Annotated in this window: 53 protein-coding genes and 2 pseudogenes (1 of these 55 only partly in view); 27 read left to right on the top strand and 28 right to left on the bottom strand. The window is 73.4% G+C overall.

Annotated elements, in window-relative coordinates:
- The 4 genes in view from ACFPCY_RS41460 to ACFPCY_RS41445 are tightly spaced (each overlapping or abutting the next) and all read right to left on the bottom strand, a layout consistent with a single transcriptional unit that may run on beyond the window.
- Positions 1 to 1,168, bottom strand: partial view of a beta-ketoacyl synthase N-terminal-like domain-containing protein gene (locus ACFPCY_RS41460; protein WP_378265096.1) — the 5' portion only. The gene continues 1,271 nt to the left of window position 1, outside the view; the window shows 1,168 of its 2,439 coding nt (coding positions 1-1,168); its start codon is at positions 1,166 to 1,168; its stop codon lies off the left edge, out of view.
- A complete protein-coding gene (locus ACFPCY_RS41455; protein ID WP_378265094.1) occupies positions 1,165 to 1,416 on the bottom strand; it encodes an acyl carrier protein in 252 nt (83 codons plus the stop codon). Before ACFPCY_RS41455 ends, ACFPCY_RS41460 begins: the two co-directional genes overlap by 4 nt.
- Positions 1,413 to 2,435: an ACP S-malonyltransferase gene (locus tag ACFPCY_RS41450; RefSeq protein ID WP_378265092.1), complete on the bottom strand. Its 1,023-nt coding sequence runs from the start codon at positions 2,433 to 2,435 to the stop codon at positions 1,413 to 1,415. The genes ACFPCY_RS41455 and ACFPCY_RS41450 overlap by 4 nt, the downstream gene beginning before the upstream one ends.
- Positions 2,436 to 3,542 (bottom strand): NAD(P)-dependent alcohol dehydrogenase, encoded by a 1,107-nt coding sequence (locus tag ACFPCY_RS41445; protein ID WP_378265090.1) that lies wholly within the window; start codon positions 3,540 to 3,542, stop codon positions 2,436 to 2,438.
- 579 nt (positions 3,543 to 4,121) lie between these two features.
- Here ACFPCY_RS41445 and ACFPCY_RS41440 point away from each other — a divergent pair.
- Positions 4,122 to 4,523 carry a DUF4352 domain-containing protein gene (locus ACFPCY_RS41440; RefSeq protein WP_378265088.1) on the top strand — a complete coding sequence of 134 codons (402 nt, stop codon included), beginning with the start codon at positions 4,122 to 4,124 and terminating at the stop codon, positions 4,521 to 4,523.
- Between the two features lie 195 nt (positions 4,524 to 4,718).
- Here ACFPCY_RS41440 and ACFPCY_RS41435 read toward each other — a convergent pair whose 3' ends face one another.
- Together ACFPCY_RS41435 and ACFPCY_RS41430 are read right to left on the bottom strand one after the other, a co-directional pair.
- Positions 4,719 to 5,471, bottom strand: coding sequence for a response regulator transcription factor (locus ACFPCY_RS41435; RefSeq protein WP_378265086.1), 753 nt, complete (start codon positions 5,469 to 5,471; stop codon positions 4,719 to 4,721).
- Positions 5,472 to 5,727: 256 nt separating this feature from the next.
- A complete protein-coding gene (locus ACFPCY_RS41430; protein WP_378265084.1) occupies positions 5,728 to 6,276 on the bottom strand; it encodes an SRPBCC family protein in 549 nt (182 codons plus the stop codon).
- A gap of 234 nt (positions 6,277 to 6,510) precedes the next feature.
- Between ACFPCY_RS41430 and ACFPCY_RS41425 the strand changes: the two genes are divergently transcribed.
- Entirely contained in the window at positions 6,511 to 8,025 is a 1,515-nt protein-coding gene (locus ACFPCY_RS41425; RefSeq protein WP_378265082.1) for a class I adenylate-forming enzyme family protein, read from the top strand.
- Complete coding sequence (locus tag ACFPCY_RS41420; RefSeq protein ID WP_378265080.1) at positions 8,022 to 8,957, top strand: TAXI family TRAP transporter solute-binding subunit; 936 nt, start codon at positions 8,022 to 8,024, stop codon at positions 8,955 to 8,957. Before ACFPCY_RS41425 ends, ACFPCY_RS41420 begins: the two co-directional genes overlap by 4 nt.
- Before the next feature lie 46 nt (positions 8,958 to 9,003).
- Here ACFPCY_RS41420 and ACFPCY_RS41415 read toward each other — a convergent pair whose 3' ends face one another.
- From ACFPCY_RS41415 to ACFPCY_RS41395, 5 genes are all read right to left on the bottom strand, one after another.
- Positions 9,004 to 10,371: a sensor histidine kinase gene (locus tag ACFPCY_RS41415; protein WP_378265078.1), complete on the bottom strand. Its 1,368-nt coding sequence runs from the start codon at positions 10,369 to 10,371 to the stop codon at positions 9,004 to 9,006.
- The gene (locus tag ACFPCY_RS41410; RefSeq protein WP_378265076.1) at positions 10,368 to 11,024 is read right to left on the bottom strand and encodes a response regulator transcription factor; all 657 of its coding nucleotides are present in this window, start codon (positions 11,022 to 11,024) and stop codon (positions 10,368 to 10,370) included. Before ACFPCY_RS41410 ends, ACFPCY_RS41415 begins: the two co-directional genes overlap by 4 nt.
- Positions 11,025 to 11,497: 473 nt before the next feature.
- A complete protein-coding gene (locus ACFPCY_RS41405) occupies positions 11,498 to 12,940 on the bottom strand; it encodes an MFS transporter (RefSeq protein ID WP_378265074.1) in 1,443 nt (480 codons plus the stop codon).
- A gap of 130 nt (positions 12,941 to 13,070) precedes the next feature.
- Positions 13,071 to 14,252, bottom strand: coding sequence for an acyl-CoA dehydrogenase family protein (locus tag ACFPCY_RS41400; protein ID WP_378265072.1), 1,182 nt, complete (start codon positions 14,250 to 14,252; stop codon positions 13,071 to 13,073).
- A 98-nt stretch (positions 14,253 to 14,350) separates the two neighbouring features.
- Positions 14,351 to 14,926 carry a TetR/AcrR family transcriptional regulator gene (locus ACFPCY_RS41395; RefSeq protein ID WP_378265070.1) on the bottom strand — a complete coding sequence of 192 codons (576 nt, stop codon included), beginning with the start codon at positions 14,924 to 14,926 and terminating at the stop codon, positions 14,351 to 14,353.
- 97 nt (positions 14,927 to 15,023) lie between these two features.
- On the opposite strand from ACFPCY_RS41395, the gene ACFPCY_RS41390 reads away from it, so the two are divergent.
- Positions 15,024 to 16,430 (top strand): MFS transporter, encoded by a 1,407-nt coding sequence (locus ACFPCY_RS41390; RefSeq protein ID WP_378265068.1) that lies wholly within the window; start codon positions 15,024 to 15,026, stop codon positions 16,428 to 16,430.
- Here ACFPCY_RS41390 and ACFPCY_RS41385 read toward each other — a convergent pair whose 3' ends face one another.
- Both ACFPCY_RS41385 and ACFPCY_RS41380 read right to left on the bottom strand, forming a co-directional pair.
- Positions 16,431 to 17,666 (bottom strand): cytochrome P450 family protein, encoded by a 1,236-nt coding sequence (locus ACFPCY_RS41385; RefSeq protein WP_378265066.1) that lies wholly within the window; start codon positions 17,664 to 17,666, stop codon positions 16,431 to 16,433.
- Between the two features lie 187 nt (positions 17,667 to 17,853).
- Entirely contained in the window at positions 17,854 to 18,699 is an 846-nt protein-coding gene (locus ACFPCY_RS41380; protein ID WP_378265064.1) for an NAD(P)H-binding protein, read from the bottom strand.
- Between the two features lie 103 nt (positions 18,700 to 18,802).
- On the opposite strand from ACFPCY_RS41380, the gene ACFPCY_RS41375 reads away from it, so the two are divergent.
- Both ACFPCY_RS41375 and ACFPCY_RS41370 read left to right on the top strand, forming a co-directional pair.
- Positions 18,803 to 19,810, top strand: a complete 1,008-nt coding sequence (locus ACFPCY_RS41375; protein ID WP_378265062.1) for a helix-turn-helix transcriptional regulator — start codon at positions 18,803 to 18,805, stop codon at positions 19,808 to 19,810.
- 136 nt (positions 19,811 to 19,946) lie between these two features.
- Positions 19,947 to 20,420 carry a PaaI family thioesterase gene (locus ACFPCY_RS41370; protein ID WP_378265060.1) on the top strand — a complete coding sequence of 158 codons (474 nt, stop codon included), beginning with the start codon at positions 19,947 to 19,949 and terminating at the stop codon, positions 20,418 to 20,420.
- A gap of 217 nt (positions 20,421 to 20,637) precedes the next feature.
- Here the strand turns inward: ACFPCY_RS41370 and sigJ are convergent, their stop codons facing one another.
- Positions 20,638 to 21,588 (bottom strand): RNA polymerase sigma factor SigJ, encoded by a 951-nt coding sequence (gene sigJ, locus ACFPCY_RS41365; protein WP_378265058.1) that lies wholly within the window; start codon positions 21,586 to 21,588, stop codon positions 20,638 to 20,640.
- A gap of 59 nt (positions 21,589 to 21,647) precedes the next feature.
- Entirely contained in the window at positions 21,648 to 22,241 is a 594-nt protein-coding gene (locus ACFPCY_RS41360; protein ID WP_378265056.1) for a TetR/AcrR family transcriptional regulator, read from the bottom strand.
- A gap of 69 nt (positions 22,242 to 22,310) precedes the next feature.
- On the opposite strand from ACFPCY_RS41360, the gene ACFPCY_RS41355 reads away from it, so the two are divergent.
- Positions 22,311 to 23,291 (top strand): alpha/beta hydrolase, encoded by a 981-nt coding sequence (locus ACFPCY_RS41355; RefSeq protein WP_378265054.1) that lies wholly within the window; start codon positions 22,311 to 22,313, stop codon positions 23,289 to 23,291.
- Positions 23,292 to 23,376: 85 nt separating this feature from the next.
- Here ACFPCY_RS41355 and ACFPCY_RS41350 read toward each other — a convergent pair whose 3' ends face one another.
- Both ACFPCY_RS41350 and ACFPCY_RS41345 read right to left on the bottom strand, forming a co-directional pair.
- On the bottom strand, positions 23,377 to 24,030 hold the full coding sequence (locus ACFPCY_RS41350) for a Bax inhibitor-1/YccA family protein (protein ID WP_378265052.1): 654 nt from the start codon (positions 24,028 to 24,030) through the stop codon (positions 23,377 to 23,379).
- 150 nt (positions 24,031 to 24,180) lie between these two features.
- Positions 24,181 to 24,831: a hypothetical protein gene (locus tag ACFPCY_RS41345; RefSeq protein WP_378265050.1), complete on the bottom strand. Its 651-nt coding sequence runs from the start codon at positions 24,829 to 24,831 to the stop codon at positions 24,181 to 24,183.
- 79 nt (positions 24,832 to 24,910) lie between these two features.
- Between ACFPCY_RS41345 and ACFPCY_RS41340 the strand changes: the two genes are divergently transcribed.
- Positions 24,911 to 25,549, top strand: coding sequence for a TetR/AcrR family transcriptional regulator (locus ACFPCY_RS41340; RefSeq protein WP_378265048.1), 639 nt, complete (start codon positions 24,911 to 24,913; stop codon positions 25,547 to 25,549).
- Here ACFPCY_RS41340 and ACFPCY_RS41335 read toward each other — a convergent pair.
- Positions 25,536 to 26,441: a hypothetical protein gene (locus ACFPCY_RS41335; RefSeq protein ID WP_378265046.1), complete on the bottom strand. Its 906-nt coding sequence runs from the start codon at positions 26,439 to 26,441 to the stop codon at positions 25,536 to 25,538. The genes ACFPCY_RS41340 and ACFPCY_RS41335 overlap by 14 nt on opposite strands.
- Positions 26,442 to 26,642: 201 nt before the next feature.
- Here ACFPCY_RS41335 and ACFPCY_RS41330 point away from each other — a divergent pair, with 201 nt between their 5' ends.
- Complete coding sequence (locus tag ACFPCY_RS41330) at positions 26,643 to 27,386, top strand: hypothetical protein (protein WP_378265044.1); 744 nt, start codon at positions 26,643 to 26,645, stop codon at positions 27,384 to 27,386.
- Positions 27,387 to 27,446: 60 nt separating this feature from the next.
- On the opposite strand, the gene ACFPCY_RS41325 is transcribed toward ACFPCY_RS41330, so the two are convergent.
- On the bottom strand, positions 27,447 to 28,856 hold the full coding sequence (locus ACFPCY_RS41325; RefSeq protein ID WP_378265042.1) for an MFS transporter: 1,410 nt from the start codon (positions 28,854 to 28,856) through the stop codon (positions 27,447 to 27,449).
- A gap of 122 nt (positions 28,857 to 28,978) precedes the next feature.
- Between ACFPCY_RS41325 and ACFPCY_RS41320 the strand changes: the two genes are divergently transcribed.
- On the top strand, positions 28,979 to 29,929 hold the full coding sequence (locus tag ACFPCY_RS41320; protein ID WP_378265040.1) for an Lrp/AsnC family transcriptional regulator: 951 nt from the start codon (positions 28,979 to 28,981) through the stop codon (positions 29,927 to 29,929).
- Between the two features lie 42 nt (positions 29,930 to 29,971).
- On the opposite strand, the gene ACFPCY_RS41315 is transcribed toward ACFPCY_RS41320, so the two are convergent.
- A complete protein-coding gene (locus ACFPCY_RS41315) occupies positions 29,972 to 31,144 on the bottom strand; it encodes a serine hydrolase domain-containing protein (RefSeq protein WP_378265038.1) in 1,173 nt (390 codons plus the stop codon).
- A gap of 95 nt (positions 31,145 to 31,239) precedes the next feature.
- On the opposite strand from ACFPCY_RS41315, the gene ACFPCY_RS41310 reads away from it, so the two are divergent.
- The 3 genes from ACFPCY_RS41310 (at position 31,240) to menC (ending at position 34,066) form a co-directional block, all read left to right on the top strand.
- Entirely contained in the window at positions 31,240 to 31,989 is a 750-nt protein-coding gene (locus ACFPCY_RS41310; protein WP_378265036.1) for a TetR/AcrR family transcriptional regulator, read from the top strand.
- Positions 31,990 to 32,093: 104 nt separating this feature from the next.
- On the top strand, positions 32,094 to 32,966 hold the full coding sequence (locus tag ACFPCY_RS41305; RefSeq protein WP_378265215.1) for a GNAT family N-acetyltransferase: 873 nt from the start codon (positions 32,094 to 32,096) through the stop codon (positions 32,964 to 32,966).
- Positions 32,963 to 34,066 carry an o-succinylbenzoate synthase gene (gene menC, locus ACFPCY_RS41300; RefSeq protein ID WP_378265034.1) on the top strand — a complete coding sequence of 368 codons (1,104 nt, stop codon included), beginning with the start codon at positions 32,963 to 32,965 and terminating at the stop codon, positions 34,064 to 34,066. Before ACFPCY_RS41305 ends, menC begins: the two co-directional genes overlap by 4 nt.
- A 300-nt stretch (positions 34,067 to 34,366) precedes the next feature.
- Here menC and ACFPCY_RS41295 read toward each other — a convergent pair whose 3' ends face one another.
- Positions 34,367 to 35,410, bottom strand: a complete 1,044-nt coding sequence (locus tag ACFPCY_RS41295; RefSeq protein ID WP_378265032.1) for a cobalamin-independent methionine synthase II family protein — start codon at positions 35,408 to 35,410, stop codon at positions 34,367 to 34,369.
- 245 nt (positions 35,411 to 35,655) lie between these two features.
- Here ACFPCY_RS41295 and ACFPCY_RS41290 point away from each other — a divergent pair, with 245 nt between their 5' ends.
- Positions 35,656 to 36,522, top strand: a complete 867-nt coding sequence (locus ACFPCY_RS41290; RefSeq protein ID WP_378265030.1) for a lysozyme — start codon at positions 35,656 to 35,658, stop codon at positions 36,520 to 36,522.
- A 96-nt stretch (positions 36,523 to 36,618) separates the two neighbouring features.
- On the opposite strand, the gene ACFPCY_RS41285 is transcribed toward ACFPCY_RS41290, so the two are convergent.
- Both ACFPCY_RS41285 and ACFPCY_RS41280 read right to left on the bottom strand, forming a co-directional pair.
- Entirely contained in the window at positions 36,619 to 37,014 is a 396-nt protein-coding gene (locus ACFPCY_RS41285; RefSeq protein WP_378265028.1) for a YchJ family protein, read from the bottom strand.
- Between the two features lie 30 nt (positions 37,015 to 37,044).
- Complete coding sequence (locus ACFPCY_RS41280) at positions 37,045 to 38,025, bottom strand: helix-turn-helix domain-containing protein (protein WP_378265026.1); 981 nt, start codon at positions 38,023 to 38,025, stop codon at positions 37,045 to 37,047.
- A 71-nt stretch (positions 38,026 to 38,096) separates the two neighbouring features.
- On the opposite strand from ACFPCY_RS41280, the gene ACFPCY_RS41275 reads away from it, so the two are divergent.
- Together ACFPCY_RS41275 and ACFPCY_RS41270 are read left to right on the top strand one after the other, a co-directional pair.
- On the top strand, positions 38,097 to 39,188 hold the full coding sequence (locus ACFPCY_RS41275) for a saccharopine dehydrogenase family protein (protein WP_378265024.1): 1,092 nt from the start codon (positions 38,097 to 38,099) through the stop codon (positions 39,186 to 39,188).
- A gap of 1 nt (position 39,189) precedes the next feature.
- Positions 39,190 to 40,110, top strand: a complete 921-nt coding sequence (locus tag ACFPCY_RS41270; RefSeq protein WP_378265022.1) for an NADP-dependent oxidoreductase — start codon at positions 39,190 to 39,192, stop codon at positions 40,108 to 40,110.
- Between the two features lie 116 nt (positions 40,111 to 40,226).
- Here the strand turns inward: ACFPCY_RS41270 and ACFPCY_RS41265 are convergent, their stop codons facing one another.
- Both ACFPCY_RS41265 and ACFPCY_RS41260 read right to left on the bottom strand, forming a co-directional pair.
- On the bottom strand, positions 40,227 to 41,543 hold the full coding sequence (locus ACFPCY_RS41265; protein WP_378265020.1) for a cytochrome P450: 1,317 nt from the start codon (positions 41,541 to 41,543) through the stop codon (positions 40,227 to 40,229).
- Positions 41,544 to 41,635: 92 nt separating this feature from the next.
- Entirely contained in the window at positions 41,636 to 42,760 is a 1,125-nt protein-coding gene (locus tag ACFPCY_RS41260; RefSeq protein WP_378265018.1) for a cytochrome P450, read from the bottom strand.
- Between the two features lie 268 nt (positions 42,761 to 43,028).
- On the opposite strand from ACFPCY_RS41260, the gene ACFPCY_RS41255 reads away from it, so the two are divergent.
- Together ACFPCY_RS41255 and ACFPCY_RS41250 are read left to right on the top strand one after the other, a co-directional pair.
- A complete protein-coding gene (locus ACFPCY_RS41255) occupies positions 43,029 to 43,610 on the top strand; it encodes a hypothetical protein (protein WP_378265016.1) in 582 nt (193 codons plus the stop codon).
- Between the two features lie 28 nt (positions 43,611 to 43,638).
- Positions 43,639 to 44,148, top strand: a complete 510-nt coding sequence (locus tag ACFPCY_RS41250) for a DinB family protein (RefSeq protein ID WP_378265014.1) — start codon at positions 43,639 to 43,641, stop codon at positions 44,146 to 44,148.
- 102 nt (positions 44,149 to 44,250) lie between these two features.
- On the opposite strand, the gene ACFPCY_RS41245 is transcribed toward ACFPCY_RS41250, so the two are convergent.
- Positions 44,251 to 45,024, bottom strand: coding sequence for a TetR family transcriptional regulator (locus ACFPCY_RS41245; protein WP_378265012.1), 774 nt, complete (start codon positions 45,022 to 45,024; stop codon positions 44,251 to 44,253).
- 100 nt (positions 45,025 to 45,124) lie between these two features.
- Between ACFPCY_RS41245 and ACFPCY_RS41240 the strand changes: the two genes are divergently transcribed.
- Together ACFPCY_RS41240 and ACFPCY_RS41235 are read left to right on the top strand one after the other, a co-directional pair.
- Positions 45,125 to 46,255 carry an FAD-dependent oxidoreductase gene (locus ACFPCY_RS41240; protein WP_378265010.1) on the top strand — a complete coding sequence of 377 codons (1,131 nt, stop codon included), beginning with the start codon at positions 45,125 to 45,127 and terminating at the stop codon, positions 46,253 to 46,255.
- Between the two features lie 367 nt (positions 46,256 to 46,622).
- Positions 46,623 to 47,264 (top strand): serine hydrolase domain-containing protein, encoded by a 642-nt coding sequence (locus ACFPCY_RS41235; RefSeq protein ID WP_378265008.1) that lies wholly within the window; start codon positions 46,623 to 46,625, stop codon positions 47,262 to 47,264.
- Here ACFPCY_RS41235 and ACFPCY_RS41230 read toward each other — a convergent pair.
- Positions 47,243 to 47,614, bottom strand: coding sequence for a hypothetical protein (locus ACFPCY_RS41230; protein ID WP_378265006.1), 372 nt, complete (start codon positions 47,612 to 47,614; stop codon positions 47,243 to 47,245). The two genes, ACFPCY_RS41235 and ACFPCY_RS41230, sit on opposite strands and share 22 nt — an antisense overlap.
- Before the next feature lie 589 nt (positions 47,615 to 48,203).
- Between ACFPCY_RS41230 and ACFPCY_RS41225 the strand changes: the two genes are divergently transcribed.
- From ACFPCY_RS41225 to ACFPCY_RS41200, 6 genes and pseudogenes are all read left to right on the top strand, one after another.
- Positions 48,204 to 48,437 (top strand): hypothetical protein, encoded by a 234-nt coding sequence (locus tag ACFPCY_RS41225; RefSeq protein WP_378265004.1) that lies wholly within the window; start codon positions 48,204 to 48,206, stop codon positions 48,435 to 48,437.
- 97 nt (positions 48,438 to 48,534) lie between these two features.
- Positions 48,535 to 48,855: a hypothetical protein gene (locus tag ACFPCY_RS41220; RefSeq protein WP_378265002.1), complete on the top strand. Its 321-nt coding sequence runs from the start codon at positions 48,535 to 48,537 to the stop codon at positions 48,853 to 48,855.
- A gap of 670 nt (positions 48,856 to 49,525) precedes the next feature.
- Positions 49,526 to 50,173 carry a DUF6245 family protein gene (locus ACFPCY_RS41215; protein WP_378265000.1) on the top strand — a complete coding sequence of 216 codons (648 nt, stop codon included), beginning with the start codon at positions 49,526 to 49,528 and terminating at the stop codon, positions 50,171 to 50,173.
- Between the two features lie 21 nt (positions 50,174 to 50,194).
- On the top strand, positions 50,195 to 50,482 hold the full coding sequence (locus ACFPCY_RS41210; RefSeq protein ID WP_378264998.1) for a hypothetical protein: 288 nt from the start codon (positions 50,195 to 50,197) through the stop codon (positions 50,480 to 50,482).
- A gap of 687 nt (positions 50,483 to 51,169) precedes the next feature.
- Positions 51,170 to 51,994, top strand: a complete 825-nt coding sequence (locus ACFPCY_RS41205) for a hypothetical protein (protein ID WP_378264996.1) — start codon at positions 51,170 to 51,172, stop codon at positions 51,992 to 51,994.
- Positions 51,995 to 52,355: 361 nt separating this feature from the next.
- A pseudogene (locus tag ACFPCY_RS41200) lies at positions 52,356 to 52,504 on the top strand (IS5/IS1182 family transposase); the annotation flags it as partial.
- Positions 52,505 to 52,779: 275 nt separating this feature from the next.
- Here ACFPCY_RS41200 and dmpI read toward each other — a convergent pair.
- Complete coding sequence (dmpI, locus tag ACFPCY_RS41195; protein WP_378264994.1) at positions 52,780 to 52,962, bottom strand: 4-oxalocrotonate tautomerase DmpI; 183 nt, start codon at positions 52,960 to 52,962, stop codon at positions 52,780 to 52,782.
- Between the two features lie 204 nt (positions 52,963 to 53,166).
- Between dmpI and ACFPCY_RS41190 the strand changes: the two are divergent.
- Positions 53,167 to 54,726, top strand: a pseudogene (locus ACFPCY_RS41190) (ISL3 family transposase); the annotation flags it as partial.
- Positions 54,727 to 55,134: the final 408 nt, after the last annotated feature.

The following is a 55,134-nucleotide window of genomic DNA, read 5'->3' as shown; positions in this document are numbered from 1 at the left end:
CGATCCCGCACGCCATGCCGGTGTGCCCGGCGATGGTCTTGTTCGAGGTCGCCCAGGTCGGTTTTTCGGCGTAGGCGGTCGCGATGGAGCACAGCTCCACGTGGTCGCCGGTGACGGTGGCCGTACCGTGCGCCACCACCCACGCCACCTCGGAAGCGGGGACGGCGTTGACCTCGTGCGCGCGGCGCATCGCCCGGACCTGCCCGGTCGGATTCGGGGCGAAGATCGCCTTGCCGCCGCCGTCGCTGGCGCCGCCGAAGCCCACCAGCACGCCGAGCACGGCGTCGCCGTCGCGGTGCGCGTCGTCCAGGCGCTTGAGCGCCACCGCCGCCGCGCCGTCGGAGAACATGGTCCCGTCGGCGGCGGCGTCGAAGGCCCGCACGTCGCCCGAGCGCGACAGCGCCCCCATCTTGGCGAAGTACACCTGCCGCAGCGGGCCGTGGGCGCTCATGCCGCCGCAGAAGGCGATGTCGACCTCTCCGTCGATCAGGCGGGTGACCCCGAGATCGACGGCGTACAGGCCCGCGGGGCAGATGTTGTCCACCACCAGCGTCCGGGTGTCGTCCGGAAGGACGCCGCAGGCGGCCCGCCGGACCTGTTCGTGCGGCAGGAACCGGCAGTGGTGCCGGTCGGCGCAGCGCTCCGTCTCGGCGATCGCGGCGCGGATCCGAGCGCGGACGTCCTCGACCTCGTCACGAACACCGGCACCGTGATGCCCCTCGGGGCCGGCCGCCGAGTGCACTGCCATGCCCGCGGCGGCCAGGTCGGCGGCGAGGGCGGCGTCCAGCTCGTGGCTGGCCTCGCTGCTGGCGGCCACGTACAAGCCGCAGCGCCCGTCCGGCGGTAGCGCGGCAGTGTCCAGGGCTTGGAGCAGGCTGTGCCGCAGCCAGCCGACCTGGAGGTCGGCGGAGTCCGCCGTCCATTCGGGTTCCAGCCGGCGGTGCGGGACGAACCCGGTGATCTCGCCGAAGGTCCGCCCGTAGGTGCGGTCCGCGGCATCGGGATCGGCGGAGTGGAAGGCGTGCGGGTCGTAGCGGCGGACGGGTTCACCGAACACCGGACGGTCGGTCCTGAGCAGTTCCCAGAAGTCCTCGGGACCGCTGGCGCCGGGCGTGACCAGTCCCATGCCCACGACCGCCACCAGCGCGCGGGAGGTGTGCGCGCTCATGACGAGCGCAGGATCCTGTCGGCGACCGCCTCGACCGTCAGGGGTGTCGGAGGCTCCTGGGCGCCGAGCGAGGACGGAAGCCGCCACCGGTCGGTGGCCAGCGCCAGCACCATCGTGTTCTGCAACGAGTCCAGCCCCAGCTCCGCCTCCAGGTCCACGTCGGCGGTCACGACCTCGACCGGGAACTCGAGCGCCTGGGCGTACATGGTCCTGAGCTGTGCGATCAGTTCGTCACGTGCGGGGATCACGGGTCCTCCTGAAGGGCGGGTCGCAAGGCGTCCAGAGCGTTGCGCAGGTCGTGGGGGGTGGTGCGCATTCGGAACGGGGCCGCCGCCCGCGCGTCCGGGGCCGCCACCGAGAGCAGGTTGGTCAGGGCGCACCGCAGCCCGCATTCGATGAAGTCCTCGATCCCGTCGCCGCGGAGCTCCGTCACGGCGCCCAGGAAGTCCACGGGCAGGATCATCTGCAGGGCGAGCGCCTGGCGCAGGTCGTCGCAGGCCCGATAGCGGCGCCTGAGCAGCGGCGAATGGACGGCGCGCCGCAGCGGTTCTTGCGCGACGCTTTGGACGCGCCAGGTGTAGTCCAGATAGGCCTTGGTCAGCAGGGGGTGATGGTGGGGGAGCCGACCGGTGCGCAGCAGCGTCGCGGCGTGGCCCTCGCTGGTGAGCCGGGCCTGGAGAGCCAGGATCTCGTCCTCGCGTCCGGACAGGACGACCTGCTCGGGCCCGTTCACTGCGGCCACCACGACGTCCTCGGCCTGCCGCGCCCACCGTTCGGCGTAGCGTCGGCTCACCGACACCGCCAGCATCGCCCCGGGAGGGATCCGGCACCGGCGCAGCGAGGCGCTGCGCTCGCACAGCAGGCGTGCCCCATCGGCGACCGAGAACGCGCCGGCCGCCACCAGCGCCGCGTATTCGCCGAGGCTGTGCCCGATCAGGACGTCACCGGCGATGCGCCCTTCCTCGCGAAGGACGCGGTAACAGGTGATCTCGGCGGCGTAGACCGCCAGGACCATGGTGTCGGCGATCCCCGTGTCGGTGGTCTCCGCATCGGTGCTCTCCGTGTCGGCGACCGGGGAACCGGGGGCGGTGTCGAGGGGTTCGCCGTCCAGAAGCGACGGGCCGACCGGTGCGAGGCCGTACTCGCATACGACCGGATCGATCTGCGCAGCGGTCTCGACGGCGATCCGCCGGGCCGTGGAATGGTAGCGGAAAGCAGCCGGAAAAAAGGCTCCCAGTCCTGGGAACATCAGGGCCGTGCGCACCATTCAGAACCCTTTGAAGTGGAGGACCGGCTTCAGGCATCCGCCTCGCTGGGAATCGCGGGCCGCCTGGTTGATCTCGGCGAACGGATAGAGGCTCACCATCCGGTCGAACGGCAGCCGCCCTCGAACGTGCAGATCGGCCAGGACCGGGAGGAAGAGTTGCGGAATGCTGTCGCCCTCGACGATGCCGCGCACCTGCCGGCCGAACATCAGCCCCGACATCTCCAGCGCCACCTCGGTGCCCGGTGCCGCACCGCCGACCACGCCGCAGACGCCGGAGGAGTGCAGCGCGTCCACCGCCATCCGCAGGATCTCCGGCACGCCGGTGGCCTCGAGCGTGTAGTCGATCCCCCTGCCGCCGGTCAGTTCCCGCACTCGCCCGACGGGTTCGGCGCGGCCGAGCTCGACGGTGTGGGTGGCGCCGAGTTCCTCGGCCAGCCGCAGCCGGGCGCGGTTGCGGCCGATCGCCACGATGGGGTCGCATCCGGCGATCACGGCGGCCATCACCGCGCTGCACCCGACCGACCCCGCGCCGAAGACCGCGATGCCGCTGCCCGGCTCGCAGGCCAGGGAGTTCAGCACGCTCCCCGCTCCGGTCTGCACCCCGCAGCCCAGCGGTCCCAGCAGCTCCAGGGGCAGGTCACGGGGCATCGGGGTGACACTTCGGACGGGCGCCAGCGCATGGGTGGCGAACGAGGACTGGCCGAAGAAGAAGCCGTGGACGGCAGCGGAGCCGCTCCGCATCGGCGTCGACCCGTCACCGCGGACACCGCTGAAGTTGCGGGCGACGAAGTCGGCGCAGTAGGCCGGAGCGCCCCGGCGGCAACGGGCGCAGGCGCCGCACGAGTCGAAGCTGAGCACCACGTGGTCGCCGACCCGGACCTCGGCCGAGTCGCCGCCGACCTCCTCCACGACACCCGCGCCCTCGTGCCCCAGCACGATGGGCAGGGGAACGGGGAACCAACGGTCGCGGACGATGAGATCGCTGTGGCAGATGCCGGCGCTGACCAGCCGCACCAGCACCTCGCCCGGACGGGGCGCGTCCAGCTCGACCTCCCGCAGCACGAACGGCGCGCCCGCCGCCTCGGTCAGCGCCGCGGTGATCAGCACGGGACCGGCGCTCTCTGCGGTCGGGCGCCCGTCGTCGCCGCGGCGACGAAGTCGTTTCCGATGGCCCGGCAGAACGGCAGAACAATCAAATCCTCATCTACTTTCGCTCGGCCGGGCGCGGTCGAGGCAGGGAAAACAATGCTCGCGCCCGGTGTTCAATTGACGTGCATGGCGAAAGTTCTCCTCCGACAAACAGAGTACAAACTGGTCGGACACGGATGTCAATCAAGAGATGCCTGAAGTCGGAGACAGTTACAACTGACCTTTAGGTCAATTCGCCCCGCCACAGCGTCAACACCCGCCACACGTGGGCGTGCAATTCGCTTCGATGAAAATTTCACCCCGCCTCCGCGGGAATCATCGGTGCACGAGAGCGAGAACGTTGCGAACGGTGGCTCGGGGACATGGGATGCTGCGCTGGTGATAAGAATCCTGGGCCTCACCGTCGTGCTCCTCGCGGCCGGGTGTTCGTCGAATTCCCGGGCGGCCGCTCCGGAGGCGGTCCCATCGAGCTGGCCGAGCTCTTCGGAGACGGCCAGCCCGGCTCCTCGGTCCGGGGCGTCGCGGACGGCGGTGCCGGTGGCTCCGTCACCGGGGCTGGTCGTGCACAACGGGACGCTGGAGTCCCCGCTCAGCGACTTCGAGGCCGCTGTTTCGGGCACCTCGTGGGCCGCGTCGTTGAGTGATCCGTTGCATGGCACGACGCGGCCCGACGGCCGCTTCCTGCTGGTGCGGGTTTCGATGCGCAACATCACCGATCACCCCGTCTACCCGCCCGCGCACCTCTCGCTGTACGCGGCGGACGGTTCGGAGTTCGCGCCCGAGTGGGACCAGACGTTCGGGCAGACCGTCCTGGTCGGACACGGCAAGGTCAACGACCTCCGACCGGGCGCGAGGACGACCGTGGTGCTGGTCTACGACCTTCCCGAGGGCGTCAGGCCGAAGGCGGTCGCTCAGCTCAAGCTGGGCGCCGGCGTCTAGCGGGTGACGAGGCGGTCACGGGATCAGGCCGAGGCGGCGGGGCGGTCACGGGGTCAGGCCGAGGTGGCGAGGCGGTCACGGGGTCAGGCCGAGGTGGCGAGGCGGTCGCGGGATCGGGCCGAGGGCGCGGGGTGGTCGCGGGATCGGGCCGAGGGCGCGGGGTGGTCGCGGGGTCAGGGCGAGGGGGCGGGGTGGTCAGGGGATCAGGCCGAGGCGGCGGGCTTCGGTGACCGCTTGCAGGCGGTCGCGGAAGCCGAGTTTGTCGTAGATGTGCTCGAGGTGCTTGCCGACCGTCCGGACGCTGATCCGGCGCAGGGTCGCGATCTGGCGGGCGGTCAGGCCGTCCGCCAGCAGGGCCAGGACGTCCAGTTCTCGTGCGGTGAGCCCTGCCCGCCGACGCGCCTCGTCGCGGGCTTGCGCGCCGGACGGGACCGCGCCGCCGGAAGGGAACGCGAGGTCGAGGACGGTCAGGACGGGCCGTAGCGAGCGGACGAGGTCCAGGGCCGAGTCGGGGAAGTCGGACCCGGACCGGAGGAGGTACCAGCCCGCGCCGCGCAGCGGCGTGCGCGGGCCGATCGACAGCGCCATGTGGTGCAGGAGGCCCATCGGGCGGTAGAAGCCCAGGTAGGCGGGGTGGTTGCGCCATTCGCGGGCGGCGACCAGGTCGCTGATCCGCAGCGGTTCGCGGGTGCGGGGGCTGCGCCGGTAGTGGCGGACGGTCGGGATGTCGGCCAGCACGGAGACGAGCCGCCGCTCGTCCGCGGGGGCGGCGGCCGGGTCGCTGCGGATCTCCGCCGTGCAGGCCGCGAGGTCGACGGCCGCCCAGCCGACGACGTCCGCGCCGATGGCCTCGCTCAGGCAGGCGGCCACGGCGGCGAGACGGGCGGCCCGGTCGGGGAGCCCGTCGCACTGGTAGCTCAGCTCGCGTGGGTCCATCGGTGGCGTCATCCGGCGCTCCGGAGGGCGGTCAATACGTATTGTTCCCCATGCCGCCGGACGCGGCGCGTGACTAACGTCGGACAAGCGGGGGCGAAGCGAGGCCGGAAGCCTGGTGCCGGGGGGCACGGGGCTGTCGGCGCGAGGCTCCGGCCTCGGTTCCACCGCAGGACGCCGCACAGCGCAGCGACGCTGCCAGAGCGGCTCTTCAGCAGTGATGCCGCGAGGACGCGCGCCGGCGAGGCGACGCGGGCAACGGAACGGTGCTTCAGGAGAAGCGTGTGGCCAGCGCGGCCAGGCCGGTGGCGTAGATGCCGATGGTGAGGGTCTTGGCCATGGCCTCTTCGTCGTCGGCGTTCGCGGAGAATTCGGCCGACCATTCCACGAACGCCTCTCCGGTGACGGTCACCGGGACGACCCGGAGCGTCGCGCGGCAGCGGCGGACGGGCAGTGGACATTCGAGCACTTCGTACCGGTAAGTGCGGGTCTCGTCGTCCAGGGAGATCAGGCGCTCGCGGAACACGGTGTCGCCCGGGCCGATGATGCGGCGGACGCAGCCGACGCGGTCCGACGGGCCGCCGTCCTCGATGACGCCGGTGTCCACGCCGGGCATCCACTCGGCGAGGTTGCCGAAGTCGCGCAGGTACGCCCAGACGCGGTCGGCGGACGCGGGCAGGACGGCGCTGGCGTACGCGGGCGCCTGGACGGGCGGCAGCAGCGACGGTCCGGCGGTCGGCCGGTCGGGCGGGGTGCCGGGAGTTCGCGGCGAGGGGGTGGCGGGGGTTCGCGGGGAGGGAGCGGTGGGGGTCTCGGGCATGGCGGGCTCCTCGGGGCACGGACGGTCCGTGCCGCGCGGATCGACCGGGAGACCGCGCGGCGCGGGACCTGCGGGGCGGTTCAAGGGGTGGGGCAGGGGGTGGGGCACGGGGTGGTTCGGGCGGTGCGGATCATCACGTCCCATGCTCCACCGGGGGTGTGATCCAGGCAACGTTCGCGGCATCATCGGACGCGTCGCCGGATCCGTTCCGGCGCCGACGACCGGGAGGACGCCGTGCTGCTCGCCGATCTGGCCCACCGGGGCGCGACGCTGTGGCCGGAACGCACCGCCGTCGCCTGGGACGGCCGCCGGCGCACCTACCGGGAGCTGGGCGAGCGCGCCGAGGCCTGGCGGCGGGCGCTGGCCGCCGGGGGAGTGCGCGCGGGCGATCGGATCGCTCTGCTGAGCGTGAACGTCCCGGACGTGCTGGAGGCGGCGTTCGGGGCGTCCCTTGTCGGTGCGGCGGTCGTCCCGCTGAACGTCCGGCTGAGCGCCGAGGAGATCCGGTTCCAGGTGGAGGACGCGCGCGCCCGGCACGCGATCGTCCACCCGGCGCTGGAGCCGCTCGCCCGCGCGGGCGGCCTGCTCGGCCTCACCTGCTGGACGCTCGGCCCGGACACCGAGAACGCGCTCATCGGCGCACCCGAAACGGATCTGCCGCGCCCGGACGCCGAAGCGCCCGTCATGCAGCTCTACACGTCCGGGACGACCGGACGTCCGAAAGGGTGCCTGCTGTCGAACCGGGCGTGGGTCGTGGCGTCCGCCAACGTGGTGCAGGCGCTCGGCCTCACCGGCGACGACCGGATGCTCGGCGCGCTGCCGCTGTTCCACGTCGCCGGGTACGGGGTCGCGCTCGCGCAGCTCGCGGTCGGCGGGACGCTCGTGCTGCCGCCCGGTCCCGCGCCCGAGCAGCTGTGGCCGGTCATCGCGGAGCACGGCGTCACCGTCGCGATCTTCCCCACCGGCACCGGACGCGCCCTCCGCCACGAGGCGGCGGCGCCCGAATCGCTGCGGCTGCTGTTCGGCATCGCCGCCACCGAACGCGCCCGCACCCTGACCGTCCTGCGCGACCTCGGCATCGACTACCGGGGCATCTACGGGTCGACCGAGGCGGGGAACTTCGTGTCGGTGTCCACGCTCGCCGACGAGCTCGAACGTCCCGGCACGGTCGGACGTCCGCTCCCGCCCTTCGACGTCGCGGTGGACGCGCCGCCGGGCGAGGCGGGCGAGCTGCTCGTGCGCGGCGCGACGCTGATGAGCGGATACGCCGGCCTTCCCGAGGCGACCGCCGAGGCGCTGCGCGGCGGCTGGCTCCGCACCGGCGACCTGCTGCGCCTGGACGCCGACGGCTACCTGTACTTCGTGGACCGCGCCAAGGACATGGTCAAGTCCGGCGGCGAGAACGTCTACTGCGCCGAGGTCGAGCGAGTCCTGGCCGACCATCCCGCCGTGCTGGACGTCGCGGTCGTCGGCGTCCCGGACCGGCGCTGGGGCGAGGCGGTGAAGGCCCTGGTCGTCACGCGCGGCGACGTGGCGCCCGCCGACCTCGACGCCCACTGCCGGGGCCGCCTCGGCGGGTTCAAGCGTCCCCGCTGGTACGAGCTGGTCGAGGCGATCCCGCGCAACCACTCCGGGAAGATCCTCAAGCGCGAGCTGCGCGCCGCGCACGACCCCGCCAAGGCCGTCCGCCTCCCCGAAACGGACACGCCACCGGACGACCCGCCGAACCGGGGTACCGTGCGGCCATGAACCGCCGTCGCTTCCTGGTCGCGTCCGCCGCCGCCGTGGCGGGCGGCGCGGACGTGCTGGCGGCGGGATGCGGCGGTTCGGGCGAGCGGACCGTCCTGCGGCTGGTCACGGGGGAGAAGGGCGGCCCGTACCAGGCGCTGGGGGACAGGTTCGCGGCCGAGCTGCGGCGCGGCGGGTTCACGGTGAGCGTCGTGCCGACCAACGCCAGCGTCCAGAACCTGGCCATGCTGGCGGACGGGCGCGCCGACCTCGGGTTCGCGCTCGCCGACAGCGCCGACCGGGCCGTCCGGGTGGAGCACCGGCGGGTCGACGCGCTCGCCCGCATGTACATGAACCACGTCCACCTCGTGGTGCGCGCCGATTCGCCGGTCGCCAGGGTCTCCGACCTCGCCGGGCGGCCGGTCTCCCTCGGCGCGGACGGCTCGGGCACCGCCGTCACCGCCGAACGCGTCCTGGCCGTCGCGCGGCTCGCCCGGCCGGCCCGCGTCGTCCGGTACGGCCTGGACCGGTCGATCCAGGCGCTGGTGAAGGGCGAGATCGCGGCCGCGTTCTGGTCGGGCGGCGTGCCGACGCCCGCGCTCACCGCGCTGTCCCGGCGGGTCCGCATCCGGCTCGTCCCCCTGGACGAGCGGCTGGTGGGCGAGCTGCGCAGGGCCTACGGGCCGGTCTACGACCCGGCGGCCATCCCGGCGCGGGCGTACGGCGAGGACGAACCGGTCGAGACGGTCAGCACGGCGAGCTACCTGATGTGCCGGGTGAACCTGCCGCGCGACGTCGCCTACCGGGTGACCGAGCGCCTGTTCACCAGCCGTGACCGCCTGGAGGCTCCCGAGGCGCCCGGCGGACGGCTCGACCGCCGCTTCGCGATCGGCACGGGCGCGGTACCGCTGCATCCCGGCGCCGCCCGCTACTACCGCTCCGTCTACGGCTGAACACGTGCGCCCTTGAGCGCGGTCGTGTTCGGACGTGTTCGGTCGCTCAGGATTGTGCGTTTGATCGGTCGTTCTGGAAGTGGAGTTCGACGGAGAGGCCGTGGGGGTGGTTGGCGGCCAGGGTGAGGCGTCCGCCGCAGGATTCGGCGAGCGCGGCGGCGATCGGGAGGCCGAGGCCGCTGCCGGGCAGGTCGGCGTGGGCCGGGGCGCGCCAGTGCCGTTCCACGGCGTGGGCGCGTTCCTCTTCGGTCAGTCCCGGGCCGTCGTCGGCGATGCGCAGGACCAGGGCGTCCGCGTCCAGCGTGACCGCGACCGTTCCTCCGGACGGGACGAACTTGTGCGCGTTGTCCAAGGCGATGTCGGCGATGCGCGCCACCGCGTCCGGGACGGCCCGGACCGGCAGGCGCGGCGGCAGCCGCACCGTGAACGCGATCTCCAGCGCGTCGAACACCTCCCGCCAGGACTCCAGCTTCGGCGCCAGCTCGGCGACCACGTCGAGCTCGCGGGCGATCGGCGCGCCCGCCTCGCTCTGCGCGAGGTCCAGCAGGTCCGTGACGGTCTTGGCCAGCCGGTTCAGCTCGTCGGAGGTCTCCCGGAACTCCGGCTCGCCGGCCGGATCCAGGAACGGGCGCAGGTTCTCCAGCCGGAACATCAGCGCGGCGAGCGGGTTGCGCAGCTCGTGCGAGGCGTTCGAGGCGAACTCGCGCTGCCGCTTCATCGCGGCGCCGACCGCCTCGACCATGTCGTTGAACCGCTGCTCCAGCCGCCGCAGCTCCGGCGGCCCGACGTCCGCGGCGGTGCGCGCGCCCATCTCGCCCTCGGCGATGCGCCGGGTCGCCTCGTCCAGCTCGGTGACCGGGCGCAGGATCCAGCGGGCCAGGCCCCGCGCGACCAGCACCGCGAACGCCAGCACGGCGAGCCCGGCCAGCAGCAGCGCGCCCCACACGCGCGCGATGTCGGCGCGGGCGTCGGCGGTCGGCGCGAGCAGCAGCACCGCGCCGGAGATCTGCGCGTCCCGGCCGGACGGCTCGGCGATCAGCACGTGCCGCGGCCCGAACGGCGTCAGCGACGGCAGCGCGTCGGTGGTCCGTCCGGACAGCGCCAGCTCCGTCGCCCGGTGGTCCGGGACGAGCGCGCCGCCCGCCCGCGCGACCGGGACCCCGTCGCGGTCCCCGATCCACACCGACGCGCCGTACAGCTCGGCGTACCGGGCGATCTCGGGTTGCAGCGAGGCGCGGTCGCCGGTGCGCGCCGCCAGGTCGGCGAGCTCGGCGAAGCGCGTCGCGTCGGCGCGGCGGTCCAGCAGGAGGCGACCCGTCCGGTGCGAGGCGTACGCGCCGCCGAGCGGCACCGCCAGGCCCGCGATGACCAGCACGACCAGGGTGGTCAGGACGGCGACGAGCCTGGTCCTCACGCCGGGCCGTCCCCGAGCCGGTAGCCGGTGCCCACCAGCGTCACGATCAGCCAGGCCCGCCCGGTCTTGCCGCGGATGTTGCGCACGTGCACGTTCAGCGCCCGCGACGCCGACAGGGACGTGTCGCCCCACAGCGCCAGCAGGATCTCCTCCCGCGCGCACACCTCGCCCGGACGGCTCGCCAGCAGGGCCAGCACGTCGAACTCGCGGCGGGTCAGCGCCACGTCCCGGCCCTCGACCGTCACGCGCCGGGCGGGGACGTCCACGACGACGTCCCCGACGGTCAGCCGCTGGACGCGGGAGGGCCGCGCGGTGCGGCGCACCACCGCCTGCATCCGGGCCAGCAGCTCGTCCGGGCGGACGGGCTTCACCAGGTAGTCGTCCGCGCCCCGGTGCAGGCCCTTCAGCACGTCCCCGGCGCGCGCGGTCACCACGATGAGCGGCACGTCCGAGCCGCGCCGCAGCCGCTCCAGCGCCTTCAGGCCGTCGCAGTCGGGCAGGCCGAGATCGAGCAGCACGAAGTCGGCGTCGGCCGCCATCCGGACGCCGTCGGCGGCCGTCCGGGTGTGCCTGACCTCGTACCCGGCACGCCGCAGGTGGGTGCCGAGGGCGGCGGCGAGGCGCAGGTCGTCCTCGACCAGCAGAACGCGCATGGCCGCCAGGCTAGAGGTCCGGCGCCGCGGCCGCAGCGTCCGGTCCGTCCGGCCCTCACGCGCGGTCCGACGCACTGCCGTCCGTCCCGCCGTGACTGGGGCCGCCTCGGTCGTTGCGGTTACCGGCGCCGCTCCGGCCCGCTTCGGCTCGGCCCGCTTCGGCTCGGCCCGGTGCGGCTCCGTCCGGGGTGGTTCGGCCGGAAACGCCGGGGTGTTCGGAGTGCCGGACGATCCACACTTCGGCGCGGCTGGTCGGGTTCTCCCGGCTGAGGTCGGTGAGTGGTGGCGGCAGCGGGTGCGTGCGCGGGGGAGGAGGGAGCGGAGGAAGCTCGTCGTCGGGCTCCGGCATGCGATCACCTCGGTCGGCGGGTCCCGCCCGTCCGGGCGGGGAGGGCTGCGGGGGCGCGCGGACGCGGCGTCCGCGCGCCCCTGGCTGCTACACGCGCGCGGAGGCGGTGTCCGCGCGCTCCTGGCTACACGCGCGCGGGAGTGGCCTCGGCGGCACGCTCCCGGCGGGACATCGCGGTGTCCCGCGTCTCGCGCATGCGGACGTACACGATCAGCGACACCGCCGCGCACGCGGCGACGTACCAGAAGAAGCCGGACTCGGCACCGGCCTTCTTGAACCAGAGCGCGACGTACTCGGCGGTGCCGCCGAACAGCGCGTTCGAGATCGCGTAGGGCAGCGCGACGCCGAGCGCCCGCACGTGCGTGGGGAACAGCTCGGCCTTCACGACCGCGTTGATGGACGTGTACCCGGTGACGACGACCAGCCCCGCGAGCATCAGCGCGAACGCGCTCCAGAAGCCGGACGCGTGGCCGAGCGCGGTCATCAGCGGCACCGTCCCGATCGTCCCGCCGACGCCGAACGCCATGAGCAGCGGGCGCCGTCCGATGCGGTCCGACAGCGCCCCGGCGAGCGGCTGGAGCAGCGCGAACACCAGCAGCGCCCAGAAGCTCACCAGGGACGCGGTGCTCTTGGGCAGGCCCGCCGTGTTGGACAGGTACTTGGTCAGGTACGTCGTGTAGGTGTAGTACGCCAGCGTCCCGCCCATGGTCAGCGCGATCACCAGGGCCGCCTCGCGGCGGTGCCGCAGCAGCTCGCGGACGGTCCCGCGCTCGCGCACCGGAGCGCCGGCGCCGCCATCGGTGCCGGCGGGCGCGCCCTCGCGGCCGGTCTCCTCGGTGAACGCCTCGGTCTCCAGCAGGCGCCGCCGCAGGTAGAAGATGACGGCCGCGGCGAGCGCTCCGACCACGAACGGGATGCGCCAGCCGTAGGACTTCAGCGCGTCCTCGCTCATCGTCCGCTGCAGGACGATCTGCAGCCCGAGCCCGATCAGCTGGCCGGCCGTCATCGACACGTACTGGAAGCTGGAGGCGAGCCCGCGCCGGCCGGGCGGGGTGGCCTCGGTGAGGTAGGTCGAGCTGGCCGCGTACTCGCCGCCGACCGACAGGCCCTGCATGAGCCGCGCGACCAGCAGCACCACCGCGCCGAAGTACCCCACCGACCCGTAGGTCGGGGCGACCGCGATGAGCAGCGCGCTGCCGGACATCAGCGTGACCGTGAGCGTGAGCGCGGCCTTGCGGCCCCGCCGGTCGGCGAACCGGCCGAGCAGCCAGCCTCCGACCGGACGCATGAAGAACCCGACGGCGAAGATGCCCGCCGTGTTCAGCAGCTGCGCCGTGGCGTTCCCCTTGGGGAAGAACGCCGAGGCGAAGTAGGTGGCGAAGCTGGCGTAGACGAACCAGTCGTACCACTCGACGAGGTTGCCGACCGAGCCGCCGAACACCGCCCGCCACGGAACGCGCGCCGGGCCGTTCCGTGCGGCGCCGTTCCGTGCGGCGCCGTTCGGCGGGGCGTCGTTCTGCGCGGCGGGATCGTTCGGGCCGGGACTCCTCAGTCCGGGACGGGACACGCTTGACCTCCTGCGATTCACGGCGCCGGGGGAACGCCGGTGCAGGGAGCCTCTCCGCGCCCGGCCGTCCGGTCCAGATCTGGACGGCCAGACCTAATCCGCCGTTAACACGCCGGAAAGATTCGGACGGTCAGTACGAGCGGGGGAGGCCGAGTTCGTGCTGCGCGATGTGCGCCAGGACGAGTTCCTCGGCGACCGGGATGTTCTTGGCGATGCGCGCGTCGCGGAACATCCGGGCGATCGGGTACTCCAGGGAGTACGCCATGCCGCCGTACGTCTGGAACGCGCGGTCGGCGGCCTGCCACGCGGCGTCCGCCGCGGTCAGCTTGGCGATGTTGGCCTCCGAGCCGCACGGGCGGCCCGCGTCCCAGAGCCAGGCCGCCTTGTGGGTCATGAGCCGCGCCAGTTCGAGCTGCGCCTTGATCCGCGCGAGCGGGAACGCGACCGCCTGGTTCGTCCCGATCGGACGGCCGAACGGCGCGCGGTCGCGCGCGTAGTCGCAGGCGTGGCGCAGCACCAATTCGCCGAACCCGACGCCGCTCGCCGCCGCGAGGATCCGCTCCGGGTTCAGGATGTCCCACAGGACGGCGAAACCCTCGTCGGGCGCGCCGAGCACCCGCTCCGCCGGGACGCGCACCTCGTCCAGGAACACCATGCTGGACGCGACGGTGTTCGTGCCGAGCTTCGGGATCGGACGGTAGCTGAGCGTGCCGTCCGCGACGGCCTCCTTCACGTCCACCAGCAGGACGGTGAAGCCGTTCGTGCGCGGCTTCGCCTCGGCGGCGGGGATCGTCCGGGCGACCAGCACCAGGAAGTCGGCGCGTTCCACCCCGGAGATCCAGATCTTCTGGCCGGACACGACGTAGTGGTCGCCGTCGAGCCGCGCCCGCGTCGCGATCTCGATCGCGTTGCTGCCGGCGTCCGGCTCGGTGATCGCGAAGCAGGTCTCGAGCTCGCCCGAGGCGATGCGGGGCAGGAACTCGCGGCGCTGCGCGCCGGTGCCGTGCCGCGCGATCGTCAGGCCGCCGAACGCCGGGGTGAGCAGGTACATGAAGGACGCCGCGCCGCCCGCGCCGCCCTCGGCCAGGCTCTCCAGCGCCACGGCGAGCTCCAGCAGGCCCTGGCCCGCGCCGCCGTACTCCTCGGGGATCGCCAGGCTGTGCCAGCCGCCCGCGACCAGGTCCCGCCAGACCTCCTCGGGCCACCGCTTCTCCGCGTCGCACCGGTCCCAGTACGCCTGGTCGTACTCGCGGGCGATCGCCTGGACGCCCTCCCGCACGGCCGCCGCGCTCTCGGGCAGGTCGAAGTCCACTCGCGCCTCCTACCGACGTCGTCTGCGCCGCCACGGTAGCCCATGCCGTAAGTGCTCACTGACATCGGGGCGGGACGCATAGAGCCGCCCGGTCCGGCTCAGCCGGTCAGCACTGACTGGATCGACTTCGTCACCAGCTCCGCCGCGTCCTGCTCGGTCAAGTGGCCCTGGCGGAGCCGGCCGGACGCGCCGTGCAGGATGTAGTGCACGACCTCGACCAGCCAGTCGGCGGGCATGTCGGTGCGGAACGCGCCCTGCTCCTGGCCGCGCCGGATGAGGTCGGCCATCCGCGCCGCGGGCGCGTCGTGCACGTCCCGGATCCGCTCGGGCGGCAGGACGTCCTCGGCCGCGCTCAGCAGGGCCGACGATTCGGCCACGAGCCCCCAGCTCGACGCGAGGAGGCGGGCCATCGCCTCGCGGGCGTCCCCCGTGAGGTCGATCGCCGACAGGGTCCTCTCGCCCGCCTCCAGCGCGTCGGTCAGCGCGGCCTCGACCAGTTCGGGACGGGTGCGGAAGTGCCCGTACAGCGTCATGCGTCCCACGCCGGCCGCCTTGGCGATGTCCTCGACCTTGGCGTTCGGGTCCGAGCTGAGCCGGGCGCGCGCGGCGGACACGATCCGGGCGATGTTGCGCTCGGCGTCGGCGCGGCGCCTGCCACCGGTGGAAGCGGCCATGGCGGTCATCCTAGCTCGTATGTCCGTGGACGGGTTATAGTCCACAGCACGAAGTCGTACTTAGACGTACGAGTTATGGTCGGGCAAGGAGGATCCGATGAGTCGAGAGTCCGTGGAACAGGCCGATCCGGCGGTGGGCGCGCCCGCCGCGGAACCGCATCCGGCGCGCTGGCGCATCCTGGGGTTCCTCGGCGTGGCGCAGTTGATGCTGATCCTGGACGTCACCGTCGTCGCGATCGCGCTGCCGCACATCGAGACGGGCCTAGGGCTCGGTCGCGAGGCCGTGACCTGGACGGTCAGCGCCTACACGCTCACCTTCGGCGGCCTGATGCTGCTCGGCGGCCGTGTCACGGACCTGCTCGGCGCGCGGCGCGTCGTGCTCGCCGGGCTCGCGCTGTTCACCGCCGCGTCGCTGGTCACCGGGCTGGCCGGGTCGGCGGGACTGCTGATCGGCGGACGCGTCGCCCAGGGCCTCGGCGCGGCGCTGCTGTCGCCGTCGGCGCTGTCGCTGGTCGTGGGGCTGTTCGAGGGTGAGGAGCGCAACCGGGCGCTCGGCGTGTGGTCGGCGCTCGGCGGGGGAGGGGCGGCGCTCGGCGTCCTGCTCGGCGGGCTGCTGACCGCCGGTCCGGGATGGCCGTGGGTGTTCTTCGTCAACGTGCCCATCGGGCTCGCGATCGTCGTCGCGCTGGCCGTGCTGCTGCCGCGGCGGCCCGTCCCGGCGGCGGCGCGGCCCGGCCTGGACCTGCCGGGCGCGGCGCTGGTCACGGCGTCCACGGCGGTGCTGATCTACGCCCTCATCGCGGCCGGTGAGCACGGCTGGACGTCGGTGTCCACCGCCGGCCTCGTCCTGGCGGCCCTCGCCGGCTACGCGCTGTTCGCGCTGTGGCAGCGGCGCGCGTCCGCGCCGCTGATGGACGTCCGGCTGCTGGTGCGGCGCCCGGTCGCCACCGGGGTCTTCCTGATCTGGATGGCGACCGCGCTGATGATCGCGGTGTTCTTCCTCGGCACGTTCTACTTCCAGCACGCGCGCGGGTACGGCGCGCTGCGGACGGGCCTGCTCTTCCTGCCGGTGGCGCTGGCCACGATGGCCGGGGCGAACCTGACCGGACGCCTGATCGGACGCTGGGGAGCGCGCGTCCCGGCCGTCGCGGGACTGCTGCTCGCGGCGGCGGGCATGGCCGTCCCGGCGCTGTCGGCGCGTCCGGTGAGCGTGGTCGCCGGCGTGGCCGTCGCCGCCGCGGGCACGGGTGCGCTGTTCGTCGTCGCGTCCGCGACGGCGCTCGGCCGGGTCGCGCCGCACGAGGCCGGGATCGCGTCCGGCATCGTCAGCACGTTCCACGAGTTCGGCGCGTCCTTCGGCGCGGCCGTCGTCTCCAGCGTCGCCGCCGCCAGCCTGGCCGGGACGACGCTGGACGGCTTCACCCGGGGGTTCGCCGTCGCCGCGGCAGCCTCGGCGGTGGGCGCCCTCGCCGCCGCGCTGCTCGCCCCGCGCCGCGACGGCTGATCACGGACGGAGGCGGACGGGCAGGGCGGCGTGCCCGTGGGAGATGAAGGAGGCCAGCGGTCGCAGCTCTTCCGCCGGGACGGCCAGGGCCAGGTCCGGGAAGCGGCCGAACAGCGCCGGAAGGGCGATCGCGGCCTCCAGCCGGGCCAGCGGCGCGCCGAGGCAGTAGTGGACGCCGTACCCGAACGCCATGTGCTCCTTGCCGGCGCGCGTGACGTCGAAGGCGTCGGCGTCGTCGCCGTGCAGGCCGGGGTCGCGTCCGGCGGCGGCGTAGCAGGCGAGGATCGCGTCGCCCTTGCGGAACGCGACGCCGCCGTCCAGCTCGATGTCCTCGACCGCGAAGCGGAGCGGGAGGTTGGCGATCGGCGGCTCGGCGCGCAGCGTCTCCTCGATCACGTCGTTCCAGGTGGCGCGGCCCGTCCGGACGAGGGCGAGCTGGTCCGGACGGGTGAGCATCGCGTGGATCGCGTTGTCGAGCAGGTTCACCGTCGTCTCGTGCCCGGCGCTGACGAACAGCACGAGCGTGTCGACGAGCTCCTGCTCCGACAGCGTCGAGCCGCCGTCGCGCGCGGCGATGAGGTCGCTGGACATGTCGTCCGCCGGGCGCGCCCGCTTCTCCTCGATCAGCGCGCGCAGCACCGCCTGGAGGCGCGGGTAGGCGGCGGCCACCTCCTCGGGCGTGGCCGTGGTGCGGAAGAACGTGTCGACGCACGCGCGGATCTCCTCGCGCGCGGCCTCGTCGGTGATCCCGAACAGCTCGCAGATCACCTGGATCGGCAGCGGGTAGGCGAAGCGTTCGCGCAGGTCGACCGGCTCGCCGGGCGGGACGGCCGCGAGCTCGTCGAGCAGTTCGGCCACGATCGCCTCGACGCGGGGACGCAGTGCGGCCGTGCGGCGGACGGTGAACGCGCTGGAGATCAGCCGCCGCAGCCGGTGGTGGTCGTCGCCGTAGGCGGTGAGCATGTTCCGCACGGCGATCCACACGAACAGCTGCCACTCCGGGCCGACCTCGCCGTTGATCAGCGGCGGCCAGTGCAGGTAGCCGTCCTTGGAGACGCGGTCGTCGGTGAGCAGCCGCCGCAGGAGCGCGGGATCGCCGACCGCCCACGCCGGGACGCCGCCCGGCAGCAGGACGCGCGCCGCCGGGCCGCGCGCGCGGATCCGCGCCGCGTCGCCCTGCACGTCGGCTCCGGTCGGGTCGATGACGAACGGGCCGTCGGCTGCGGAAGTGCTCATCGGACGCTCCAGAGGTCGGCCTACGGGCGGCGGGCCACCGCCTCGCGGGCGGCGCGGCCCGTCCTCACGATCCGTCCGGCGACGGCCCCGCGCAAGCGCCCCTCGCGTCTCCTCCGTGTGCCCTCCAAGGACGGCCGGCCCGGCGCGTGGTGTCGCCCGTCAGCAGCGACGCGTCCGCCCGGTCCCGTCAGGCGGCCTCGAAGTCGGCTCGATGGTCGGCGGCCCACTCGGCGAGGGTCCGGCCGGGCCGTCCGGTCACCGCGGTGACGGGCCGGGGCACGTCGGGGACGGTCAGGGTGTCGTGCCAGTAGTCCAGCAGCATCTTCAGCACGGGCTCGGGGATGAACCGCGCGGTCTCGGCGCGGAACTCCTCGGGCGTGATCTCCACCAGCGGGATCTCCCGTCCCAGCGTCCTGCCGATGACCGCGACCTGCTCGGAGCGGGTCAGGGCCTCCGGTCCCGTGAGCGGGATCGCGGCGCCGAGACGGTCGTCGGAGAGCAGGGTCTCGGCGGCGGCCTCGGCGATGTCGTACTCGTGGATCGGCGCCTGCGCCGATGCGAGGTGGGGCGCCCGGATCGGCGCCCCGGAACGGATCTGCCAGGCCCACGACAGCAGGTTGTTGGCGAAGGTGCCGGGCCGCAGGATCGTCCAGGCGCCGGTGCGGGCGGTCACGGCCTTCTCGACCGCGGCGTGGTGGACCTGGCTCGCCGACCCGCGGTCGCGCGGGAACTCCTCGGCGGCGGCGAGCGAGGACAGCACGGTGAAGCGGTGGACGCCGCGGGCGACGGCCGCCTCGACGAACGCCTCGACGCCGGGGGCGGGGAAGACGAAGGCGCGATCGACGCCGTCGAACACCTCCGGCCCGAGCGTGCCGGCGTCGGCCAGGTCCCCGGCGACGACGTGGACCCCGGCCGGCAGGCCCGCGTCGTCGGGCTTGCGGGTCAGGGCGCGCGGCGCGGCGCCGCGGGCGAGCAGCGTCGCGACGAGGTGGCGGCCGACTGCGCCGGTCGCGCCGGTGACGAGGATGGTCACGGGGTTCTCCTTGGGAAGGCGGTGCCGGTTCGTCCGGCTTGATCGCCAACCTAAAGAGAGTTCAGGTCATATCCTGTCCGCATCTCCGCTAGATTCGCGAACCATGCCGGAACGGACCCCCACCGAGCGGGCGCTGCGCCTGCTGGAGCTGCTGCAGGCCCGCCGGTCCTGGAGCGGCGGCGAGCTCGCCGGGCAGCTCGGCGTCGACGGGCGCACCCTCCGCCGCGACGTGGAGCGGCTCCGCGGGCTCGGCTATCGCATCGAGGCGCGCCGCGGCCCCGACGGCGGCTACCGGCTGTCCACGGGCGGCGACCTGCCGCCGCTGGTGTTCACGCCGGACGAGGCCCTCGCCGTGGCCGCCGCCCTCGCCTCGTCGGCCGCCAACGGCGCCGCCGGCGGCGGCGAGGTCGCGCTCACCGCGCTGGCCAAGATGGAGCAGGTGATGCCGCCCGCGGTGCGCCGGCGCGTGCGGGCGCTGCGCTCCTCGGTGGCCCTCGGCGGCACGCCGAACGCGATGGCCGGCGCGTATCCGGCTCCGATGAACGCCGATGTGCTGGCGGTCCTGGCGCTGGCGTGCCGGGACGCCGAGCGGGTCCGGCTGCGGGTGATGAGCACCGAGGACGCCGACGGCGGACGGGAGTTCCCGTGCCACGTCGAGCCCGCCGCCCTGGTGCCCCGGCAGACCCGGTGGTTCCTGGTCTGCCGCGACCTCGACCGCGGCTGGCGGGTGCTGCGCGTCGATCGGATCACCGGCGCGTCGGCCACGGGCGCGCGCTTCGAGCCGCAGGAGGTGCCCGGCGGCGACCCGGCCGCGTTCGTCACCGAACGGCTCGGCGCTCCGCCTCGCCGGCATACGGCGACGATCCTGATCCACGCCCCGATCGAGCAGGTCCAGGCGTACATGGGCGGCTTCGCCGCGGACTTCTCCCCGGCGACGACCGCCACCGGTCGGGCGGCGACGCACTGGCACATCGCCGACGTGCGTCTCGAGGTGCTCGCCGCCGGCCTGCTCTGGGTCCGATGGCCCTTCGAGGTGATCGACTCCCCCGAGCTCGCCGCGCTGCTGCGGGACCGGTCCGCGGCCTTCGCGTTCGCGGCCGACCCGCGCTGAGGCCGTCCGGAAGCACCTGCCGATCCGTTACGCGCTGACCGCCGCGCCTTGACCCGGGCCCGTCCGGGCACCCCGGAATCGCCCATGGCACGCCATGATCACATGTGTCGACGCCGTCTCCCCGTGAAGGAGTGCCATGGACGACCGGAAGCAGGACGACACGCAGCGACACGAGCAGGCCGCTCCGAACGTCCGAGCGCGCATCCGGGAGAGTTTCGAACGGCAGGGATTGATGCGGCACCTCGGCGCACGGCTCGCGCACATCGGGCCGGGACGCGTGCACATCGTGCTGCCCGCGCGCCCCGAGGTGACCCAGCAGCACGGTTACTTCCACGCCGGGGCCACCAGCGCGATCGCCGACAGCGCCGGCGGTTACGCGGCGTTCACCCTGTTCCCCGACGACTCGTCGGTGCTCACCGTCGAGTACAAGATCAACCTTCTGGCCCCCGCCGAGGGCGACCACATCGAGGCGGTGGGGACGGTGTTGAAATCCGGGCGGACGCTGACGGTCTGCAATTTGGAGGTGTTCGGCGTCCGGGGCGAGGAACGCCGGCTCGTGGCGGCGGGCCAGCAGACCCTCATCTGCCTTCCGGGACGCCCCGACCAGTGAGCCGCGCGCGGCCGGAATCCCCGCCTGCGACGTGCCGCTGGTTCCATGCTCGCCGCCGGGCAGGTGCGGATGGCGCGCCGCCGCGCGGACGGCGGCTACTTCACGCTCGTCACCCCGCCCGCCGGGACGACCCCGACCAGGCGCGTCGCGATCCGCTCCCGGTCTGCCGGGCGGCGTCCCTCCTGCGCTGACGCCGCCCGGCCGACCGGGCGCGAGGTCAGGCGTCCGTCCAGGTGCGGAGCTTCTCCGGGTTGCGGACGGCCCAGATGTGCGTGATCCGCCCGTCGGCGACCTCGAACGCGTAGACGCCGGTGACCTGGCCCGCCCGCCGCACGATGAGTCCGGGACGGCCGTTGACCGTGCTCTCCGCGAGCGTGACCTCCGGCGTGATCCGGGAGGCCAGGCCGAGGACGTAGCGGGCGATCCTGTCGCCGCCCTCGATCGGGCGGAGCGTCGTGACGACCAGGCCGCCGCCGTCCGCCGTGAAGGTGGCGGCGGGGTCGAGGAGGCCGAGCAGGGCGCCGATGTCCCTGGCCTCCCACGCCCGCTTGAACTCGCGGACCAGATCGGCCTGGCGGTCGGCCGGGGACGCGGGCGGGGCCGCGGCCCGGACGCGGCGGCGCGCGGCGGACGCCAGCTCGCGGCAGGCGGCGGGCGTCCGGCCGGTGATCTCGGCGATCTCCGCGAACGGGTAGCCGAAGACGTCGTGCAGGATGAGCGCGACGCGCTGCGCCGGCGTCATCGACTCCAGGACGACCAGGAACGCCATGCCGACCGACTCGTCCAGGGTGATGCGGTCCGCCGGGTCGCCGGGGGCGGCGGACGCGGCCGGGCCGGGGCGTCCGCCGATCCAGTCGGCCCGGCCGGGGACCGGCTCGGGGATCCACTCGCCCACGTACCGCTCGCGCCGGGCGCGCGCCGAGCGGAGCACGTCCAGGCAGACGCGGCCGGCGACCGTCGTCAGCCAGGCCCCGGGCGACGCGACGGCGTCCCGCTCGCGCTGGGTCATCGCGTACCAGCGGGCGTAGGTCTCCTGGACGGCGTCCTCGGCCTCGGCCACCGAGCCGAGCAGCCGGTACGCGAGGCTCATCAGCTGCCGCCGCTCGCTGACGACCGCGTCCAGCCCCGCGTCGGAGGTGTCGCGTTCCGGCCTCGTAGGGGTGGTCATGGTGCTGGCTCCCTGTCCTGAACGGTGTCGCCGACCCGACGAGGCGGCGCCCGGAAATGTCAGGACGGCGGACGGCCGCCGCCCGACCCGGGGGTGTCGAAGTAGGCCACGACCATCTCGACCAGCGCGTCGACGTCGGCGTCCACCATCGGGACGCCGGTCATGCCCATCCGGTGGAGCAGGGTTCCGACGACGGTGTCGATGAAGAACAGGACGCGGTGCTCCGGCTCACCGAGCGCCTCCTGGAGCGCGAGCCGGTACGGGTCCTGGAGCCGGGTGGACAGGATCTCGCGCAGCGACGGGTCGCTGACGGCGTCGCTGAACACGCCCGCGAACGCGTCGCCCACGCCCGGCTCGCCGATCTTCTCCGCGATCCAGTGGACGGCCGCGGTCAGCATTCCGGCGCGGGTGGGACCGTCCAGCGGCATCGGGCCGAACGCGTCCAGGAGGCAGTCCACGATCAGCGCGCCCTTGGACGGCCAGCGCCGGTAGACCGTCGTCTTGGCGACCCCGGCCGCGGCGGCGATGCGGTCCACCGTCGCGCGGGCGTATCCCAGCTCGTCCACGGTGGCCAGGGTCGCGGCGAACACCTCGGCGGTGACGCCGGAACGCGGCCTGCCGGGCGGTCGGGGGTTCGTGCTCGCGGCTCCCATGGTCACACCATACCGAAATACGCTACTGTTGGTTTCGATACTTCAGGTAGCGAAACTGTGGGGTGAGCCATGCGCGAGAACACCGGAACCCGCGGGCCGCAGGCGGCCGAGGCGACGCGCGGCCAGGCGCTGGGCGGCGACCCGGACTGGGCGGCGATGAGCGACGAGGAACTGGACGCCTTCCGCACGAAGGAGAACGCGCGGCGCTCGTCGCCCGCCATGCGTGCCATCACCGGCGAGCCGCACCCGGACGCCGCGATCGCGTGGGAGCAGGTGGCGCTTCCGGGCCGCGACCTGCCGGTCCGGGTCTACCGGCCGTCCGCCGACCAGGGGAGGGACCTGCCGCTGGTGCTGCACGTCCACGGCGGAGGCTTCGTGGGGACGGCGGTCCAGTGCGACTGGATCAACAGCCACATGGCCGCCGGCCTGCCCGCGGTCGTCGTCTCGGTCGAGCACCGGCTGCTGGCCCGGGACGTCGGCCTGGAGGCCGCCGCCGAGGACGGCTGGGACGTGCTCGACCACGTCGTCCGCAACCCGGCGCGGTTCGGCGTCGATCCGGCGCGCACCGTCCTGATGGGTGAGAGCACCGGCGGCCTGATCAGCGCGCTGGCGGCGGTGCGCGCCCGCGAGGCGCGGATCCCGCTGCGGGCGCAGGTCCTCGTCAACCCGGTCACCGACGTGACCGAATCCCTCTTCGACTACCCGTCGATGACCCGGTACGCGGACAGCCCTACGCTCAGCCTGCCGCAGATGCGCCTGTTCCGCCGCCTGGCCGTCCCGCCGGGGGCCGACGCCCGCGCGCTGTCCCCGCTGCACGCCGGGGACCTCGCCGGACTGCCCCCGGCGCTCGTCCTGGTCCCGACCGAGGACCCGATCGCCGACCAGGGCCGCCGCTACGCCGAGCGGCTGCGCGAGGCGGGGACGGCCGTCCGCGCCGTCGAGTACCCCGGCACGGGACACGCCTTCCTCAGCATGCCCGGCGTCGTCCCGGCGGCCGAGACCGCCCGCGACGACATCCTCCACTTCCTCCGGGACGCCCTGGCGGACTGACCGTCGATCGGGCCGGTCGGCCGGGCGGCGCGTCGGTCGGGCAGGGCGATCCGGGCGGGTCGGTGGGGCGGGCCGGTCCGGGCGGTCAGTCGTCGCGGGTGAAGATGCGCAGGAAGAACTGGAAGACGTTCAGGATGTCGAGGAAGATCGCGGCGGCGAGCAGGGGAGCGGAGTCGAGGTCCGCCGACCGGCGCAGCCGCTGGAAGTCGAGCATGGTCAGCCCGGCGAAGATCACCAGGCCGAGCACCGAGTACACGAGCTCGCCGCCCGGGATCCGGACGAACACCAGGACCAGGCCGAACACGATGAGGGCCAGCAGCGCCCAGAACAGGATCCGGGAGAGCGCGGACAGGTCGCGCCGGGTCGCGTACCCGGCCGCGCCGAACCCCGCGATGAACAGCGCCGTGGCGCCGCCCGCCCGCCACAGCGCCCCCGGCTGGACGCTGGCGTACTCGGCCAGGACGGGCGCCATCGCCACCCCGATGAGCAGGCCGAAGGCGCCGAGCAGCGCCACGGTCAGCGGCCTCGACCGGCCGACGGTGAACTGCATGGCGAGGAGGCAGGCGAAGGACGCGATGGCCGCCACGATGCCGGCAGCGCCGGTCAGGTCGCGCCCGGCGTAGGCGCCGAGCGCGAACAGGCCGGCGGTGGCGGCCACGTACCCCATCGTCTGGGCGAACAAGGTGTGCGTCCGCCCGCGCACCGCGGATCCGGGCGCGTAGAACGGATACTGGCTCACGGTTTCCCTCCCGTCCCCGGTCGGCCGGCGTCCGGCCGGGACCGTCCTTCGTGATCGACAATGCCCCGCCTCCGTCCTCGCAATCCCCGCCGGAGGCGGGCCGGGCGCCCCTCGGGTGGCGCGGCGGGGGCGCAAAACCGGGGGCGCAGGTCAGGGGAGGAGCAGCGTCCGGGTGCCGTCGCGGCGGTCGATCAGCTCGATCGTCGTCTCCGGGCCAGGGCGCGGGATGTCCGGCCGCTCCGGTGGCGGAACGAACAGTTGCTGGAGCAGGGCATCTGGCCGATCGGGGAGGGCCGCGGCGGGGGACAGGTACGCGTCGCGGAGCCGGTAGGTCACGCGGGTCCCGTGCCGGTCGGACGGCTCCAGCGTTTCCAGCGGACGCGGTTCGGCCGTCCAGTCGGCGCGTTGCCGGTAGTGGCGGCCGTCGTGCCAGACGTCCGCGACGGCCTCGGCGCACAGCGCGGTCACCACCGCCATCCCCGTCTTGTAGACGGCCGGACGGCCGCAGAGCAGGGTCGTCATCGGCTCGGTGAGGACGAGCGCACCGTCCGGGCCGCTCCGCGCGAGCGGGATCCCGGGGCCGTTGTCCTCGACGCTGAACCGCCTCGGGCCCTCGATGACGACCCGGACGCGGAGCGGCGCGTCGGTGGCCTCCTCGGTCAGCGCGTCCCGGACGGCGAGGGACAGCACCACGCCCGGCAGGCCGGGATCGTCCAGCGGCACGCCGTAGTAGAGGAGCGGACGGCGCCGGACCGCTTCGAGTCCGCCGGTGACCGCGATCCGCGACGCGTCGGAGTCCATTCGCCATTGTCTCACCCGGCGCCCGCCCGCCGCCCGGCTAATCGGACGATCGTCGTCCACTTATTGCTAGGCTGGCGGCATGACGGACGCGGTGGCGGCGGTGGATCGGCTCCTGGACGACGGCTCGGGCCGGCGTCCGCGCGCCGACGCCCGGCGGAACGTGGAGCGCCTGGTCGTCGCCGCCCGGGAGGCCGCGCTCGAGGGCGGGGACATCACCGCGCACGAGATCGCGCGCCGCGCCGGCGTGGGTGTCGGGACCTTCTACCGGCGGGTCGGCTCCCTGGAGGCGCTGCTCGAAGCCGTCCTCGGCGAGGTGCTGGGGGAGATCGTCGCGAAGGCCGACGAGGGCATCGCCGAACGGGACCCCTGGACGGGCTTCGAGACGTTCGCGGCCGCCTACATCCGGCTGCGCAACGAGCTGTGCGACGTGAACAAGCGCCTCGGCGACGTCCTGGACCACTCGCGCGCCGAGCTGCGCGACCGCATCCGGCGCGTGGTCGAGCGGGCCCAGCGCGCCGGGGCGATGCGGGCGGACGTGACCTGGGAGGACGTCGCGTTCCTGCTGGTCGCCGCGTCCTCGACCGGACCCCACACGCTCGGCCTGAAGGCCGGCGACCGGCAGTGGGAACGCAACCTCCGGGTTGTCCTGGACGGCCTGCGGAGCACCGACCCGCGCCCGCTGCCCGGCGCGCCGCCGTCCGCGCTCAGCACTTCTTGATCTTCGCCTCGGAGACGGCGGCGGCCGGCAGCCCGGGCTGCGCCCACAGCAGGTAGCTCAGCCCGTCGAACCCCTGGGAGCCGCCGAAGAAGACGCCGCTCTTGGACGCGTGGACCGCGAGCCCGTAATGCCCGGCGTTGGTCCTGACGCACCAGGCGCTGTCCTTGCCGCCCGGCCACCCCTCGATCCGGTCCTTCCAGGCGGTGGGCGGGGTGGACATGCACGCGGCGAGCGTCGGCCGGCCCTGGCCGGTGAACCGCGCGGCCCTCGCCCCGTTGACGAGATCCGGCCCCGACGCGACGTACTTGCGGTAGCGGATGTCCGCCGTCGTGGATTCGGGCGGGTCGGATTCGCCCAGCGAGTGATGGAACGTCCTGCCGGACTCCAGGTCCCGGGACCCGCCGAGGTCGCTGGGCACGGTGCCGCGCACCGCGACGCCGTCGCCGCCCTGCGCGTCGGTGACCGCGACCGTCGCCGCGGCGCCGTCCGGAACCACCACCCGGATCTGCCGCTGCCGGACGTACAGGTCCACGTGCCTCAGCTGCGCGCCGTTCACGCTGACCTTGAGGTCCCGGTCGGTCCGCAGCTCGAACACCGACGTCTTCCGCTGACCGTCGAGCGTCTGCTCGACCAGCAGCCAGGTCGTCCCCTTCTTCACCTTGTGGTCGATGACGTACTTCGCCAACGCGTCGGCCGCGAACAGTCCCAGATCGACGGCGATGCCGGGGATCGTCTTCGGCGCCACCTCGGGCAGGACGGCGAGGACGAACGGCGAGTACACCTCGTAGGCGTCCGCGATCCGGCCGGCAGTGCACCCGGACGGACCGCACCCCGCGGCCAGCCCGGCGGTCACCGCGCAGGCGGCGGCCACAGAAGTCGCGCGTCGGAACATGGACCCCGTCCTCGATCGCCCCAGCGAACGGCCCGGAAACACTTCGCCGCCCCACGCCCCCGTATGCAAAGGCGTACTCATCTGGACGCCGCACTCCGCCCCGAAGTTCGAACGACTTTGCTCTGGCTTTACGTTTCGTGAAGGCCGCGGCGCACGGAAGCGAGGCGCCTGTCGTTGGGCGGTGTTAGCGTCCCGCGCGTCTTGCATGATCAGTTCTGGAGGCTCCCCCATGTCCGACGCGCGACCGCTGTTCCCCGAACTCCGGATGTTGACCGAGTTCGAAGACGCCCATCCCGGTGGCTTCGTCCACGGGTTCGAGGTGCGGCGCGGACGGCCGTACGTGGACGAGCGCTGGACGAGCCCGGCGGCCGGTCCGCCTTCCTCGCCTGGCTGGACGGGACGTTCGGCATCACGCCCGCCGACGACTGGGAGGAGATCGTCGACGCCGCGCAGGCCGAGCTGGAGGCCGAGTGGGCGGCCTGGATCCATCCGCTGGTGCCCGACGCGGTGTGGTCGCCGAACCATGAGCTGAACCTGCTCGCGCGGTTCGGCAACCGGCTCTACAAGGGGTACGCCAACGGGTTCTGGCTGCTGGACGCCTACGGCGAGCGTGAGCGAATCCGCAACCCCGCACTCACCGCCGACATGACGCCGTTCGCCGAGAACGACACCGACACCGTGTTCGCCCTGGACGCCGGCGGACGCGTCCTCGCGGTCGGCAAGACGGCCGGGATCCACCCCGTCGCCCGCGACCTGCGCGAGTTCTTCCAGCTCATCGCGGCCCTCACCGAGACCGAGATCTGGTGCGACGAGCACCAGGTCGGGCTGCGGCCGTGCGAACCGGCGCCGCTCCGCGACAAGTACCTGGAGTGGCTCGAAACCACTTTGGACCTCCGCCCCGCCGACGACCCGGAGGCCGTCATCCGAGCCGCGCAGACGCCCTGACCCTGTACGCCCCACAAGCGCGGCCTTCTCAAGGTCGCGCTTGTGGGCGTCGCTGGGCGGTCAGTCGTGGGCTTGGGCGGCGGCCGTCCGGGCTGCGCTCGGCCGTGGCGCGCGCGTCTTGCGGGTCATGAAGGACGCGGCGAACGCGGTGGCCGGCAGCAGGGCGAGCGCGGCCCCGGCGGCTCGCTCGGTGGCTGCCGCTGGGCCGTGCGCGGGCGCTGCGGCGAGGAACGTCCCGCCCAGCAGCGCCACGCCGAGCGTCCCGCCGACCTGCTGGACGGCGTTGAGCAGCCCCGCCGCCGAGCCCGTCTCGTGCGGACGGACGCGATGCAGCGCGGTCGTGAAGAACGGCACCGTGAACAGGCCCAGTCCGCAGCCGGCGATCCCGAGCGCGGGTTCCAGCATCCAGCGGGAACCTGGCGAAGTCGCCTCGACCGCGACCATTCCCAGGATTCCGGCCCCGAGGACGGCCAGCCCGACGAACATCAACCGCGCTCCGATGCGGGGGACCAGCCACGTCCCGGCGGCCCAGGAGGCCACCGCCATGCCGGCCGACCAGGGCAGCATCGCGAGCCCGGCCGTCCGGGCGTCCGCTCCGGCGCGTCCGCTCTGCAGGCTCATCGCGATGACCAGCGACAAGCCGGTCATCACGGCGAAGAACAGCACGGACGCGACCAGCGCGGCGGGAAAGCCGCGGTTGGCGAACAGGCTCGGCTCCACCAGCGGGCTCCGGCCGCGCCGGGCGCTCCACCGGACGTACGGCACCAGCGCCGCCAGCACCGCTGCTCCCACCACGGCACCGCCCCACTGCCAGCTCCCGCCGCCGGTCTGGACCAGCGGGAACACCACCAGGCCCGTGCCCACCGTCACCAGCGCGGTGCCGGGCAGGTCCGGGCGCGGACGCCGGGCCGCGCGGTCCTCGCGCAGCACGCCCGACGCCGCCAGCACCGCCACGCCCAGCGGGACGTTCACCAGGAACGCCCCACGCCAGGACAGCGCCTCGGTGAGCAGCCCGCCCAGCACCGGGCCGCACACCGCCGACAGGCCCATCACCGGGCCGATCGCGCCCATCGCGCGGGCCAGCGCCGGACCCTCGAAACGCGCCCGGATCAGCCCGATCGTCTGCGGGATCACCAGCGCGGCGCAGGCTCCCTGGACCGCCCGCGCGGCGATGAGCGCGCCCGGCGAGCCCGCCATCGCGCACGCCGCCGACGCGAGGGTGAAGCCGGCGACGCCGATGCGGAACACCCGGGCCCGTCCGGCGATGTCGCCGAGCCGCCCGCCGGTGATGAGCAGCAGCGCGAACGGCAGCGTGTAGGCGGCGGTGAACCACGGGACGTCGGCGGCCCGGCCGCCCAGCCGCGCGTGGATCACCGGCGCCGCGACGTGCACGATCGTGCCGTCCAGCATGTTCATCGCCTCGGCGGTCAGCAGCACGGCCAGCGCCGCCCGGCGTCGGAAGTCGGTCATCGGCTCTCCGTCTCGTTGTTCGGGTCTCCCGAGACTGGGGCCGGGCCGCTCGGCCGTTCCAACTACGGCCGCCATATCGCGGATTCGTTCCACGGAAGCCGGTCCTGGCGCAGAATGTGTCCATGCTCGACAAGGTGGACCGGGCCGTCCTGCACGCCCTGCGGATCGACGGGCGCGCGCCGTTCGCGCGCGTCGCGTCCGTCCTCGGGGTGTCCACGCAGACCGTGGCGCGCCGCTACCGCCGGATGCGCGCCGATTCCGGGCTGCGCGTGGTCGGCCTGGCCGATCCCGACCGCACCGGACGCGCCCGGTGGCTGGTGCGGATCACGACCGTCCCGCGCGCCGCACCGGAGCTGGCCCGCGCGCTGGCCCGCCGCACGGACACCACGTGGGTGAAGCTCGCGTCCGGCGGCACCGAGATCGTCGTGGTGGTGGACTCCGGCGACGACCACGCCCTGCTGCTCCAGGACATCCCGCGCACTCCGGCCATCACCGCCGTGTCCGCGCACTGCCTGCTGCACACCTACCGGGGCGGCCCGACCGGATGGCCCGGCCATGCCGACGTCCTCACCGAAGACCAGCGCGCCCGGCTCGTCCCCGACCTGACCGGAGCGTCGGGCCGCGGCGCCCTCACCGAGGACGACGCGGGCCTGCTGACGGCCCTGCACCGCGACGGCCGCGCGACGCTGGCGGAACTGGCCGCCGCGACCGGCTGGTCACCCGCCACCGTCGCCCGCCGCCTGACCGACCTGCGGGCCTCGGGCGCGCTGTTCTTCGACGTGGAGTTCGACGACGCCCGGCTCGGCGTGACGACCCAGGCCCTGCTCTGGCTCGCGGTCGCCCCCACCGAGCTGGACCGGGTCGGAGCGGTCCTCGCCGCGCACGACGAGCCGGCCTTCGTCGCGGCCACCACCGGCCCCACGAACCTGGTCGTCCATGCCCTGTGCGAGAGCCCCGCGGCCCTGCACCGCTACCTCACCCGCCGGCTCGGCGAGCTGCCCGCGATCCGCGCCCTGGAGACCTCGCCCGTCCTGCGGACGGTGAAGGCGGCCAGCCCGAGCGCGGCGCGCTGACTCGGACGATCGCGCCCTGTGGCCGGTCGGGATGCCGGGCTCCTAGGAGGCGGAGGCGTGCGGGTCGCCGCCGAGCGCGCGGCGGTAGAAGTGCGAGAGCGCCTCGTCGATGGGGTGGGTCGCGGGGGAGCCCAGGCGCTTCCATCGGACGAGGTTCATCGCGACCGACAGCTGGCGCGTGCCGTCCGCGCTGGTCAGGGAGAGCGCCTGCGCGCCCCAGACCGTCCCGTCGTGGCCCCAGAAGGTGCCGCTGCCGGGGATCTCGAACCGGTGCAGGCCGAGGCCGTAGTCGATCGTGCTCTGGCCGTCCTGGGTGAGGACGGGCCCGGTCCGCCGCATCTGCTCCAGCGATGTCGCGTTGACGATCTCGCCCGCGAGCAGCAGGCGGTAGAAGCGGTTGAGGTCTCCGGGGGTCGAGACGAGCGACGCGCCCACGCCCGTCCAGGACATGTCGTACTCGCTGTAGTCGCGGGGCGGGTCGATGTGGCCGTAGAACGCCTCGTACATGCGCGGATGCGGGTCCGGGAGGCGCGGGGCGGACGGGAACGCGGTGTGCCGGAGCCCGGCGCGTCCGATGACGTCGCGGGTGATGTGCTCCTCGGGCGGTAGGCCGGTCAGCTCCCGCAGGAGCTCGCCGAGCAGCAGGTAGTTGGCGTTGGAGTAGACCCCCGAGGGGCCGCCCGGACGTCCGGCCGGAGGAGCCGCGAGCCCCATCGCGACCAGCTCGGACGGCGCGAACCGGCGGAAGCGGTTGTCGTCCAGGCTGCGCGTCGAGAAGTCCCCCGCCGGGAAGCCGCGGAGGGACGGGAACGCGGAGAAGAGGTACTCGGGGATGCCGCTGGTGTGCGAGAGCAGCATCCGGACGGTGATCCCCGCGCCGCGCCCGTCCGGCACCAGCCGGGGCAGGTGGTCGCCGATCGGCGCGTCGAGGCCGACCGCGCCCCGCTCGACCAGCCGCAGGACGGCGGCGGCGGTGAAGGTCTTGGTGATGCTCCCGACGCGGTGCGGCATGTCGGCCGTGACGGGACGGCCGGTCCGCAGGTCGGCGACGCCCGCCGCCCCGCGCCAGACCCGGTCGCCGTCGCGGACCTCGGCGACCACGCCGGGGATGCCCGCGCGGTGGACGGCGTCCAGCGCCGAGGCCAGGCCGTCCGCGTCGAGGGCGGACGGTGCGGACGGCGCGGTGCTGATCTCCTGGGAAGAGTTTCGGAACATGTTCCGAAAGTAGCCCCGAGCGCGGCCTCGTGTCGATGGGTGCGGCCGAGATCACACCGGTGGCACGCGCGGCGGCGGGACGGCATGATGGACCGGTGCCCCGAGACGCTTCGACCCCGGACGCCCCGGCCCGGCGGAACCCGCCGCGCGCCCGCACCGGCCGTCCGCCGGCCACCTCGCGCGAGGAGATCCTCGCGGCGGCGCGGCTGGTCATCGAGCGGGACGGCTGGGAGCGGCTGACCGTCCGGCGGCTCGCGGCCGAGCTCGGCATCGGGACGACGACCCTGTACCACCACGTCCGCGACCGCGAGGACCTGCTGGTCCAGCTCCTCAACGAGCACACCGACCGGACGCTGCGCCCCGACCTGCCGGACGATCCGCGCGACCGCGTCGTCGCGGCGGCGGTCGCGATGCACGACTCCCTCGCCGCCTGGCCGTGGGCCGCGGAGATCCTCACGACCGACGGGTTCCTCGCCCGGCTCGGCGAACCGGCGCTGCGCGTGGTCGAGACCATCGTGGCCGCCGCGATCGAGCACGGGTGCACCGAGGAGCAGGCCGTCCACCTGTTCCGGAGCGTCTGGTACTACACCGTCGGCGAGATCCTCGTCCGCGCCCGCACGCGCGACCGGCGGCCCGACGCCCTCCAGCCCGGCGCCCTGAGGCCCGGCGCCCCCGGGCCCGGCGACCCGTTCTTCGGCGACGGCGTGGACATGTCACGGCTTCCGACCCTGGCCGCCGTCGGGGACCGCTGGCCCGCCCTGGCCGCGCAGGACACCTACGCCTCCGCGCTCGAAGCGTTCGTCGACGGCCTGTTCGCCCGGGCCGCCGCCGACCGGCAGGGCTGAGGCGCCCGCGCGACCCGCGTCGGCGATCGGCGGGGCAGCGGGCGACGACGGGGTGACGCCGCGTAGCGTTGGGGTGATCGCTCTCGGGAGGACGGAACGTGCCGATGGACCACGAGGCGGGCTCCGGGCCGCGGGTGCGGGAGCTGCGCGAGCTGGACGAGTTCGACGCCGTCGTGCGGCTCGTCGAGGAGATCTGGGGCCCCGACGAGGGCGGAGCGCCCGTCTCGGCCGAGATGATGCGCGCCCTGGCGCACGCGGGCAACTACGTCGCCGGCGTCTTCCAGGACGGGCGGCTCGTCGGGGCGTCGGTGGCGTTCTTCGCCGCGCCGGTCGGCACCACGCTGCACTCGCACCTGACCGGCGCGCTCCCCGGACGCGGGATCGGGCTGGCGCTGAAGACGCACCAGCGCGAGTGGGCGCTGGCGCGCGGCCTGACCCACATCACCTGGACGTTCGATCCGCTCGTCCGCCGCAACGCCCACTTCAACCTGGTCAAGCTCGGCGCCCGGCCGGTCGAGTACCTGACCTCCTTCTACGGCCCGATGCGGGACGCGATCAACGGCGGGGACGACACCGACCGGGTGCTCGCCGCCTGGGAGCTGACCTCCGTCCGGCCGGACGTCCGCACCGAGGGGGCCGCCTACGCGCTGCGCGACCGCGACGGGCGTCCGGAGATCCTCGACACCGGCGCCGGGACCGTCCTGGTCGAACTGCCGCCGGACATCGAGACGCTGCGCCGCACCGACCCGGACGCGGCGCGCGCCTGGCGGCTGGCCGTCCGCGAAGTGCTGGGCGGGCTGCTCGCCGCCGGCGCGCGCGTGACCGGCTTCCACGACCGCGCGAGCTACGTCGTGGAACGCCGCGCCGCCGATCGCCGCGCCGCCGACCGCCTCGCCGCCGAGCGCCGCGCCGGCCGGCCCGGTGCCGAACCGTCGTCCGCCGGAGGGGCGGGCCCGTCCGACTGGAGCCGACGATGAAGATCGACGGGATCGAGCTGCGCCGGATCGCGATGCCGCTGGTGGCGCCGTTCCGCACGTCCTTCGGTGTCGAGACCGCGCGTGACGTGCTGCTCGTGCGGGTCGTCACGCCGGACGCCGAGGGCTGGGGCGAGTGCGTCGCGATGGACCTGCCGCTCTACAGCTCCGAGTACGTCGAGGGCGCGGCGGACGTGCTGCGCCGCTTCCTGATCCCCGCGCTGCCGAGGGACGGCGTGGACGCCCACGCCGTCGAGCGCGCGCTGGAGCCGGTCAAGGGGCACCGGATGGCCAAGGCCGCGCTGCAGACCGCCGTGCTGGACGCCGAGCTCCGCACGGCCGGCCGGTCCCTGGCCCGCCACCTGGGCGCGGACCGCGACCGGGTGCCGTGCGGGGTGTCGGTCGGGATCATGGACTCGGTCCCCGAGCTGCTCGACGCCGTGGACGGCTACCTCGCCGAGGGCTACGTCCGGATCAAGCTGAAGATCGAGCCCGGCTGGGACGTCGAGCCCGTCCGGGCCGTCCGCGAGCGCTTCGGCGACGGCCTGCTGCTCCAGGTCGACGCCAACGCCGCCTACACCCTCGCGGACGCGCCGCGACTCGCCAAGCTGGACCCGTTCGACCTGCTGCTGATCGAGCAGCCGCTCGCCGACGACGACATCGTCCAGCACGCCGAGCTCGCCCGCCGCCTGCGCACCCCGCTCTGCCTGGACGAGTCGATCGAGTCGGCCGCGCACGCCGCCGCCGCGCTCACCCTGCGCGCCGCGTCCATCATCAACATCAAGCCCGGCCGCGTCGGCGGCTACCTGGAGGCCAAGCGCATCCACGACCTGTGCCGCGCCCACGGCGTGGCGGTCTGGTGCGGCGGGATGCTGGAGACCGGCATCGGGCGCGCCGCCAACCTCGCCCTCGCCGCCCTGCCCGGCTTCACCCTGCCCGGCGACACCTCGGCGTCCCGGCGCTACTTCGCCGAGGACGTCACCGAGCCGTTCGAACTGGACGACGGGCACCTGGACGTCCCGGACGGTCCCGGCATCGGCGTCGAACCCGTCCAGGACCGGCTGCACGCCTTCACCACCTCGTCCGAGTGGATCACGCTTTGAGTCTCACATTCCCGTCGGGACGTGAAGCATCCCGCACATTCCCCTGGACAACGAACTGCCGGGAATTGTCGAGTACATTTCTGCGCGTCCGCCCGCGATGGCCGAGGTGATCGTCGCTGACGGCTACCTGCGCACGTCCCCGTCGCCGCCCCTGGAAAGCTGACGCCGCGCGCGGGTCGGACGCTGCGCGCGGGTCGGACGCTGCGCGCGGGTCGGACGCCGCGCGCGGCTCGGATGCTGTGCGCGGCTCGGACGCTGCGCGCGGCTCAGACGCCGAGCGCCTCGGACGCCGAGCGCGGCTCAGACGCCGAGCGCCTCGGACGCCAGGGCGGTGCCCTCGACCCGCGCCCGGATCTTCGCGAACGCCGTCTCGCGCGAGGTCGAGGTGTCGTCAGCGAACGGGGAGAACCCGCAGTCGTCGCAGGTGCCCATCCGGTCGAGCGGGAGGTGCCGGGCGGCGGCGAGCACCCGGTCGCGGACCTCTTCGGCCGTCTCGACGCGCGGGTCGATCGGATCGGTCACTCCGATGAAGAGCCGCGCGCCGGCGGGCAGGTGGTCGGCGGCGACCGCCAGCACCCTGTCCGGGTCGGGTTCGCCGGCGAGCTGGATGTAGAAGTTGCCCGCCTTGAGCCGGAACAGCTTCGGCAGCAGTTCCGCGTAGTCGATGTCGAGGCTGTGCGTCGAGTCCTGGTCGCTGCCGGGGCAGGTGTGCACCCCGATGCGGGCCCGCTCGGCGTCCGAGAACCGTTCAAGGACGCGGTTGTTGAGCGCGAGGAAATCGTCCAGCACGCTACCGCTGGGGTCGAGTTTGAGGGACAGCCGTCCTTCGGTGAAATCGAGCTGCACGACGTGCGCGTCCGCATCCAGGCAATCGCGGATGTCCTTTTCGGCCTCGTCCGCGAGGTCGCCGAGGAACTGTTCGCGCGAATAGCCGGCGATTCCATCGGCCGGGTACAGCAGGCTGAGCGCGGACGGTGCGATGACGGCCTGCTTGACCGGCACGCGGGCGACCCGCTGCGCGGCGCGCAGGTACTCGACCGCGTGGTGCCGGTAGCGGAACGGCCCGGCCGTCAGCCTGGGCAGCTGCCGGGTGTGCCCGTCGGCGAACGGGATGGCGACGCCGTCGGACGCCAGGGCGGCGAGCCCGGCGACCGGGTAGGTCGCGAAGCTCGGCTTGGACTGCTCGCCGTCGGTGACGACCGGCGAGCCGACCTCCTCCATCTGGCGGACGGTCTCGGCGACGGCCCGCTCCTGCGCGGCCGACGCGTCGCCGCCGGAGCTCAGGGCGGTCAGGAGGTCGGGCGGACGCGGGACGCTGCCGATCGGTTCGGTGGGAAGGCCCATGGAAGCGACGCTAGATCACTCTCTGGATGTCGTCAATCACTTTGCGTGACGATGGGGGAGGTCGGGTCCGGTCAGGCGCGTCCATAGCCGAACGCGCCGCGACGCGGGAGCACGGAAGTTGCCAAAGAACGGACGCGCCGATCGAACAACGGAATCAAACGCTCCGCGCGGTCTTCGCGGCGGTTCGGGAGCGGGTTATAAACGCCGCAGCGTCCCGTCCGTCCCCCGCCCCCGGGAGTCCTCCCATGACCCCTTTCCGCACGCTGCTCTCGGCCGCGCTGTCCACCGCGTTCGCGGCGGGCGCGCTGGCCGCGGCCGTCCCCGCCGCCTCCGCCTCCCCGGCAACCCCGACCTCCGCGGCAACCCCAACCTCTCCGGCAGCCCCGGCCGTACCCAAGGACGGCCCCGAGCGGCACTGGCTCGGCTCGCAGATCGTCAAGCACGAGCACTTCCGGCGCGCCCCCGTCCCGCCCGCGCTCGCCGTCACCCAGACACCCGGCCTCGACGTGAGCGGCTGGCAGGGCAACGTCAACTGGTCGTCGGTGGCCGCCAACGGCGCGAAGTTCGCCTACGTCAAGGCCACCGAGTCCACGAGCTACACCAATCCCTACTTCGCGCAGCAGTACAACGGCTCGTACAACGCCGGCCTCATCCGCGGCGCGTACCACTTCGCCGTGCCGAACAACTCGTCCGGCGCGACGCAGGCGGACTACTTCGTCGACCACGGAGGCGGCTGGTCCGCCGACGGCCGGACGCTGCCGGGCATGCTCGACATGGAGTGGAACCCGTACGGCGCGGCCTGCTACGGCCTCTCGCAGAGCGGGATGGTGAGCTGGATCCTGGCGTTCAGCGACCGCTACAAGGCCCGCACCGGCCGCTACCCGGCGATCTACACCTCCACGAGCTGGTGGTCGCAGTGCACCGGCAACCGCGGCGCGTTCGCGTCCACGAACCCGCTCGTGATCGCCAACTACAACGGCAGCCCCGGCACGATGCCCTACAACTGGACCTACCAGACGATCTGGCAGTGGTCCGACAGTGGAACCTTCCCCGGCGACCAGGACTACTTCAACGGCGACCTCAGCCGCCTCCAGGTCTTCGCCAGTAGCTGACGCCCGCCCGCGACGCGCACGCGCCCGAGGGCACGCGCCCGAGGGCACGCGCGTGCCCGAGAACCGTGGGAGTCGAACAGGGATCGGAGGAGACCGTCAGGGTTCGACGCGGCCGTTCACGTACACCCAGGCGTCGTCGTGCAGGACGAAGCGGCTCTTCTCGTGCAGGTGGTCGCGCCGCCCGTCCTGGACGTAGTGCGCGCGGAACTCGACGGTGCCCCGGGTGTCGCCGGCCGCGCCGTCCGCCGTCCGGACGATCTCCAACCGCTCCCACCGCAGTCCCGGCTCGAACTCGATGCCCGGCGGACGCGTCGCCGGGTGCCAGCTTCGCAGGAGGTAGTCGGCGTCCCGCATCACGAAGGCGCTGTAGCGTGACCGCATCAACAGCTCGGCCGTTTCGGCCCGCGCCTCGCCGCGGTGCAGCCGTCCGCAGCAGTCGCGGTACGGCGCGGGCAGGCCGCAGGGGCAGGGCTCGGATCGGCGCTTGGGCATGCCCCCATTCTCCCGTCCTTCCGGCGTCGCCTAGACGCGGGCCGGGGCCGTGTCGGAGTGGCGGGCGCGGAAGGTGCGGCGGTAGGCGTCGGGCGGCACGCCGACCGTCCGGTTGAAGTGCCTGCGCAGGGACGTCGCCGTCCCCATGCCGGTGGCGGCCGCGATGGCGTCCACGCTCTCGTCCGTGGTCTCCAGCAGCTCCTGGGCGCGGCGGATGCGCTGGGTGAGCAGCCATTGCAGGGGAGTGGTGCCCGTCATCGCCTTGAAGTGGCGGCCCAGGTGGCGCGAGCTGAGGTTCGCGCGGCGCGCCATGTCCTCGACGGTCAGCGGCTGGTCGAGGCGCGCGCCCGCCCAGGCGAGCAGGTCGCTGAGCGGGTGGTCGCGCGGCTCGGGGACCGGCGTCGCGACGAACTGCGCCTGGCCGCCGGGCCGGTGCGGCGGCACGACCAGCCTCCGCGCCGCCGCGTTGGCGACCGCCGAGCCGTGGTCGAGGCGGACGATGTGCAGGCACAGATCGAGCGCCGCGGCCTTGCCCGCCGAGGTCAGGACGCTGCCGTCGTCCACGTAGAGGACGTCCGGATCGACCTCGACGCGCGGGTACCGGGCGGCGAGCGCCTCGGTGTGCGCCCAGTGCGTCGTCGCGCGGCGTCCGTCGAGCAGCCCGGCGGCGGCGAGGACGAACGCGCCCGTGCACAGCGACGCGACCCGCGCCCCGGCGTCGTGCGCGGCGCGGACGGCCGCGACGAGGTCCGCCGGGGGATCGGCGTCCACCTCCGCCCAGCCCGGCACGACCACGGTGCCGGCGAGCGGGATCCGGTCGAGCCCCGCGTCGGGTTCGAGCAGGAAGCGGCCGTCGGCGCGCACCGGCCCCGCGCCGCAGATGACCGGTTCGTACCAGGATTCGGCCGTCACGGGCGGCGGCGAGGAGAACAGCTCGTACGCCAGGGCCAGCTCGAAGTGGAGGATGCCGTTCGCGACGGCGATCGCGACGGTATGCGGCGAGGAGGGCACGTCCGGAATTGTACGCACCTTGTCGTTCCGGACACTAGCCCGGCGTCCTCGCTGGTCGCGAGGATGATCGCATGAACGAACTCAAGGAACGGGCACGGACGGTCGCGGTCTTCGGGGCCTACGGACACACCGGGCGCTTCGTCGTCGCCGAACTCCTCGCGCGGGGGTTCGTCCCCGTCCTCGTCGGCCGCGACCAGGCCAAGCTGGACGCGCTCGCCGCCGAGCACCCGGGCCTCGCCGCCCGGCAGGGCGCGGCGGACGACGCCGCCTCGCTCGACCGCGCGCTGTCCGGCGCGGACGCGGTGATCAACGCCGCCGGGCCGTTCGCCGGCACGGGCGGCCCGGTGACCGAGGCGGCGCTGCGCGCCGGGATCCCCTACGTGGACGTCGCGGCCGAGATCGAGGCCAACCTCGACACCTTCGCGCGCTTCGGCGACCGCGCCCGCGAGGCCGGGACCGTCGTCCTGCCCGCGATGGCGTTCTTCGGCGGCCTCGGCGACCTGCTCGCCACCGCCGCGATCGACGGCTGGAAGGGCGCCGGCGACTGGTCCGGCGGCGACGAGGTGCACGTCGCCTACGGGCTCGACAGCTGGCACCCCACGTCCGGGACGCGCGCCGCGGGCGAGGTCTCCCGGCGCAGGCGCGGCGGGCGCCACCTCCGTTTCACCGGCGGACGCCTGACCCACCACGACGACGAGCTGCGCACCCGGAAGTGGGCCTTCCCCGAGCCGACCGGCGTGCGGGAGGTCTTCGGGGAGTTCACGATGGCCGACGTCGTGACCGTCCCCAGCCATTTGGACGTCCCGGAGGTGCGCACCTACATGGCCGTCGAGGCGGCGCGGGACCTGTCGTCGCCCGACACGCCCGCGCCCGTCGCGGCCGACGAGCACGGGCGGTCGGCGCAGTCGTTCGTCGTGGACGTCGCCGTGGTCTCGGGCTCCCGCGAACGCTCGGCCGTGGCGTCCGGACGGGACATCTACGCGGTCAGCGCGCCCCTCGCCGTCGAGGCCGTCCACCGGATCCTCACCGGCCGGATCAGGACGACCGGCGTCGCGTCGGCCGGCGCGCTCTTCGACGCGCGCGACTTCCTGCGTGCCCTGGCGCCCCACGTGACCGTCGAGTTCCACGATCGTTCCGTCCCTTCCCGCCTCGGAGGCGCCTGACATGCGGGCCATCAGCCAGGACGTCCTCGGCGGCCCCGACGTGCTGAAAGAGGTCGAGCTGGAGCGTCCCGAACCCGGCCCGGGGGAGGTGCTGATCCGGGTCCGGGCGGCGGGCGTCAACCCGACCGACTGGATCCACCGGGCCACCGGCCTGATCCTCGGCACGCCGCCGTTCGTGCTCGGCTGGGACGTGTCGGGCGTCGTCGAGGAGGTCGGCCTCGGCGTGACGATCCACCGGCCGGGCGACGAGGTGTTCGGCATGCTGAGGTACCCGTACGGGAACGGGTCGCACGCCGAGTACGCGGTCGCCGCCGCCCGCCACGTGGTTCCCCTGCCCGCGGACGCCGGCCACGTCCAGGGCGGCGCGCTGCCGCTGGTCTCGCTCACCGCCTGGCAGGCCCTGGTCGACACCGCGGGCCTGCGCGCCGGGCAGCGCGTGCTGATCCACGCGGCGGCGGGCGGGGTCGGGCACGTGGCCGTCCAGATCGCCAAGGCACTCGGCGCCTACGTGATCGGCACGGCGAGCGCGCCCAAGCACGACCTCGTCCGGAGCCTCGGCGCGGACGAGGTGATCGACTACACCGCGACCGACTTCGCCGCCGCCGTGCGCGACGTGGACGTCGTCCTGGACGGCGTCGGCGGCGAGTACGGCCCGCGCTCGCTGCCGACCCTGCGGCCTGGCGGCGTCCTCGTGTCGATCGTGAACCACATCCGCGACCTGGACACCGCGCGGTACGGCGTCCGGGCGGCCGAGATGCTGGTGGAGGCCGACCACGGCTCGATGCGGGAGGTCGCGGCGCTGGCCGGGGCGGGCCGGCTGCGCGCCGAGATCGACTCGGTGTTCCCCCTGGCGGACGCCGCCCGGGCGCACGCGCGCGGCGAGACCGGCCGCGTCACCGGCAAGATCGTCCTGACCGTCTGACCGTCTGACCGCCCGGGCGGCCGGGCCGCCGCACCGCCAGGCCGCCGCGTTGCCTGGCCGCCGCGCTGCTCGGGGAGCGTGCCGCCAGGCGGGTGTGACGCCAGGCTGTCGCGCTGCTAGGCGGACGCGTCGCGCGCGGGCGGGACGGGCGCGTCGAACTCGATCCGGATGCGCTTCACGCCGTTCATGAAGTACGAGCGCAGCAGGTCGGGTTCGCCCACCGCGCGGGCCGTGGGCAGCCGCGTGAAGAGCGCGCGGAACATCTCGGTGATCTCCAGGCGGGCGAGGTTCGCGCCGAGGCAGAAGTGCGGCCCCGGCCCGCCGAACCCGACGTGCGGGTTCGGGTGCCGGGAGATGTCGAACGCGTCCGGCTGGTCGAACGCCGCGTCGTCGCGGTTCGCCGACGAGTAGAACAGCAGCACCCGGTCGCCCGCGCGGTACCGGTGCCCGTTCAGCTCGTGGTCCCGGACGACGTTGCGGCGGAACGAGACGACCGGCGAGCAGTACCGGACGATCTCCTCGACCGCGCCGCCGATCCGGTTGTCGAAGTCCTCCATGAGCAGCTCGCGCTGCTCGGGATGGTCGGTGAACAGCTTCAGCCCGTGCGCGATCGCGTTGCGGGTCGTCTCGTTGCCCGCGAGCACCAGCAGCAGGAAGAACGCGCCGAACTCGCGCGGGCTGAGGCGCTCGCCGTCCACGTCCGCGTTCACCAGCGTCGAGGTCAGGTCGCCGGTCGGACGCCGCGCGCGCTCGCGGCCGAGGTCGGCGGCCAGGCCGTGCAGGTCGCGGCCGGCGCGGGCGACCTTCAGCAGGGCCCGGCCGGTGCCGACCCGTCCGAAGCCCGGCGACATCGTCGTGTACTCCTCGTCGGTGAACCCCAGGAGCACGTTGGTGCGCGCGACGATCCGCCCGTAGTGCCGCTCGGGGACGCCGAGCATCTCGGAGATGACCTCGATCGGCAGCCGCACCGCGGCGGCGGACACGAAGTCGCCGGGACCGTTCCGGACCAGGTCGGCCACGATCCGCTCCGCCCGCGCCCGCACGGTGTCGTGCAGCCGGGCGAGGACGCGCGGCGCGAACGCGCGCGAGACCGTCCGGCGCACCTTGGCGTGCCGCGGGTCGTCCATGTTCAGCAGCGTGTCGACGTAGCGGTTCAGCCAGTCGGGCAGGTCGACCGGCGTGGTCGCGCTCGGCTCGCTGGAGAACACCTCGGGCAGCCGGGACGCCCCGGTGACGTCGGCGTGCCTCGTCAGCGCCCAGAAACCGGGGGTGCGCGGCAGGAACGGGATCGCCGGCATCGGGAAGAACACCGGCCCGGGCCGCTCGCGCAGCAGCCGGAACGCCTTCTCCCGCTCCTCGGCGGGACGCTGCCAGAAGGCCAGGTCGGCGAGGTCGATGTCCCGTTCCCGCGGGGGGTCGGTCGAGGACGGCATGCCGCTCCTTCGCTCGGGAGGTGCCGGACCTCCCGAGTCTGGCAGCGGCCGTCGCCGACTCCAAGTGACCGGTTGAAAACGCTATGTCGCGGTCACCAGCGGACCGGCAGGCGCTCCGGGCCCGTCACGAGGCCGCCGGACCGCCACGGGACCTCGTCCGCCGGGACGGCCGTCTCCAGCTTCGGGAACCGCTCGGCCAGCGTTTCGAGCGCGACCTCGACCTCCTGCCGCGCCAGGTTCGCGCCGAGGCAGAAGTGCGGCCCGTGCCCGAACGTCACATGGGACGCGCCGTCGGTCGGACGGTCCGGTGCGAACTCGTCCGGGTCGGCGAAGACGGTCGCGTCCCGGTTCGCGGCGGCGAGCATCGGCAGCACGGTGTCCCCGGCGCGCACGGAGCCGGACGCCAGCTCGACGTCCTCCAGCGCCAGCCGCGGCAGCGCGACCGCGGTGGGCGTGTCGTGCCGCAACACCTCCTCCACCAGGCCCGGCGTGACCCGCACGGGCCAGCGGCCCCCGGTCGTCAGCGTGAACACCGCCGTCGCCAGCAGGTGCGCGGTCGTCTCGTGGCCCGCCGAGATGATGTTGATGACCAGGCTGACCAGTTCCGGGCCGGACAGCCGGTCGCCGTCCTCGTCGGAGGCCGCGATCAGCACGTCGATCAGCGCGTCGCCGGGCGCCGCCTTCCGCGCGGCGATCAGCGCCTCCACGTAGCCGCGGAACTGCTTCCCGGTCGCGGAGCGCCGCGCGGCGCCCTCGGTGCCCGTGGAGAGCGCCGCGTCGGCCCACCGGCGGAAGCGTTCCCGGTCGCCGTCCGGGACTCCGAGCAGCTCGCAGATCACCCGGACCGGAAGCGGGAACGCGAACGCCTCGACCAGATCGCACGGCATCTCCCGCACGGCCATCCCGTCCGCCAGCTCGGCCGCGATCGCCTCCATCCGCGGACGCCACGCCGCCGTCCGGCGCGGCGTGAACGCGCCCGCCACGATCCGCCGGATGCGCGTGTGCCGGGGCGGGTCCATGTTGAGCAGCGAGTGACGGTCGTTGCTGACGTCGCCGCCGCGGGCCAGCCGCGGCCCGCCGCGCCGCAGCTCCCGGCTGAACCGGGGGTCCGCCAGCACCCGCCGGACGTCGGCGTGCGCCGACACCGCCCGCATCACGTCCCCGCTGGGAGCCGTGAGCTCCGGCAGCCGATCGCGTCCGCTGTTCCCGCCGTCCATGGCACCTCCCGGCCGAGCCCCCTCCATGGTCCACAGCGACTCGCCGCCCGTCGAGCGCTCCGAACGGTCCGAACGGTCCGAATGCTCCGAGCGGTCCGGACGCTCCGCGCGTGGAGGCATCGGCCCGGCGGCGGCTCTTCCCGGGGCCCTCGTACGCCGTGGGGCGTACGGCGGGAGCCGCTCCCGGACGGATGCCCCGGTCCCGTCCTGCCGGTGATGCTGACGGTGCGAGATCCCCCGACGAGATCCGCCCCACAAGGAGCCGACCATGACCGCACGTCCCGGTACCGATGCGCCGCGAGGCGGCACGGTGACGCTCCCGGCCCCGAAGCGCGCCGCCGTGCCCGCGCCGAGGTGGCGGATCTCCCGCGGGGTGCGGCGCGCGATGCTGGTCGTCCACGTGGTGTCGGCGGGCGCGTGGATCGGCATCGACGTGATCGTCGCGGTCCTGGTGCTGACGGGCCGGTTCGCGGACGACGTGAACCTGCGCAGCCTGGCCTACCGGGCGCTGGCGGCGTTCGTGGTCTGGCCGATGCTGGGCTCCGCGCTGATCTGCCTCGTCAGCGGCGTGGTGCTTGGCCTCGGCACCAAGTGGGGACTGGTGCGGTACTGGTGGGTGGCCGTCAAGCTGGTGCTCAACCTCGCGCTCTGCGCCCTCATCTTCTTCGCGCTGCGGCCGGGGATGGGACCGGTCGCGACTTACGGCGAGCGGCTGCTGACGGGGACGCCGTCCAGCGAACCGGTGGACAAGCTGTTCTTCCCGCCCGCGGTGTCGCTCACCGCCCTCACCTTCGCGACCGTCATCTCCGTCTACAAACCGTGGGGCCGCGTCCGCCGCCGCTCCCGGTAGCGGCCCGGCGTCCCCTAGGGTGGCGATCATGACCGTCCTCCCGACGACGGAGCCCGCCGTGCTGCGCGGCTCCCTGCGCGACCAGTTCGAGACGTTCCTGGACGAGCACCGCGCGCACATGCACGCCTGCCTGGACGGGCTGACCGACGAGCAGGCCCGCCGGTCGCTGGTCCCGTCCAAGACGACGCTGCTCGGCCTGGTCAAGCACGCCACGTTCATCGAGAAGGTCTGGTTCGACGAGGCGGTCACGTGCCGTCCCCGGAGCGAGATCGGCATTCCCGAGACCCCGGACGAGTCGTTCGATCTGACCCCCGGCGACACGGTCGAGTCCGTCCAGCGGGCCTACCGCGAGGCGTGCGCGGCGTCCCGCGAGGCCACGAAGGACCTCGGCCTGGACGACCTCGTGCGCGGCAACCGCCGGGGCCCGCTGCCGCTGCGCTGGGTCTACCTCCACATGCTGCGCGAGCTGGCCCAGCACGGCGGCCACGCGGACATCCTCCGCGAGCAGATCCTCGACGGCGCTCGCGGCCGGGCCTGACCGGACGGTGCCGTCCGGTCAGGGTGGTTCCCGGCGGCTCCGGCGCGGCCACCTCGACCTCACCTAGCCCGGCGGGCCGGACGACCGGCGCCGAGGAGGGGGTTACGGGCGGGGACGGCCGAGGCCGTCGAGGAGGAGGTCGAGGCCGGTGATGAACTGGTCGCGGTCGTCGTGGTCGCGCAGGTCGGCGGTGATGCCCGTCAGGAACGGGTACTCGGCCGGGTCGAGGCTCTCCCAGTGCTCGGCGGTGCGGGCCAGGTAGGTCTCGCGGTCGGTGGACGGCGCGACGGTGACGCTCGGGGCGATGATCTGGGCGCCGACACCGGTGATGTAGTAGAAGACCGCCGTCGAGACGGCGAAGCGGCGCTCCGGCGGGGCGCCGGCCCGCGTGACGAGCATGCCGATGCCGTCCTGGAGGCGCAGCGCGTTGGGGAGCGTGGGCGGCGTGGTGACGCGGGACGCGGCCCACGGATGCCGGTCCAGCTCGTCGAAGACGGCGAGGGCGAGGGCGCGCAGTTCCGCGAGGGCCTCTTCGGCCGGGGCGGAGGCGGAACCGTCGGCTGAGGCGGCGGCCGGGGTGGAGGCGGGACCCTCGGCTGAGGCGGCGGCCGGGTCCGGATCGGCGGCTGGGACGGGCGCCGAGGTGAGGGCGCGGCCGAGGACCTGGTCGGCGGCCAGGGCGACGAGCTCGTCCTTGCCGGCGACGTGCCAGTAGAGCGCTCCGGTGCCGGTGTTCAGGCGCTGGGCGAGCGCCCGGAAGGTCAGCCCGCGCTCGCCGAGCTCGTCCAGCAGCGCGACGGCGGCGCCGACGACGATCTCGCGGGAGAGGGCGTCGGCGCGTCCCCCGGCGGGGGCTCGTCCTCGGGTCCGTGGCATGTCCCCAGTTTGACACATGCTGGAACGTTGTTCCATATTGGTTATGGAACGACGTTCCATATGGGGCGCCGCATCGTCCGTCGCCGAACCGGGGGGAATCATGAACACGCACGTCACGATCATCGGCGCGGGGCTGGGCGGGCTCACGCTCGCCCGCGTCCTGCACGTCCACGGGATCCCGTCCACGGTCTACGAGGCGGAGGCCTCGCCGACCGCGCGGGCCCAGGGCGGGCTGCTCGACATCCACGAGAGCAACGGCCAGCCGGCCCTGGAGGCGGCGGGGCTGATCGAGGAGTTCCGCGGGCTCGTCCTGGAGGGGCACCAGGCGACGCGGGTCCTCGCACCGGACGGGACCGTCCTGCTGGACGAGCCCGACGACGGCACCGGCGGACGGCCCGAGGTGCAGCGGGGGGAGCTGCGCCGGATGCTGCTCGACTCGCTCCCGGCGGGCACCGTGCGGTGGGGGCACAAGGTGACGGACGTCCGCCCGCTCGGCGGCGGGAAGCACGAGGTGACCTTCGCCGACGGGACGACCACCGGCACCGACCTGCTCGTCGGCGCGGACGGCGCGTGGTCGCGGGTCCGGCCGCTGGTCTCCGCTGCGGTGCCCGAGTACATCGGCAGGTCGTTCGTCGAGACCTGGCTGTTCGACGGCGACGACCGGCACCCCGCGACCGCGGCGGCGGTCGGCGGCGGGTCGCTGCTCACGCTCGCGCCGGGGAAGGCGATCCAGGCCCACCGGGAGAGCGGCGGGACGCTGCACGCCTACGTCGTGCTGTCCAAGCCGCGGGACTGGTTCGCCGAGATCGACTTCAGCGACGCCGCCGCGTCCGCGGCCCGGATCGCTGCGGAGTTCGAGGGCTGGGCGCCGGAGCTGACCGCGCTGATCACCGACGCCGACGTCCCGCCGGTGCTGCGGCCGCTCCACGCCCTGCCCGCCGGGCACCGCTGGGACCGCGTGCCGGGTGTGACGCTGCTCGGCGACGCCGCGCACCTCTCCGCGCCGTCGGGTGAGGGGGCGAACCTGGCCATGTACGACGGCGCCGAGCTGGGCCGGGCCCTGGCCGCCCACCCCGGCGACGTCGAGACCGCGCTCGCCGAGTACGAGCGGGCCCTGTTCCCGCGCTCCGCCGCCGAGGCCGAGGACGCCGTCCGGATGCACGACATCCTCTTCGGCGACGCGACCCCGCAGAGCCTGCTCGACTTCTTCGCCGCCGCAAAGTCCGCCTGAAGCCTCCCAGACTCGGCCGAAGCGTTGATTTTAAGTAAAGTGGCAGGTGAGTATACCTTTTAATCCAGCGTGGTGATGGCTGGTTCTGGGCTGTGTCAGGCAGTCCACTAGCCCCGGTTCGCTAACTCGTTCTTCCGTTCAGACGAGGATTCGATGCGGCAACCGTACGTAACCAAAAAGCTCAGCAAGCGCACCGGGGCGACCCGGTACACGGGGATGTACTACGACACGACGGAGACGCCCCGGTCGGCCGGCACCTACGACGACGAACTGGAGGCACTGACCGCGGCCCGCCGGGAGCAGGCCAGGCGTGAGGGCGGAGCCCTGGGGGAGATGACGCTGGCGCAGAGGCGCGCGATGACGTTCAGTGCTGGTCGCCCGGGTCACCGGCCAGTCCTTCGAGACGTTCCTGCGCGAGCGCATCTTCGACCCCCTGGGCATGAGAGACACCGCCTTCCACGTGCCCGCCGACAAGATCGACCGGTTCCCGCCCCTGTACGCCCCCGATCCCCACACCGGCGAGTTCCTCGTGGAGGACCCGGCCCAAGGAGGCCACCACGACAAGCCCCCGGCGTTCCAGTCCGGCGGCGGCGGCCTGGACTCCACCGCCGACGACTACCACGCCTACTTCCGCATGCTGCTCAACGGCGGCATCCACCAGGGCGAGCGGATCCTGTCCCGGCCCGCCGTGGAGCTGATGACCACCAACCGCCTCACGCCTGAGCAACTGGCCGCCCGCCAGGCCTGGGCCCGCAGCGTCGTCCACCTGTCTCACGGCACCGGGCAGCACGGCGGCTGGGGATGCGGGATGGCGGTGCGCACCTACCGCGGCGACTACGCCCCCATCGGCCAGTTCGGCTGGGACGGCGGCGCCGGCACCACCACCTACGCCGACCCCCACCACGGGCTCGTCGGCATCCTGCTCACCCAGACCGGGATGTCCACCCCGGACTCCTCGATGGCCATCCACGACTTCTGGACCACCCTCTACCAGGCCATCAACGACTGACAGCAGGCCGCACACCACAACGCGTCCGGCCTTCCCGGCCAGGCGCGCGCCGCCCGGAGCGGCGACAGCGCCCACCAGGTCGGCGTAACGAACGCGACCGGACTGGCGGGCCTGGCGGGCGGTTCGCAAGGCTTTCCCTCCCCGCCGCGATCGTCGGGAGCCGGGCAGCCGTCCCGCCGCCCATCCCGCACGGCGTGCCCGGCCACCGCCGCCGGGACATCCTCGACCTTCGGAAAGTAGCCGAGCCGCTGGTAGGACTTCAGCCACACCACCAGCGCCAGCAGATGATGCTCATCCTGAGTACGGCCCCGCGGCCACTCGACCTCGGCCTCGGCCGGCGTGAACAACACCTCGGACGCGTGCTGGGGGTGGGAGTGACGTCTAGGGCGCCCTTTGCCCGCCCAACTCGGTCCGCGAGGAGGCTGAGTGCAGAAATTAGCGGTGATGCTGCCGGGGCCCACCGGCCTCCGGTGTCGGTCACGGTGCGTGATGATCTCGGTCTGGCGGCCGGAAGCGGCCCGGGAGCCAAGGGAGCGGGCGTGTCGTAACGCGACGTCGACGCAGCGGCCCCACCGCTCCACCATGAGTGCGGACAGTGACGGCTGATCTTTGTGCTGGGTGTGGCGGGGCCCGGTACATCGTGCGCGTGAGGCCGGGGTGACGGGTGCGGCACAGGCAGGTTGGCGGGACGGCGGGGGTGGCGGAACCGCAGGGTGCGCCCCGCTCCAGACTGCGAAAGCAGGTGTGTGACGTTCCGTCCGTCGTCTCCTCTGACCACGCGTCGATTGGCCGCGCTGACCGCCGTCGGCGCGCTGGCCGCCGGCCTGGTCACTGCCCCGGCCCTGCCCGCGGTGGCCGCGACCAAGACCACCTGCGAGAACGGCTCGATGGTCTTCGAGAAACAACTCCTGGGCCCTGGCAGGCACAGGCTGCAAGCACGTGTCCGGCAGCGGCGACCCCCACGAGACCTACGTCAAGAAGCTGCTGATGAACGTGCAGCCGTTCCCCGCCCGGACGGTCCACTGCCAGCAGGCCGTCTTCGAGCACGACTGGGTGGGCTGCTTCTCACACCCGCGGTCCCCGGCTGACCCGCCGCCCGCCGCCCATGCTGGCGTCCCGTGGGCGGCGTGGCCGGTGCGGGCAGGTGTCCTCCGGCGTCCGGTGTTGCGGTGAGGCCAGCGTGACGGGTGCGACCGGGGGAGGTTGGTCGGACGGCGGGGGTGGCAGGACCGCAGAGTGCGCCCGGCACCGACCGTGAAAGAGGTGTGTGATGTCCCGTCCGATCGCCTTCGCGCTGACCACCGTCGCGCTGTCGACTGCGGTACTGCCGGCTGCCGCCCAGCCCGCTGCACCACCCGCCGCGCAGTCCCGGGCCGCCTTGGTCGGCGCCCGGTACACCTGCGAGACGGGCGTGCTCACCTCGACACACCGATATCTGCTCTACGGGAGCGGGTGCAAGCACGTGTCCGGCAGCGGGGATCGGGGGGAGGTGTTCGTCAAGGAGGACCTGGGAGGCGGAAAGAGCGAGACGTTCCACTGCGAGAAGACGATCGGCATCCACCGGTGGGACTACTGCACGTGGGACCAGTGACTGGGAACTCCCGTCCGCAGGTTCGACGTCGTGGTCGGGCACGGCGAGGAGCCGTTCAGCGTCGCCGCCGCCACTGACAGGCGACTCGGCCCGGCCGAGCTGGAGCAGATGATGGCTGCCTACACCCAGGCGCTCACCGCGCGCGGCTGGCGGGGTCGCCTCCGGGGATTCCCTGTGTCTCGCGCAGGTCAGAGGGGGCGTGGACGGACGCGCTCCCCCGCCGAGGCGGGGGAGCGGGGGCGCGCGTCCGTCCGCGCCTCCTCTACCGGCGGGCCCTACCGGGGGCGTACCGAGGTAGGCCCACGGCGCGTCCGGGCGGTCTCCGCCGCACGGGTGGACCCCGGTTAGGCCCCGCCGGTAGGCGCCCGGACGAGCTGCCAGCCGATATGTACCGTGGTACACATCCCGCCGTCCGGCCCGGACGTCACCGGGTACACGTACGCGTTGACGGCCCGCTCGCACCGGGGGAGCGGGAGGTTCGGAGGGCGGCGAGCCCTCCGCGTCCACCAGGCGCTCGTCGACGCACCCGCCGAACCCAAGGCCGCCCCCCCGACCTGCGGCGACAACGTTGCATGCCCAAAAACGCGCGTGCGTGATCCGGTCCGCGCTCGGGCCGCCCGGCAAAACCCTGCGTTTTGCATATCTTGCTGAGCGTTCGTCCGCGCCGCCCGTGGCGGCCGTAGCGTGCGCGCTTGAGCAACCAGGATGCGACCGCCCGTTCACCGGCGCCCTGGCCACGGCCCTGCAGTTCACGGCCGCGCTGGCCGCGTTGGACTGCTTTGGCGGCACCGGGACTGCGGCCGAGCATGAGGCCGAGGCGGCCCGGCTCGGCGGCGCCGACGCCTACCGGAAGCGGCTGGCCAACGCGCTGCTGGGCGCGGTGCAGCTGCACGCGATGCTCGCCGAGCCCCTGGCCGCCGGCGACGCCGACGCCACGGCGGCCGCGCACGCCGAGCAGCTGTCCACCTGCGGGATGCTGGACCCCGACACCGGGGAGGTGGACCCGGGCAAGTGGGCGGAGTTCCTGCGCTGGCAGACGCTGCGGGTGTCGGGGCCGCTGCGCGAGGCCGCGACCGACCCCGCCTCCGGGCCGATCGTGCTGGGCGCCGCGCACGCCGCCTACGCGCTCCAGCGGATGCTCGGCGGGATCGCTGCCGGACAGCGCCTGTTCGCCGAGCCGTCGATCGAGGCGGTCGCCGCGCAGCGGGACGAGCTGCGGGACGAGCTGCGCGCGGCCCGGACCGAGCCGACCGACGCGATCGCCAATATCGACGTCCTGGAGGATCTGCTCGCCGGAGCCGAAGGACTGTTCGGCTGAGCACGCCGCTCGGCGAAGGCGGTGTTCGCGACTGTGCTGCCGCCGGTGGGGGTGCTGGCGCGGCGGGCGGACGTGGTCGAGGTGATCGGCGCGGCGGTGGAGGTCTCCGCGGCGGGCAAGGGACATCGGCGGATCGCGGCCGGGCTCGGCCGGCCTGCGGAGACGGCGCGGGGTTGGCTGCGCCGGTTCTCCTCGAGGGCTGAACGGATACGGGCGGCGTTCACAACCCTGCTGGCGGGCTTCCTCGCCGACCGGATGTTCTCCCCGCAGCCGCCGGGACACCATTCCGAGCCGCGCTCGCGGCGATGATCGCGTGTCCAAGGCGGACGAAGAAGCCCGTCGACGGGCCGAGCGCGCCCAGCAGGTCGCGCTCTGGAAATACCAGCTCATTCGCGAGGCGGCCGACCCCGCGCTGACCACGCGGCAGCGCGGGCGGCTGGTCCGGCAGATCGCCGGGACCACTCACGACGGCCCGAACCGGCCCCGGCCTGAGGGGTTTTGCGGCCCGCCACGGACGGTAACCGTTGGAATGCAGATGACTACTTGAAGTGGTCACTGGTTGGTTCGGACGACACCGGCAGGGCACGCGACCGCGCCCGGGTGTCTGGCGTCTTGACGGGGCGGTCTTCAGGTGGTCCTCGCACATCGGTACTGTCCGCAAACCCGGTGATCGGTTAGGCCTCGTGCAGGACAGTGCCGTCTCACCGGCGCGTGGGGAGCACACTGGCTCGCACCACAATCCCCGCGGAGTTCGACTCAACCGCCGGGTCCGGGGTGGTTACCGAACGTCCTCGGTTCGCGGCCTCCGCCCACGGTTCCCTGGGGACGACGTTGCACCGGGTAGACGCCCGAACAGCTCGCCCCGCGAGCGCCCGCCCACCCCGCTACGCGTCGTGAGCCTGTTCGTGGGGATCGGAGTTCTGTCGGCGGCCTGACAGGTCGGTCTAGGCTTGGGTGGCGGGGTCGGTTCTCTGGCCGGGGAGGCGTGGAGGATTGTTGGACCGGGGCGAAGTCGGCGCTGTCGTGGTGCTGCTGGAGGGGCTGGCGGCGCAGCATCCCGACGATCCGTTGAGCGTCCTGGCAGTGCGGGTCGCGGCGGCTCTGCGCGGGCGGGCGGCGGCCGGTGAGGCCGAGGCGCCCCCTGACGCCGGCCTCAGTCCAGACCGTGATCAAGTTTTGGGCCGTGATTTCGGCGCGGTGGCAGCGGCTGAGCGGCGCCGAGAGGTCGGTCAGGTCCGCGACCTGGCTGCCGAGGGCCGAGACGCTGCGGCTGAGGACCGCGACGCGCGGGCTGCGGTGCGGGCCGCGCGGGCGGTCGAATCCGCCCTGACGGCGGAGGCCACCGCCGCGCGGATGTCGGACCTGCTGCGCCTTGCCGAGTTGCGTGATGACCGTGCCGCCGAGCAGTCGGTCGAACGGCGAACGTCCAAGGAGCAGCGCCGCACCGCTGAGGAGGACCGGGCCTCCAACCGCGTGGATCGGGCGGCGCTGCGGGCGTTCTTGCTGACCTTGCAGGTGGACCGGCTGAACGAGCGTCATGCCCGGCGTTCCAACGCGCAGAACCGGTTCGCCGCAGGCCGCGATCGGGCGGCGGCGAAGACAGACCGGCAGGTGTCGGAAGGCGACCGCGACCAGACGCTCATCGATGTCGAAGAACTGGCCCAGCGGCTGCACTGGACCAGACAGAACATCATCAACATCATCAACCTCATCGAGCGGGCCGAGCATCTGAACCTGTCCGCTCAGAAAATCGAGGCTGACCCTGTTGTCCTGGGCGAGTTGGAGGCCATCGCCAGGGAAGCCTCCCAGTACCGCAAGTAGTGGGCGGCCCGCGGCTGGGGTGGCGGGGCCGGGACCGAACAGCTACAGCCGAGACGGTCGGGTGGCTTCTCCTGCTCATCCAAGCCGGGGCAGATGGCGGCCGGTGCGAAGAACTCGTTAGGTGTCCCGTAGCGCTCCTCAGCCCAGGTATCCGCCGTAATGACGGCCGACTCGGCCGCAGCGCCCGTGCCAGCGTGAGCCTCGTAGTCCACGGTCACCCCCTGGGCTGCTCGGGACGGCCCCTCTCCGACACCAGCAGGCGCACCAGCCCGTTTCCCAGATCCTCGGGGGCGGCCGCGACCCACACGTCCACGCCGGGGCATCGCGCCGCACAGAGGCCCGACACACCGCCCGCATACCGTCACAGAAGCAGGCCGACGAGTCGCATGCCAAGCTCCGCGGCCCGGGTGAACGCGCGAACGCCAGCTCAGATCATGGGAGATCCTCAGTAAGCTCCGCTGCTGCCCCGATCCTGCCGGCCACTTCGTCAAGGCCATCAGCGTTCTTTAGAACCGCGAAGTCTCAGCTCGCGCATGATGGAAACGGCTCACTGACCACTCAACCAACCACGATCAGCCGGTAAGTTCACACACCACCGTCGTCAGGATCGGGACCAGCTTCGTCTTGGCTGCTTTCCCTTCTGGTCTGGGCGCGAGTTACGAGGTTGGGAAACGGATGCTCTCAGCGGGAATCGACAGCCCTACAGCCCTCGGAGGGCGATTGACATGCAGGTTCCTGCCGACGCACTTTCGGGAATCTGCGCACCTGCGCGCTTCGCGCAGAGGTCACTTGTCGGCGGCGAGCTTCCCACCGACGCCGAAGCTGTCAGCGGGGGTCTCCTCGATGAAGACCATCACCGTCTCGGCCGGAATCCGGTAGGTCTCGACGAACGCATCGGTGATCTTCTTGATCAGCTCCCGCTTGAGCTCGATGTCGCGGGGGCCCTGCTGAACGGTCACGACGGGCACGGCTGCCTCCTGATTAGCGGTGGTTCACGTGGTTGCCGCGGGGCGGATGAGCCGGTCCCGCGTTCGAGACCCAGGAAAGCCCACGGCGCGACGGGTCGGCCAACACCCAACAGGCGACACCGACAACCAACGGACGTGAGACCAGCTGAAGACCTGGTTCTCGGATGCCGGGACTGTGCGGTTTTCGGCTCTGTCCCGTAATCGGTGGTAGCTCTGTGTGATCTCGTGTCAGCCTGGAGGGTGCTGGAGGTCGACGCGCTGGTTGGCGCGGTGTTCTCGGGGTTGTCCGCGCTGTTCGTCGAGGGGGTCGTGGATGAGGGTGAGTGCATCCGGGTCGCAGCTCGCACGCGTGGTGATCCGGTGCCGTGCCCGGTGTGCGGGACGCCGACGCGGCAGGTGCATGGTTGGTGCGGTCGGACGGTGACGGACGTGCCGGTTGACGGCCGCCGTGTGATCGTCGGGGTGCGGGTGCGGGTGCGGGTGCGGCGGCTGCGGTGCGGGCGGTGGAACTGCCCCAGGGGGACGTTCCGCGAGCAGGTGCCCGGCCTGCTGGAGCGGTATCAACGCCGGACGAGCCGGCTGGCCGAGCAACTGGGCGCGATGGTTCGGGAGCCGGCGGGACGGGCGAGCGCCCGTCTGTCGGCCGGCTGGGCGCTGTCGCGGTCGGTCGCGTTGCGTTTGTTGGCGCGGCTGCCGCTCCCGCCGCTGCGGGTGCCGAGGGTGCTGGGCGTGGACGACTTCGCGTTGAAGGGCCGGCAGCGGTACGCCACGATCCTGATCAGCGCCGGGACCAGTGAACCGGTCGACGTCCTGCCCTGTCGCGGCGCCGAAGCCTTGCAGGAGTGGCTGGGGACGCATCCGGGCGTCGAGGTCGTGTGCCGGGACGGCTCGCCGGTCTACGCCGAGGCGATCCGCCAGGCCCTGCCCGACGCGGTCCAGGTCGGCGATCGGTGGGACCTGTGGCTCAGCCTCTGCGACAAGGCCCTGTCGGAGGTCCGCTCCCACACCGCCTGCTGGGCGACGGTCAACCCGCCCCGCCCCGCAGGCGACCGGGAACAGACCACCCGGGAACGCTGGCAGCAGGTCCACGCCCTCCTCGACCAGGGCGTCGGCCTGCTCGAATGCGCCCGAAGGTTGAACATCTCCCTGGGCACCGTCAACGCTACTCGCGCCGCGGCGAACCCGAAGAGCTCCGGATCGCACCGCGCTACCGGCCCACCCTCGTCGACCCCTACCGCGACCACCTGCGCGCCCGTCGCGCCGAAGACCCCGCCGTTCCGGTCACCCAGCTTCCTCAAGGAGATCAAGCAGCTCGGCTACACCGGCAGCCTCAACCTCCTCTACCGCTACCTCAACCAGGGCCGCGCCGAAGGAGACCGGCCCGTCACCACTCCACGCCACCTCGCCCGGCTCCTGCTCAGCCAGCCCGAGCACCGCCGCGATAAGGACAACGCCCTGCTTTACGACCTGACCGCCAGCTGCCCCGAACTCACCGAACTCGCCCGCCTCATCAGCGGGTTCGCCCAGCTCCTCACCCCCGCCGAAGGAAACGACACCAAGCTCACCACCTGGATCACCGACGTTCGCGGCGCCGACCTGCCCTACCTGCACGGCTTCGTCAACGGCATCGACCTCGACCGCGCCGCCATCGACGCCGCACTCACCCTGCCCTTCCACAACGGCCGCACCGAAGGCGTCAACACCCGCACCAAACGGATCATGAGACAGATGCACGGCCGTGCCAGCTTCGACCTCCTCCGCCACCGCATCCTGCTCGAGTGTGCATCACGCAGCGCTACCACCGATTACGGGACAGAGCCGAAAACCGTACAGTCCCCCGCGGGATGGTCCCGATCAGGTCTACTCAGGCAGTTGGTCCGGCAAGTCGCCCCGCGCCCGCGGGGATGGTCCCCGGCCCCTGGGAGGTCCAGCCATGGGACACGCGTCGTCCCAGCGCCCGCGGGGATAGCCGACCTCGATGGCGTCCCATCGACCGCATGGCCACCGTCGTCCCCTGCGCCCATGCGAGGGGACTGTACGGTTTTCGGCTCTGTCGTTCTTTCGGTGGTAACGGAGGGTGGGGCTACTGCAGGAGGATGCGGTGGCGCAGGAGATGGAAGCCTGCCCGGCCATACATCTGTCTCTTGATCAGTTTGGTCTTGGTGTTGACGC

Origin of the sequence: Actinomadura gamaensis, assembly GCF_042652125.1 — a bacterium.
Lineage (GTDB): Bacteria > Actinomycetota > Actinomycetes > Streptosporangiales > Streptosporangiaceae > Spirillospora > Spirillospora gamaensis.
This window is presented reverse-complemented; position numbering and strand designations above follow the sequence as displayed.

What these genes read in the sequence shown, in the direction of transcription:
- ACFPCY_RS41450 (WP_378265092.1), bottom strand. Translation starts at nt 2,435, where the DNA reads ATGGTGCGCACGGCCCTGATGTTCCCAGGACTGGGAGCCTTTTTTCCG.
- ACFPCY_RS41435 (WP_378265086.1), bottom strand. Translation starts at nt 5,471, where the DNA reads ATGACGCCACCGATGGACCCACGCGAGCTGAGCTACCAGTGCGACGGG.
- ACFPCY_RS41430 (WP_378265084.1), bottom strand. Translation starts at nt 6,276, where the DNA reads ATGCCCGAGACCCCCACCGCTCCCTCCCCGCGAACCCCCGCCACCCCC.
- ACFPCY_RS41420 (WP_378265080.1), top strand. Translation starts at nt 8,022, where the DNA reads ATGAACCGCCGTCGCTTCCTGGTCGCGTCCGCCGCCGCCGTGGCGGGC.
- ACFPCY_RS41410 (WP_378265076.1), bottom strand. Translation starts at nt 11,024, where the DNA reads ATGCGCGTTCTGCTGGTCGAGGACGACCTGCGCCTCGCCGCCGCCCTC.
- ACFPCY_RS41395 (WP_378265070.1), bottom strand. Translation starts at nt 14,926, where the DNA reads ATGGCCGCTTCCACCGGTGGCAGGCGCCGCGCCGACGCCGAGCGCAAC.
- ACFPCY_RS41390 (WP_378265068.1), top strand. Translation starts at nt 15,024, where the DNA reads ATGAGTCGAGAGTCCGTGGAACAGGCCGATCCGGCGGTGGGCGCGCCC.
- ACFPCY_RS41385 (WP_378265066.1), bottom strand. Translation starts at nt 17,666, where the DNA reads ATGAGCACTTCCGCAGCCGACGGCCCGTTCGTCATCGACCCGACCGGA.
- ACFPCY_RS41375 (WP_378265062.1), top strand. Translation starts at nt 18,803, where the DNA reads ATGCCGGAACGGACCCCCACCGAGCGGGCGCTGCGCCTGCTGGAGCTG.
- ACFPCY_RS41370 (WP_378265060.1), top strand. Translation starts at nt 19,947, where the DNA reads ATGGACGACCGGAAGCAGGACGACACGCAGCGACACGAGCAGGCCGCT.
- sigJ (WP_378265058.1), bottom strand. Translation starts at nt 21,588, where the DNA reads ATGACCACCCCTACGAGGCCGGAACGCGACACCTCCGACGCGGGGCTG.
- ACFPCY_RS41360 (WP_378265056.1), bottom strand. Translation starts at nt 22,241, where the DNA reads ATGGGAGCCGCGAGCACGAACCCCCGACCGCCCGGCAGGCCGCGTTCC.
- ACFPCY_RS41355 (WP_378265054.1), top strand. Translation starts at nt 22,311, where the DNA reads ATGCGCGAGAACACCGGAACCCGCGGGCCGCAGGCGGCCGAGGCGACG.
- ACFPCY_RS41345 (WP_378265050.1), bottom strand. Translation starts at nt 24,831, where the DNA reads ATGGACTCCGACGCGTCGCGGATCGCGGTCACCGGCGGACTCGAAGCG.
- ACFPCY_RS41340 (WP_378265048.1), top strand. Translation starts at nt 24,911, where the DNA reads ATGACGGACGCGGTGGCGGCGGTGGATCGGCTCCTGGACGACGGCTCG.
- ACFPCY_RS41335 (WP_378265046.1), bottom strand. Translation starts at nt 26,441, where the DNA reads ATGTTCCGACGCGCGACTTCTGTGGCCGCCGCCTGCGCGGTGACCGCC.
- ACFPCY_RS41325 (WP_378265042.1), bottom strand. Translation starts at nt 28,856, where the DNA reads ATGACCGACTTCCGACGCCGGGCGGCGCTGGCCGTGCTGCTGACCGCC.
- ACFPCY_RS41320 (WP_378265040.1), top strand. Translation starts at nt 28,979, where the DNA reads ATGCTCGACAAGGTGGACCGGGCCGTCCTGCACGCCCTGCGGATCGAC.
- ACFPCY_RS41315 (WP_378265038.1), bottom strand. Translation starts at nt 31,144, where the DNA reads ATGTTCCGAAACTCTTCCCAGGAGATCAGCACCGCGCCGTCCGCACCG.
- ACFPCY_RS41305 (WP_378265215.1), top strand. Translation starts at nt 32,094, where the DNA reads ATGGACCACGAGGCGGGCTCCGGGCCGCGGGTGCGGGAGCTGCGCGAG.
- menC (WP_378265034.1), top strand. Translation starts at nt 32,963, where the DNA reads ATGAAGATCGACGGGATCGAGCTGCGCCGGATCGCGATGCCGCTGGTG.
- ACFPCY_RS41295 (WP_378265032.1), bottom strand. Translation starts at nt 35,410, where the DNA reads ATGGGCCTTCCCACCGAACCGATCGGCAGCGTCCCGCGTCCGCCCGAC.
- ACFPCY_RS41290 (WP_378265030.1), top strand. Translation starts at nt 35,656, where the DNA reads ATGACCCCTTTCCGCACGCTGCTCTCGGCCGCGCTGTCCACCGCGTTC.
- ACFPCY_RS41285 (WP_378265028.1), bottom strand. Translation starts at nt 37,014, where the DNA reads ATGCCCAAGCGCCGATCCGAGCCCTGCCCCTGCGGCCTGCCCGCGCCG.
- ACFPCY_RS41275 (WP_378265024.1), top strand. Translation starts at nt 38,097, where the DNA reads ATGAACGAACTCAAGGAACGGGCACGGACGGTCGCGGTCTTCGGGGCC.
- ACFPCY_RS41270 (WP_378265022.1), top strand. Translation starts at nt 39,190, where the DNA reads ATGCGGGCCATCAGCCAGGACGTCCTCGGCGGCCCCGACGTGCTGAAA.
- ACFPCY_RS41265 (WP_378265020.1), bottom strand. Translation starts at nt 41,543, where the DNA reads ATGCCGTCCTCGACCGACCCCCCGCGGGAACGGGACATCGACCTCGCC.
- ACFPCY_RS41260 (WP_378265018.1), bottom strand. Translation starts at nt 42,760, where the DNA reads ATGGACGGCGGGAACAGCGGACGCGATCGGCTGCCGGAGCTCACGGCT.
- ACFPCY_RS41255 (WP_378265016.1), top strand. Translation starts at nt 43,029, where the DNA reads ATGACCGCACGTCCCGGTACCGATGCGCCGCGAGGCGGCACGGTGACG.
- ACFPCY_RS41250 (WP_378265014.1), top strand. Translation starts at nt 43,639, where the DNA reads ATGACCGTCCTCCCGACGACGGAGCCCGCCGTGCTGCGCGGCTCCCTG.
- ACFPCY_RS41245 (WP_378265012.1), bottom strand. Translation starts at nt 45,024, where the DNA reads ATGCCACGGACCCGAGGACGAGCCCCCGCCGGGGGACGCGCCGACGCC.
- ACFPCY_RS41240 (WP_378265010.1), top strand. Translation starts at nt 45,125, where the DNA reads ATGAACACGCACGTCACGATCATCGGCGCGGGGCTGGGCGGGCTCACG.
- ACFPCY_RS41220 (WP_378265002.1), top strand. Translation starts at nt 48,535, where the DNA reads ATGTCCCGTCCGATCGCCTTCGCGCTGACCACCGTCGCGCTGTCGACT.